The sequence below is a fragment of the Paenibacillus campinasensis genome, from assembly GCF_002272015.1.
Lineage (GTDB): Bacteria > Bacillota > Bacilli > Paenibacillales > Paenibacillaceae > Paenibacillus_AQ > Paenibacillus_AQ campinasensis.
Genome location: NZ_NPBY01000064.1, coordinates 1 through 51,340, shown reverse-complemented (window position 1 = coordinate 51,340; position 51,340 = coordinate 1). Strand labels below are relative to the sequence as shown.

Sequence of the window (51,340 nt, the reverse complement as noted above, 5' to 3'; positions counted from 1 at the left end):
ATATAATAGTCTAATATAAAGGAGCTCCCATTAATGAGAGCTCCTCTTTTTTATCATTTTCTATTACTGCCAATAATTATACCAACGCTTTCAGCGCAATATCCGACCGGCAGTGCTTCCCTTCAAATTGGATCTGCTCCGCACGCTGATAGGCAATCGCACGCGCAGCCTCAATGTCCGGACCGAGGCCGACGACACCCAATACCCGTCCGCCGTTCGTTCTCCACGTGCCATCCTCATCCCGGGAGGTGCCGGCATGGAAGACCAGGGTATGCTCCGTCTCCTGCTCTAGGTCGGTAATCGGCAGCCCCTTAGGATACGAAGCCGGATAACCGCCGGATGCGAGAATGACACAGACGGCCGCTTCATCGCTCCATTCCAGCTCCAGCTCATCCAGTCTGCCTTCCACTGCTGCAAGGAATACCTCCAGCAGATCGGTCTTGAGACGCGGGAGCACGACCTGCGTCTCCGGATCGCCGAATCGGGCATTGAACTCAATCGTCTTCGGCTTGCCGTCCGGCGTAATCATCAGTCCGGCGAACAGGACGCCGCGGAACGGACGACCTTCCGCAACCATCGCCTTCGCGGTCGGCTTAATAATCGTCTCAACCGCTTCCTCAATGATGCTTGGATCGATATGAGGCAGCGGGGAGTAGGTTCCCATACCGCCCGTGTTCGGCCCCTTATCCCCGTCATATACCGGCTTATGATCCTGGGCCGCAGACATCGGCTTCACTGTCTCTCCGTCAACGAAGGCCAGAATCGACATCTCCTGCCCTTCCAGGAATTCCTCGATGACAACCCGGCTGCCGGCCTCACCGAACACTTTCGACTGCATCATATTATGGAGCGCCTCCTCGGCCTCCTCCATCGTACGAGCAACGGTAACCCCTTTGCCAGCCGCCAGACCGTCGGCCTTAATGACAATAGGCGCTTTCTGCTGCCTTAGATAAGCCAGCGCATCGTCATAGTTGTCAAACTTCTGATAAGCCGCCGTCGGAATGCTGTATTTCTGCAGCAGATCCTTCATGAAGGTTTTGCTGCCTTCAATCTCAGCGGCATTTTTCCGGGGGCCGAAGACAGGAATGCCTGTTGCGTCAAACGCATCAACGATGCCGTCAGCAAGCGGATCATCCGGTCCGACTACGACCAGTCCCACCTGCTTCTCCGCTGCAAAAGCCGTAAGCTTGTCAAACTCCGAGACGGCAATCGGCACGCACTGTGCCAACTGGGCAATCCCCGCATTGCCTGGTGCGCAATAGATCGTTCCCGCTTTCGGGCTTTTGGACAGCGCCCATACGATGGCATGCTCGCGTCCTCCGCCTCCGATAACCAAAATGTCCATGCTCTACCTCCGGTTCATATTAAAATCTTCGGATCGGATCGATCCATCAGCCGCATCGCATCATTCACGGGCTGAATGATTCATGTATTAAAAGGAACTCCCACGGTTCATATGGGCGATGTGTGCTCATTAGTGTTTGAAATGACGCACGCCCGTGAACACCATAGCAATGCCATGCTCATTGGCGGCCTTGATAGATTCCTCGTCCTTGATGGAACCGCCAGGCTGAATGATGGCCGTAATGCCGGCTTTCGCCGCAAGCTCAACCGTATCTCCCATCGGGAAGAACGCATCGGATGCCAGCACAGCTCCCTTGGATTTCTCACCGGCTTGCTCGATAGCGATACGGGCAGCGCCGACGCGGTTCATCTGTCCTGCGCCCACGCCAATCGTCATATTATCGGCCGCAAGCACAATGGCGTTCGATTTCACGTGTTTTACAACCTTCCAGCCGAACAGCAGCTGTTTCAGCTCCGCCTCCGTAGGCTCGCGATCGGTAACCACCTTCAGATCCGCCGGATCGAGGGAATGCACATCGCTCTCCTGCACAATCATGCCGCCTTCGATGGTTGTAACCGCCAGCGTGCTTTTCCGTTCTTTAGCCGAGGCGAATTCACCCATCTTGAGCAGACGGATATTCTTCTTCTTGGTCAGAATTTCAAGCGCTTCCGGGGTGAAATCCGGCGCAAGAATAATCTCAAGGAAAATCTCCTTCAGCAGCTCGGCCGTCGGTGCATCAATCGTACGGTTGGCAGCCACAATCCCGCCAAAGATCGATACCGGATCAGCGTCATAAGCTTTCTGGTATGCCTCCAGCACATTGTTTCCGATACCGACTCCGCATGGATTCATATGCTTCACGGCAACGACAGCGGGCTCGTCAAATTCTTTGACAATTTGCAGCGCGGCATTCGCATCATTGATGTTGTTGTAGGACAGCTCTTTGCCATGAAGCTGCTCAGCGGTTGTCAGCGTGCCGGCCGGAGCAAGCGGCTTCTTGTAAAAGGCTGCCTTTTGATGCGGATTCTCCCCGTAGCGAAGATCCTGGATCTTCTCATAAGTAACGCTGAAACGCTCAGGCAGCGGATCGCCGGTCACATTCGACAAATACTCGGAAATGAGCGTGTCATACGCGCCTGTGTGACGGAACACTTTGGCCGCAAGCCGCTTGCGCGTTTCAAGCGTCGTGTCTCCGGCACTGCGAATTTCCTCAATGACCGTGCCATAATCCGCCGCATCGACAACAACACTGACAAATGCGTGGTTTTTTGCAGCCGAACGCAGCATCGTCGGGCCGCCAATGTCGATATTCTCAATCGCATCCTCGTAGGCCACGTCAGGCTTGGCAATCGTCTCCTGGAACGGGTACAGATTCACCACCACAAGGTCGATATAATCCAGGCCCAGCTCCTGCATTTGCCGCTGATGCTCTTCACTGTCACGGATCGCCAGCAAGCCGCTATGAACGGCAGGATGCAATGTTTTCACCCGGCCATCCAAAATCTCCGGGAACCCAGTTACGTCCGAAATCCCGATTACCGGCACCCCTTCTTTGGCTAAGAGGCTCTTGGTGCCTCCTGTCGAAATAATCTCCACCCCTAGTGCAGACAGTTCACGGCAAAATTCCACGATCCCTGTTTTATCCGAAACACTGACCAATGCTCGTTTGATTCCCACGTCTATACCTCCTATATGGAATGAAAAATCCGTTGTTTTGCAATCTCATGCCGTTCATGCTCACAGATGCTGTCGATAAACCGAACGGTTAAAAATATTTCCCGAGAAATATCGAACATGTCGATTATTCCACAATCGTCACCTTACGCCCATCAAGCGATACCCGGCCTCCGGTAAACCAGGACACGACCTCAGGATATAGCTTCTGCTCCACCGCATGAATTCGCTGGGCCAAAGTTTCAGCATCATCACCAGCCAGCACTTCGACCGCCCGCTGCGCGATCACCGGCCCCGTATCCATACCGCCATCCACAAAGTGAACGGTAACGCCGGTCACTTTCACACCGTATTGCAGCGCTTGTCCGATCGCATCCTTGCCTGGAAATGCCGGAAGCAGCGAGGGGTGAATATTGATGATCTTACCGCTGTAGGCTTCGACAAGCACAGGGCTCAGCAGCCGCATATAACCAGCCAGCACAATCAATTGAACGCCTTTTCGCGCAAGCTCCGCAGCGACCCCGCGTTCATAGTCCTCCTTCGAGGCGTAATCCTTCGGCTGAAACACATAGGTGTCCACCCCCGCAGCCTGCGCCAGTCCGACGACCGGCGCTTGCGGTTTGTCACAGACCAGAACACAGATGTCGCCGCCGAGAACACCAGCTCGCTGCGCGTCCACCAAAGCCTGAAAATTGCTGCCTCTGCCGGAAGCGAACACCGCGATCCGATACGCGCTCATTATACTTCAGCCCCCGTAAAGGTAACCTTCTGCTCTCCGGATGTCACACGCCCGATCACATACGCTTCTTCCCCTGCAGCACGCAGAGATTGAAGCGCAGTCTCGGCATCCTGCTCCTTAACGACAAGCACCATCCCGATCCCCATATTAAATGTCGTAAACATATCGCGGTTCGAGATGCTGCCCTTCTCCTGCATCAGCTGGAAAATCGGCAGAATCGGCCAGGAGCCGTAATCGATGTCGACATTGACGTTCTCTGGCAGCATGCGCGGAATATTCTCAATAAATCCGCCTCCTGTAATATGCGCCATGCCTTTGACCTCGATCTCCTTCATTAAACCGAGCAGCGGTTTCACATAGATTCTCGTTGGCGCCAGCAGCACATCACCCAGCCGACCGCCAAGCTCTGGAAGCTCCTGCTCCAGCGAATAGCCGCATTGCTCCAGCAGCAGCTTGCGCACAAGCGAGAAGCCATTGCTGTGCACGCCGCTGGATGCCAGTCCGATGACCGTGTCGCCTGCCCCAATGCTTGATCCGTTGATCATTTTCTTACGGTCCACAATACCAACGGTAAAGCCGGCGATATCATACTCGCCTTCACTGTACATGCCCGGCATTTCAGCGGTTTCGCCACCGATCAGCGAGCAGCCAGCCTGATTGCATCCGTCCGCAATGCCTTTGACAATCGCTTCGATTTTGGCAGGGATGACTTTGTCACAGGCCAAATAATCGAGAAAAAAGAGCGGCTCTGCCCCCTGCACGACAACGTCGTTGACACACATCGCCACCGCATCGATGCCGATCGTGTCATGCCGGTCCATCGCAAAAGCAAGCTTCAGCTTGGTACCAACCCCGTCCGTGCCGGAAACAAGCACCGGCTCTTCATATAAATCCTTATTCAGCTTGAACAGCGCGCCAAACCCGCCCAGATCGGTCATGACCTCCGGCCTGAACGTCGTTTTGACATGCTTCTTCATCCGCTCTACGGCTTCATTGCCCGCTGCGATATCCACGCCTGCGTTTTTATAAGTATCCGACACGAGCTCAACACTCCTTTAGCTTATTGAGAACATCGGTGATCGAAATCGTCCAACATCCTGATATATTTCATCTGATGAATCAGCAATTTGCTTAACTCTTCGTCTATATAGCGCCCCAGGCGCTTGAGATACTCGATAACTTGCCGCTTAGGGTCACTGTGCTTTGTACACTGTATATTTCACGGGCTTAACCTTTCACCGGGCTCCGTAAGCTCACGGGGTCATGCGCTGCATTCATCCAATCCTTCACCCGCTTAACATCTAAATCAAGCATTGTGCCTGGGTTTGTACGATGATTCGCACAAACCGCGCACAAACCTTTAATCCGCAGGCCACACACGACCCGGGTGCACTACAGGAGGATCAGCAGCTGCAGCTCATCTTCTCGTCGCCGCCGAAATCAACCGGGGTCGGGTAATCATTGTCAAAGCAGGCCAGGCACAGTCCACCTTTGAAACTGGCCTCATCATAGCCTCCGATCGCTGTAATCAGCCCTTCAGGACTCAGGAAGGAGAGCGAATCGGCATTTATTTCCTGGCAAATCTCTTCCACCGTTTTGGAGGAAGCGATCAGCTCCTTGCGATCCGGCGTATCGATACCGTAGAAGCAAGGATTCTTGAACGGAGGCGACGTAATGCGCACATGCACCTCGGTCGCTCCCGCCTCCCTCAGCAGATTGACGATCCGGCGAGAGGTCGTGCCCCGCACGATGGAGTCATCGATCATGACCACGCGTTTGCCTTCAACCACCCGGCGCACGGCGCTCAGCTTCATCTTGACGCCCTGTTCGCGCAGCTCCTGGCTTGGCTGGATGAAGGTCCGGCCGGTATATTTATTTTTGATCAGGCCAAGCTCGTACGGAATGCCCGTCTGCTCAGCATAGCCGATGGCCGCCGAGATGCTGGAATCCGGCACGCCGGTCACCACATCCGCATCGACAAAGGATTCAATCGCCATCCGGCTGCCCATCCGTTTGCGGGCCGAGTGCAGATTGGAGCCGTTCAGATCACTGTCAGGCCGGGAGAAGTAAATGTACTCCATCGCACAGAGCGCCTTGCGCCCCGGAGAGGTGTAACGCTCTTCGCGCAAGCCATCCTTGTCGAGAATCAGCAGTTCCCCTGGGGCAATATCCCGAACGGTCTCCGCCCCAATCACTTCAAACGCACAGGTCTCGGATGCGAATACATATGCATCCCCCAAGCGTCCCATCGTCAGCGGACGAAGTCCGTTCGGATCGGAAGCGACGAGAAGCCTGTCATTCGTCATGAGCAGAAAAGCAAATCCGCCCACCAAACGCTGCAGCGCATCCTTGGCTGCCTCGACAAAATCCTTCGGCGAGCGCGCAATCAAATGCGCAATCACCTCGGTATCGCTCGTCGTCTGAAAGATTGAGCCCTGCTGCTCCAGCTCCCGCCGCAGCTTAGGCTCATTCACGATATTGCCGTTGGTCGCAATCGCCAGATTGCCTTCCCGATATTTGAATACGAGCGGCTGGGCGTTCGCAAGTCGGCTGTCTCCGCTGGTGGAATAACGAACATGCCCAATCGACATGCTCCCCTTCAGCGACTCCAGCTTATCCCGGTCAAACACTTCCTTGACCAGTCCCATGCCGCGATGATAATTGAAATCCTCGCCTTCCCCATCCGATACGCAGATTCCTGCGCTCTCCTCACCGCGGTGCTGAAGCGCGTGAAGGCCGTAATAGGAAAGGGAGGCGGCGTCAGGGTGTCCAAACACCCCGAAAACGCCGCACTCTTCTTTTAACGTATCAAAAATGTCGCTTCGACCTGTTCCCTCATTATAGTAATCCCCTGTCCACAGTGCATCGGGTATCAGTTCATGAGACATGGAATGGCATCCTCCCAGACGGATTTCAAAGCCTCCACGGATTCTTCCAGCGCAGAAGCACCGTTAATCGTAATGCTAAGCTTGTTTCCTCCGACCAGACCTACTGGGGTAAATGGCACACCCGCTTCCTGCACCAGCTGTTCAAACGAATTTTTGTGATCCGGCGAAATGGATAGCACGATGCGGGACTGGCTTTCGCTGAAGAGCATAATATCACTCCGCAGCTCACTTGCCAGCGCAATCGATGCGCCGACATTGCCGCTGATGCAGCTCTCGGCAAGCGCAGCCGCAAGCCCGCCTTCGGACACGTCATGTGCGGATTGCACCAATCCGGACTGAATCGCCTTCAGCACAGCGGAAAGCAGTTTCTTCTCGGTAGCAAGATCAAGCTGAGGCGGTCTGCCTTCGGACACGCCGTGCACAACAGCCTGGAACTCACTGCCGCCAAGCTCTGCATAAGTCTCACCGAGCACATAAACAAGGTCGCCTTCGGCTTTAAAGCCTTGGGTTGTAATATGATCCGTATCGTGGATCAAGCCGACCATACCAACCACCGGTGTCGGGTAGATCGCGCCTTTGGCATTCTCGTTGTACAGGCTGACGTTGCCGCCGATAACCGGCGTCTCCAGCTCGCGGCAGGCTTCCGCCATGCCGTCCACCGCTTGTTCCATCTGCCAGAAAATATCCGGCTTCTCCGGACTGCCGAAGTTCAGGTTGTCCGTAATCGCCAGCGGCTCGGCGCCTGAGCATACAATGTTGCGCGCCGCTTCGCTGACTGCAATTTTGCCGCCCAGCTCCGGATCCAGATATACATAACGCCCGTTGCAATCCGTCGTCATCGCCAGCGCCTTGCGCGTACCTTCAACGGTCACTACCGCTGCGTCCGAACCCGGACGAACGGCCGTGCTGGTGCGAACCATATAGTCATATTGGTTATAGACCCAGGCTTTGCTTGCCAGGCTCGGGGAACCGAGCACCTTCTTGAGGGCGCCGCCCAGATCCTTCACTTCCTCATAACGCAGCGTGTCGACAGAAGCCTGCTCCTTGTAATAGGCAGGAACCTCAGACGGCTTGTTGTAGATCGGGCACTCGTCCACCAGCGCTTTGACCGGCATGTCGCCAACCACTTCGCCGTGATGGAACAGCTTCAGACGTCCATCGTCGGTTACTTTGCCGACTTTGGCGCAGATGACGCCCCAGCGCTCGAAAATTTCGCGCGCCTGCGCCTCATGCCGCGGCTCTACGACAAACAGCATGCGCTCCTGGGACTCGGACAGCATCATTTCATAAGGCGTCATGCCTTCCTCGCGCTGCGGCACCTGATCCAGGTACAGCTCAAGCCCGTTGCCGGCCTTGCTCGCCATCTCGGCGCTGGAGCAGGTTAAGCCTGCGGCGCCCATATCCTGAATGCCGAGCACAATGCCCGAGTTAATCAGTTCCAGGCATGCTTCCATGACCAGCTTCTCCATGAACGGATCGCCAACCTGAACCGCTGTCCGGTTCGCTTCCGATTCCTCGGTCAGCTCGACGGAGGCAAAGGTCGCTCCGTGAATGCCGTCCCGGCCCGTAGGAGGACCTACGTAGAAGACCGGATTGCCGACCCCTTTGGCCACGCCGCGCTGAATTTTGTCATGCTCGATAATGCCGACACACATCGCGTTGACCAGCGGGTTGCCTTCATAACTCTCGTCAAACACCACTTCCCCTCCGACAGTCGGAATGCCGATACAGTTCCCGTAACCGGCGATGCCGGATACGACATGCTCGAACAAATATTTCACCCGGTCGCTCTCCAGCTTGCCGAAGCGAAGCGAGTTGAGGATCGCTACCGGTCTTGCTCCCATCGAGAAGATGTCGCGGATGATGCCGCCGACACCTGTCGCTGCGCCTTGGTATGGCTCGACTGCCGAAGGGTGGTTATGGCTCTCAATTTTAAATACAACGGCCTGATTGTCGCCGATATCTACAATCCCTGCGCCTTCACCAGGTCCCATCAGGACGCGCGGACCGCTTGTCGGAAAGCGGCGGAGCAGCGGCTTGGAATTTTTATAAGCGCAATGCTCGGACCACATGACACTGAACACGCCGATTTCCGTGTAATTCGGCTTGCGTCCCATGAAGGAACAGATCAGCTCATACTCGCTGTCCGAAACTCCCATCTGCTTGTAAATCTGATGTTCTGCGATCTGCTCTGCGGTCGGTTCCTTAGCGGACGTTTGCTGCGCCATGAGTATCCCTCCAAGCTTGTAATATGGATGTGAACATTGCCTTGCCGTCGACCGATCCGAGCAGACTGCTCACGGCCCGCTCCGGATGCGGCATCATGCCGATCACATTGCCGCGCTCGTTGCAGATGCCTGCAATATCCGCCACCGAGCCGTTCGGATTATCCTTGTACGTAAATACGATTTGCCGGTTGTCCCGGAGCTGCTTCAGCGTTGCTTCATCACAGTAATAGTTGCCCTCGCCATGTGCAATCGGGATCACAATCTCCTGTCCCTCTGCATAATCACGTGTAAATGGCGTCGTATTGTTGACTACCTTAAGCACACTGTCATGACAACGGAACTTCATCGATTCATTGCGGCGGAGCGCTCCCGGAAGAAGTCCTGCCTCCGTCAAAATCTGGAATCCGTTGCAGATGCCAAGTACATATTTGCCTTCTTCAGCCGCTTTGGCCACTTCGTTCATCACCGGGGCGAACCGGGAAATCGCACCACACCGCAGGTAATCCCCATAAGAGAACCCGCCAGGTACCAAAATGCAGTCGTAAGGGGAGAGATCCGTCGCCGTATGCCACACATAATCCACCGGCTGGCCGATCGTCTCTTCCACCGCCTTGTAGCAGTCAATGTCACAGTTGGAGCCGGGAAATACCAGCACTGCAAATCTCATTCGTTTAGCCCTCCAATTCGTACCGGTAGTTCTCGACCACCGTATTCGCCAGAAGCTTCTCACACATTTCCTTGACGCGGCGCTCCGCCTCTTCGCGGTTGTCCGTGTTCAGCTCAAGCTCCATATATTTACCGATGCGCAAGCTTTCCACTTCCTTATAGCCTATCGAATGAAGCGCTCCCTGCACCGCTACCCCTTGAGGGTCCAATACGCTCTGCTTAATCGTGACGTAAACCTTTGCTTTCAACATCTTATCCAGTTCCTCCTCGGTATATATGAATGATGGCAAGCTTCAGATTCTTACAGACTGGCCGCCGTAAGACGGCGGTAAATATCGGTGTAGCGGCGCGTCGTTTCCTCCACTACATGCGGCGGGAGCGGGTCGGGCTCGCTGTTCTTATCCCAGCCGGAGGAAGCAAGGTAGGTGCGCACAGGCTCCTTGTCCATGCTGTCAATTTCAATGTCCAGCGCGTAATTCGCCTCGTCCCAGAAGCGGGAAGAGTCCGGCGTGAAGATCTCGTCGATCAGGATGAGCTCTCCGTCCAGCAGACCGAATTCAAACTTGCAATCTGCCAAAATGATGCCGTGCCGGCTGCAGTACTCACGAGCGAACGTGTACAGTTCCAGGCTTTTCGCCTGAAGCTGCTCTGCGAGCTCTTCGCCGACCAGCTCCTTCATGCGTTCAAACGAAATGTCCTCGTCATGGCCGACATCATTTTTGGCTGCCGGTGTGAAGATCGGCTCCGGAAAAGCCGCATTCTTGCGCATGCCCTCCGGCAGCTGAATGCCGTTCACCTCACCGGAGGTCTGGTACTGCCGCCAGCCGCCGCCGGTGATGTAGCCGCGCACCACACATTCAATGTCAATGCGCTCCGCTCTGCGGCACACCATGATGCGCCCGTCCAGCAGCGCCTTGTCCTTGACGATGTCCCCCAGCAGATTCACATCCGTGTGCACGACATGGTTCGGAATCAGATGCCGGGTCTGCTCAAACCAGAAAGCGCTCAGCTTGTTCAGCACCGTGCCCTTCGCAGGCACCGGCGGTTCCAGCACGTAATCAAAAGCAGAGATGCGGTCCGTTACTACAATGAGAACATGTTCACCCAGATCATACAGCTCGCGAACCTTGCCTTTATACAGCAGCGGCGCCTGGATCAGATGGACTGCGGTCGATAAAGCCGGTAATGTCATGTGCTCCTCCCCCTGGGGTGGCTGCGCCTCTAAGCTGGCATCAGCCGCCCGCCAATTCTTCAGTTGAACGATGGCGTATCGGAATTGCTGCGTAAGCCGAAATTGGTCATCTATCTGTTCCATTCAGCTTAATTGCGGTGGTATCTATCGGTTTCCCTTGGTTTTATTCCAGACCCAGCTTGGCAAAAATCGTATCCACATGCTTCAGATGCCAGCTAGGATTAAAGGCATCCTCGATGTCCTCAGGGCTGAGCACCTCGGTAATCTCAGGCGTCGCCTCGACGATCTCGCGGAACTGACGCTGCTCCTCCCAAGCCTGCATCGCGCGCGGCTGCACGGTATCGTAGGCCTGCTCGCGGCTGAAGCCCTTGTCGATCAGCTTGGTCATGATGCGGCCGGAGAATGGCACCCCGAACGTGCGGGTCATGTTGCGCTTCATATTCTCAGGGAAGACGGTCAGATTCTGAACAATATTGCCAAAACGGTTCAGCATATAGTTCAGCAGCATGGTTGCGTCCGGCAGAATGATGCGCTCTACCGACGAGTGGGAAATGTCGCGTTCATGCCAGAGCGGCACATTCTCATAAGCCGATACCATGTGGCCGCGAATGACGCGGGCCAGACCCGAGATGTTCTCGGAGCCGATCGGGTTGCGCTTGTGCGGCATCGCAGACGAGCCCTTCTGCCCTTTGGCGAACGCCTCTTCCACCTCGCGAACCTCGCTCTTCTGGAGCGCGCGGATCTCGGTTGCAAATTTCTCCAGCGATGTCGCGATCAGGGCCAGCGTAGCCATATACTCGGCATGGCGGTCACGCTGCAGCGTTTGGGTCGAGATTGGAGCCGGCTTGGTGCCAAGCTTGCGGCATACAAACTCTTCCACGAACGGATCGATGTTGGCATAGGTTCCGACCGCGCCGGAAATTTTGCCGTACTGAACGCCGTCAGCCGCATGGCGGAAGCGCTCCAGATTGCGGATCATCTCTTCATGCCACAGGGCCATTTTCAATCCGAAGGTTGTCGGCTCCGCATGCACCCCATGCGTTCTTCCCATCATCGGCGTATGTTTGTACGCAATGGCCTTATCCTTCAGAATCCCGATAAAACGCAGAATGTCCTGCTCCAGAATGTCATTCGCCTGCTTCAGCAGGTAGCCGTTCGCGGTGTCCACCACGTCCGTCGAGGTCAGCCCGTAATGCACCCATTTCCGTTCCTCGCCCAGCGTTTCGGATACCGCACGCGTGAAGGCAATGACATCATGGCGCGTCTCCTGCTCGATCTCATATATGCGATCTATGTTGAAGCTTGCGTTCTGGCGGAGCTTGACCGTATCCTCCTTCGGGATCACACCGAGTTCTGCCCACGCTTCACATGCGCACAGCTCCACTTCAAGCCATGCCCGAAACTTGTTCTCTTCCGTCCATATCGCTCGCATTTCCGTTCTGCTGTATCGTTCAATCATCGTTTAATCCTGCCTCCAAATCTTTGTTTTCTCTACCCAATCCAGCCCGCTCTGCACATCAGCGCACAGCAGGTTGATATGTCCCATCTTGCGGTTTACCTTCGCTTCGCTCTTCCCGTACAGATGCAGCTTCGGCACGATGCCCAGATCTTCGGCAAGCTCATCGGGCTGGCCGAAGCGGCCGATGACTTCCTCCAGATGCTGGCCAAGCACATTGACCATGACGACAGGCGTGAGTAGTGTTGTCTCCCCGAGCGGCAGGTCGCAGATCGCTCTGACATGCTGCTCGAACTGGGATGTCGTGCAGGCCTCCATCGTGTAATGACCCGAGTTATGCGGTCTTGGAGCCAGCTCATTCACATACAGCTCGCCTTCCTCAGTTACAAACATCTCCACAGCCAGCAGCCCCACCGCGTTCAGCCCGGCGGCTACCCGCTCTGCCAGCTCTGTTGCCCGTTTCAGCACCTCGTCCGGCACCCGGGCAGGCACGATCGACAGATGCAATATATTGTTTACATGCACATTTTCTGCCGGCGGGAAGCTTTTGATACGACCGCTTGGCGTCCGGGCTGCAATGACGGAAATCTCACACGCGAACTTCACGAATTTCTCCAGCACCAGCTCGGCGCCGGTCGAAGCCAGCGTGTCATAAGCGGCGGCCAATTCCTCTTCCCTGCGAATGACGGCCTGGCCTTTCCCGTCGTAGCCTCCTGTAGCGGTCTTCAGCACACACGGCAGGCCCAGCTCCGCCGCCGCCGAGGTCAGCTCTTCCAGACTGCGGATCTGGCGATAAGGTGCCACCGGCACACCGGCAGCTTCAATCGCCGCTTTCTCCCGCAGCCGGTGCTGGGTCGTGTACAGCAGCCTGCTGCCCTGCGGCACATAAGACTGCTCCTCCAGCAGAGCGGCTACGTTCGCATCCACATTCTCAAATTCATACGTAATGACATCCGCCTTCTCCGCCAGCTGTCGGGCAGCCTCGACATCGTCATAGGCCGCCGTAATCTGCTCTGCGATCTGGCCAAGTGGAGACTGGGGCGCCGGATCCAGTGTAACGAAGGAGTAGCCCATGCGCACGCCTTCCAGCGCAATCATCCGTCCCAGCTGTCCGCCGCCCAGAACACCGATCGTTGTCCCCGGCAGAAGCGGCTTGGCGGCTGCCGTCTGCTCATTCTGATATGGCTGTCTCATAGGTTATCACTGCCCTCCAGCACTTCGTCGCGAATACGATCCCGCCGCGCCTGTACTCTGGCGCGAACCTGCGGATCCGCGGCGCCCAGAATCTGTGCAGCCAGCAGCCCGGCATTCACGGCCCCGGCTTTGCCGATCGCCACGGTGGCGACCGGAATGCCGCCTGGCATCTGGACAATCGACAGCAGCGAATCGAGGCCATTCAGCGACTTGGACTGTACCGGCACACCGATGACCGGTAGCGGCGTCTTGGCAGCCACCATTCCCGGCAGATGCGCTGCACCGCCCGCACCGGCAATGATAACCCGAAGGCCGCGGCCTTCGGCTTCCTCCGCATATCGGAACATGAGATCCGGGGTCCGATGCGCGGATACCACCTTTTTCTCATATGGAATTTCAAGCTCCTCCAGGATCTGACACGCATGGGACATCGTTTCCCAATCGGATTGGCTTCCCATAATAACGCCTACCTGTACTGTCATGTTCTAATCCTCGCTTTCGACTCAATGATTTGTCCATATACTCAAGAAAAAAGTCCGATCCCACAGGCAGCATCCATCAGCTCAGGTCTCGGACAATCCGGGAATGAAAGCGTCTTTACTTAAACAGCCCGCAGGCAATATAAAAACAGGAAGATCCGTGCATCCGCCGTAACGATGCGGATTGAAGCCAGACCTCGTTCCTGCCTTACCGCTTTCATTCCCTCGTAGTCCGAAAATTTACGGTTTTCGGGTAGAGACTTCCGGGCCGTATTCCCGGCTTTATACGAGTCATATTTAAATGTGATCATTCCGATTTCATTGGTACTTTTCTGTCGCAACATCCTCAGTTTATCAATTTCTGACACCAAGTGTCAACCGAAACACGAACATTTGATTAACTCAAAATAGCAATGTTCGTGTCTGGCGAAAATCCAGATTATCTCTTCTTATATGAAGGAAACGTATAGGACCAGCATATATGGAAAATGTTAACGATAAATAAAACCGTAGGGGCACTGCATGCGCGAGGCGGCGGAAACGAGGCCCTATGGGAGCCCGTACCGGCTACCGCCATCGTAAAATGCCCATAAAAAAGGGCCAACCAGAAATAACTGGTTAACCTGATAATACGAAAAGAGACGCTAAATCGCGCCTCTCGTTATTTAACAACCAATACAGGGATGGTGGCATGCTGGACGACATTGTGACTGACACTGCCCAGGACAAACTCGCGAATGCCGCCAAGCCCCCGGCTGCCGACCACGATCAGGTCCGAGCCGTTCTGCTTCGCATACTCCAGAATAACCTCCGCCGGGCCTCCCTGAATCATCTCGACGTTCGCATGAATCCCGGCATGCTGCACTTGCTTCTTGGCTTCTTCCACCGTCTGCACCGCGATGTCATACACATCCTTGTTCAGCGTCGCGGGAATCGGAGCCAGCGCCTCCCCGATAAAGAATCGAGGATAATCATACGCATGCACGACATCCAGAACAGCATCCGGCGATGCTTGAGCAAGCTCGATCGCGCGTCCCAGCGCTTTACTTGCGGCTTCCGAACCGTCATATGCCAGCAATATCTTCGTAAACAGCATGACAGCCACCTCTTTTTCACTTCGGGGTTATCTAATCCTTAAGGACAACAGCTTTCTTATCATTTAAACTTCGGCCACGCGATTGAAACCCGCTGCGCCTATCCCCAGAAGTATCCGTATAAAACAGCATTCAAAAATAGCAGCAATGGCACACCGATCTTGAAGGACAGGTGCCTTGTCTTGTGGCGCTTGCGATACATCGCAATCCAGGTGCCTAACGCGCCGCCGATGGCCGCAAGCAAAAACAGCGTGCGCTCCGGCATCCGCTCCCTGCCCATTCTGGCCCGCCGCTTGTCCTCGGACATGACCAGATAGGTGACCGTATTAATGAATATAAACCAGACGATTAGCGCCGTCTGCATCAGTCCCCGCCCCCTGTTCCTCCTGCCGCCTGCGACAGGCAGCCGATTCACGATTACTTTCATTATAGAGCCGCAGAACCGGCAAAACAATGGCAGCTCGTTTCGTCGGGGGCCAGGGAGCAAGGAACACCCAGCTAACACCCAGCTAACTCCCTGTTTGTATGACGGCGGTCGGTCATCACCTACTGACATCCACCTTATGATGCCCTAGCGTGCGGTCTTACAGCACAGGTTCAGCTGGGCTATCCGATCTTATCTCATCAGGACTCGTTCTTCGGAATCTCGTTCAGGCTTGGCACATAATCACCGGCCTTTTTCGGTTTCAGTGTTTTGCTTTCTTCCATAATGCTCGATTTGTTCTGTTGATTCTCGGTCTTGCGCGGTTTATGATGCGGCATGCACAATCACCTCCTGTTCGTAGAATGGGCTTTAAGCCCGGAGGTTATGCCGTTCTGGCACAAAAAGATTGCACTTATAAGGAAAGCCCGGCAATGTGCGTCCATTGCCGGGCTCTTCCTCTTATAGCAAACCGCGTGCTGTGCGGTTTACGAAGCCTAGTATTCAATAACGAGCTGGTGTCTATCGCACCTATGGCCGCCTCGAGCGCCGCTATTCCTTCTTCTGCTCGAGCGCTGCCTTCAGCAGCTCGCCCAGGTTAGAGCCGATCGACTCTTGCTTGCTGTATTGCTGCACGAGCTTCCGTTCCTCGCGCTTGTTGACATGCTTGGCATCCTTTTTCAGCGTCTCCGTAATGCCGCAGCCAAGACACTGCACGAACATGCCGGCCTTGCCTTCCTTCAGCTCCATCTTCTTGTGACACTGCGGGCAGCGGCGGTTCGACAGCCGCTTCTCCCCCGAACGCTTGTAGCCGCAATCCTCGCTCGGACAGACCAGCAGCTTGCCGCGCTTCGTCTTCTTCTCGAGGAGCCGCGTGCCGCAATCCGGACAGTGGCTGTGAGACAGATTATGCGGCTTGTATTCGGCATCGCTGCCCTTCACTTCCGTAACCAGCTTGACCGTCATCTCGCGGATGCCCTTCAAGAAGGGCTCCGGTTTGCCTTGCCCTTTCGCGATTTTCTCCAGCTCCGCTTCCCACCGGGCCGTCAGCTGCGGCGTGCGCAGCTCGGGCGCAACGAGCTCGATCAGCTGCTTGCCTTTGCCGGTCGGGTGCAGGGACGATCCCTGGCGCTCAATCGTATCCGAGCTGACCAGCTTCTCGATAATATCGGCGCGTGTCGCCGGTGTGCCGAGTCCGTGCTTCTCCATCTGGGCGAGCAGGGCTGCCTCCGTATAGCGCTTCGGCGGCTGGGTCCGGCCCTGTCTAAGCACACAGCGGGCCACCTTGACCTTCTCGCCCTCGCTCAGCTCAGGCAGCAGCTTGCCGGACGCGCTCGCGTGAGGATCGTCGTTCTCCTCGTCCGACTCATCCTCATAATCCCCGCCGTACACTTCACGCCAGCCGCTGTCCTTGACCGTCGTCCCTTTCGCATAGAAGCGCTCGCCTTCAATCTCAACCGTCACCGCCACGTTGTCATAGCGGGCCGGCGGATAGAACAAGCTGATGAAGCGGCGCACGATCAGGTCATACAGCTTGCGTTCATCGGCGGACAGCTGATTGAGCAGCACCGTCTGCTCGGTGGGAATGATGGCATGGTGATCGGTCACCTTGCTGTCATCGACGACCCGTTTGCCAGGATTCAGATTCTTGCGCAGCAATGGACGCGCAAGCGAAGCGTACGGCCCGACGGCGATGCTCGCGAGCCGTTCTTTCAACGTGCTCGTCATGTCCGAGGTCAGATAACGGCTATCCGTGCGTGGATAGGTGACCAGCTTGTGCTGCTCATACAGGCGCTGCAGCACATTCGACGTCTGCTTAGCCGAGAAGCCAAACCGCCGGTTGGCATCCCGCTGCAGTTCGGTCAAATCGTAAGCGAGCGGATGCGGCTCGGTTTTCTCACTCTTTTTCACACTGATGATCGTCCCAGAGCGTCCGTCCAGCTTCTGCTTCAGCTTGGCTGCCTGCTCCTTGTCGAAGATGCGCGCGTCCCCGCCCGCAGCCCGCCACGAGGCCTCAAAGCTTCCCAGGTCAACCTGCAGCGTCTCGTATTCCTGGGAGCGGAAGCTCGTGATCTCTTTCTCCCGGTCCATGATCATGCCCAGCGTTGGCGTCTGCACCCGCCCGGCCGACAGCTGGGCGTTAAACTTGCACGTAAGCGCACGCGTCACGTTCAGCCCGACCATCCAGTCCGCCTCCGCCCGGCAGCGGGCCGATTCATACAGCCGATCGAACTGATTTCCCGGCTTGAGCGACGCGAAGCCTTCCTTAATCGCCCGGTCGGTCTGGGACGAGATCCACAGCCGCTTGAACGGCTTGTTCCACTTGACCATTTTCAGAATCCAGCGGGCCAGCAGTTCCCCTTCCCGGGCCGCATCCGTCGCGATGATCATCTCCCCGATGTCCTGGCGTTTCATCAGATGCTGCACCGCTTTGAATTGATGGCTCGTTTCGCGCAGCACCTTCAGCCTGGTGTTGTCCGGGAGAATCGGCAGATCCTCCAGCGCCCAGGTCTGATATTTTTTATCATAGTCCTCCGGCTCCGCCAGTCCGACCAGATGGCCCAGCGCCCAGGTTACAACATATTTCGGTCCTTCATAATGGCTCTTATGCTTGTCGCGGCTGCCCATCACTCGCGCAATTTCCTTCGCGACCGAGGGCTTCTCCGCCAGTACCAATACTTTCATGCTTCCTCCCCTTCCTCTGCTGCTTCTATTATAACCTCCCTTCGTTTGTTTCCACAAAACCGTACGTCTGGCAATATCAATTTCATGATGCGGGAATGAGGATATCACAGCATGGGAGGCATGACAGTTGGGGGCAGGGGGAGTTATGGGGGGCATAACAGCGATACTTGAGCAGCCTAACAGCCCCCTTTCCAGCAACCCGGCAGATCCACGCACTCCCCGTCCATGCACGCCAAAGAGGCGGGCACGCGGCCCGCCTCCTCACTCTTCCTTCTGGCTGCTCATTACTCTTCCTTCTGGCTCCGCAGATCCCGGCGCACGTACCGGCCGTGCTCCGGCACCGCCAGCTCGTTGAAATCCCTGGCCAGCCGCTGCAGGGAATCGGTCAGCTCCTGCCCGGCCATCGATACTCCGTGGCCCGTCAGCACGAGCTGCGGGTTCAGATCCGCAAGCCGCCGCACCGAACTGCGGGCTTCATCCCAATCGGGCGTAAAATACATCGGCGGCCCGTGCAGCTCCTTCTCCTGACGGATGACGGCCAGCGCCGATTCCTGCTGCACCGTAATGATCGCATCTCCGGCGATCAGCGCCCGATCCCGCTCGCGGAACAGGGACACATGCCCCGGACTGTGCCCCGGGGTCGGAATCCAGCGCCACTCCGGCAGACCCGGCACACTTCCGTCTGGTGGCAGCGGCAGCACGCGCTCGCCCAGATCGATCGCCTTGTTAGGATAGACCGGAGCGACTCTGGCCATCATGCCGCCCCCGACAGTAGGATCACCGGGAGGGTAATCCTTCAGTCCGGTCACATAGGGCAGCTCGGTCTGATGAATATAAATGTTGACGCCCCAGCGATCCGCCAGCTCCTTCGCATTGCCGACATGATCAAAATGACCGTGTGTCAGCACGATACACACCGGTGGACGGCTGAATCTACGCTCCGCCTCCTCTGCAATCGACCCCTCGAATTTGCCGATCCCGGTATCCACGAGCACCCAATCGCCCGAACCCGGTGTCCCGACCATCACCACATTGACCATCATGGTGCGCAGGGAGAGAAGATCCTGAGCAGGCTCCTCCGTCTCTACGGCACCTGTCTTTAATATGCTGTGTTCATTCATTGCCGTTTAGCGCCTCCATTCCTCCATTAGCATGCTATGGTAATAACATACCCGTTTTGGCGAAATTCAACATGCGATGGAGGAACAAGCCGCCTCCTATTTCATTGAATGATGTGATACATGCGGTTCAGGTAGCGCCAGCGTGTGACCAGGAAGTACACAATCTGCAGCCCGAGGAAAAAGATAAATATGTTCACGGAATGACCTACGATTGAAAAATCGACCAGCTGCTGCAGTCCAACAAAGGCTACCACGGTGTGAATCAAGGCGACCAGCATCGGAAGAAAGAACATCATCACCAGCTGACGGGTAACGATCGTTCGAAGCTCCCGCCGGCTGAGCCCCACCTTGGCGATCATCCTGTACTGCTGCTCGTCTCTTGCCAGGTCGGTATACAGTCTGAAATATACGAAGCTCGCTGCAAACGTAAAGAACACAATCCCGACCAGACCGCTGACGATCAGCAAAATTCCGTTTTGCTGCAGCGCACCTTTCCACTGCAAATATAATGATTTAAGGTAATAGCTGTATTCCCCGCTCTCATTCATCCTGTTCATGATCGTACGGGTAACCTCGCCGGTGTCTTTCCAATCCGGCACAAAAAACGTGTGGTAGGTACTAGAGCTGTATTCCTCCGATGCTGCCACCCAGTCGTACAAACTGTCGGACACCACCAGCATAACGCCATAGGAATCAGGAACGGCGATAAAAGTCTCCGCTTTGATCACATCCACGGCTACCTTCTCATTTCCAGCATCGATTTCCATCTCGCTGAACGTCAACCCATTGATTCTGTAATTGTTTTTTTCCGTCACGGTTCCTGGCGTTAATATCCCCTCATCTTCTCCCAGCGTCTCTGCCGGGTAACCTTGGGACTCGACCAGCATGTTGTATTCGCTGAGCTTGATCACCTTGATTCCATTATCCGAGTAAGCGGGGGTAACGCTCCCTTCGCGATAAGCGAATCCGGCCTTATCCAGCTCCTGTCTGACAATCTCCAGATCCTTCTTTCCTCTGTCCGCTTCCTCTTCATAATAACTGTAGGTATACGCATACGGATTCTCCATGGCCGACAAGCCGGGATCCCCAATCGCCAGCGTCGTTCCGATGCCGGTAAAAGCCGATGCCGAGATGACCGACACCAGGAAGAACATCACCGCATTATCCTTCATCCGGTATATAAGCTCAGATATCGTCAGCAGGTTCGTCCGCCGGAAAAAGAATGGCTTTTTGTTCTGCAGATAGCGCATGAGATACACACTGAACTGCGTGAACAGAAAATAAGTCCCGCCAATAACGAGCACCACACCGCCCAGCAGAAGCAGGAACGAGAAGATTTGCAGCACCGAAAATACCATCACCATCCCATAGCCGGTAACGATCAGCAACAGCGCCAGCAGCGCCAGCCATGGAGACGCCTTCGGCTGCGGCTTCGGTGCATCCTCCGCTTTCACCAGCGCCAGCAGCGTTCCCTTGCGAAGCATAACCGAGGAAAATCCCGCAATAAGCAAAAATAATATGCTGTAAGACACCGCCGTAATCACAAGCGCTTTAAGGGGGAAATAGAACGGCAGCCCGTTATCTACAGCCATCACCTTGGCGCTGATCAGCAGGATCAGTTTGGCAAACAATAGGCCGGTGCCTAATCCAACTACGATGGCGGCCATCCCGATCAGCATGTTCTCTATGAAGAGCATCCGGTTCAGCTGCTTGCGTGACATGCCGAGAATGAGCAGAATGCCGAATTCTTTTTTTCGGATTTTGATAAAAGCGCCAACCGAGTACAGCAGGAAGAAAAACGAAAATATATAGACGATGTATTGAGCGACGTTCATCCCCATCGTGCCAAGCATGCTTAGCGTGCCGCTAGAGGCGCCGATGCCATCTTCAATCTGCGGGTGGAAGGCGAGCAGCCCGTACACAAAGAAAATCATGACGGAGAAGGCGCTGCTCAGAAAATGGGCAATATAGGTCCTTTTACTGCGGAGGACGTTGTTAACGGCGAATTGGCGAAAATTCATGTCCTTCTCCTCCCAGCAGCGATAACACATTGATAATCTTTTGATAGAAAGCCGGCTGGCTATCACCCCGGGTGATTTCGTTGTACAGCTGGCCGTCCTTGATGAAGATGACCCGGTTGCAGTAGCTTGCTGCCACTGCATCATGGGTGACGAGCAGCATTGTCGCCTGGTCTTCCTTGTTTCGCCGATCCATCATTTCCATGACGTCTCTTGCCGATTTCGAATCCAGATTGCCGGTTGGTTCATCGGCCAGAATCAGCTTCGGACCATGAATCATCGCCCTGGCCACGGCGGTTCGCTGAGCCTGCCCCCCGGATATTTCATAGGTCCGCTTATTCAGAATGGAGACGATGTCCAGCTTCTCTGCCAGTGACTGTACCCTGCGCTCCATCTCGTCCAGTGCGATCCCGTCCAGGGCCAAGGGAAGCAGGATATTCTCCTTCACGGTGAGCGTGTTCAGCAGGTTGAACGATTGGAACACAAACCCAAGCTCCCGCCGCCGGAACATCGCCAGTTGCTCCTCCGAGAGACGGAACGGGTCCTGCTCGCCAATCCGGATCTCGCCAGAGGTCGGACGGTCGATGGTGGAGATCATGTTGAGCAGCGTCGTTTTGCCGCTCCCGGAAGGGCCCATAATCCCGACGAAATCCCCCTCTTCTATACTCAAATTAATATTGCTTAGCGCTTCATGGGATACCGCGCCTTTATAGATTTTGCCTAGATTGCGAACAGACAGCACTTCCATAACGCATACCTCACTTCCTTCATCTTCAACTTCATATGGGTTATGGTCAGTGTACAGCAGACCCGATAGAACTCCTATCGATCACTCTTTCGCGAATCTTACATCGATGTAAGATTACAACAAAAACCGCTCGGCTCCCAACCGAAGGCTGCGATCACAAGCGGCAAGTGCTTCTATCATCTTTTAATTTTCCCACAATTCTATATTCCCATGTATATCCTGCAGGATCAGAACAGCAGCCTCACCGTCGTTCCCGCTCCAGGTTCAGACTCCAGCTCGATGCGGTGATTCATCTTGCGAACGACCTCTGCCACGAGATACAGTCCCATCCCGGTGGATTCCTTCAGCTGTCTGCCGTTTTCCCCGGTGTAGAACGGATCGAACACTCTGTTCATATCTGACTTGGGAATCCCGATTCCCTGGTCGGCAACCTCCAGCATCACATGCCGGCCATCCTCGGTCCGGCTTGCGGCGATCCTTACTTTTCCCCCGCTGCCCGCCGAATACTTGATGGCATTGGACAGCAGCTGGAGCATGACAAAATAAAGCCACTTCGCATCACTCTCCACGGTCAATTCAGGATCGATCCGCAGTTCAGGATACACATGACTATGGATAAAATAACGCTTGTTCTCGTTGACCGCATCCACAACAAGCCGATACAGCTCAACCTGCTCCACGCTGAAATCCTGTTCAAATGTCTCCAGCCGGGACATATAGAGCACCATATCCAGCCCGCGCCGAATCCGGTCGGATTCCTCCGAAATGCTCCTGAAGGCCTCGTTGTCGTCCTCCTGGGTGATCATCTCAATCACGGACAGCGGGGTCTTCATCTGGTGCACCCACCGGTTCATGAAAATGAGATGCTCCCTCCTCTGGCGCTCCCACTCCTCCAGCATATTGCGGTACTGCCGATACTGCTCCTCCATCCGTTCACCCAGCGCCTCCGGCAGCGGCGAGGATTCATGACGCTTGATCGACTCCTCCAGCGAATGGATCGGCTGAGACAACCGCTCATAGAACGCCCGGTGACTGTAGAACCTGTAAGCCAAATATCCGCCGAATACCGATAATCCCAGCAGGACAGCGTAAGCAGCCGTAACAGGATCATCATAGCCGTCATACCAGAACACAAGCAGAACGACCAGAAGCTGAACCAGCGTAAATAGAATCAGAGGCACATGCTCTCGCCAGAACAGCTTGTTCATCGCGCTGGCCCCCATCCTTTGTTCAGCCGGTATCCGGAGCCTCGCACCGTCTCCAGCGCACCCTCGATCCCAAGCTCGGCCAGCCTTTTACGCACCCGGTTAATGTTCACGCTCAGCGTGTTGTCATCCACGAACGCATCGTCCCACAGCTTCTCCAGAATCGTCTCCCGGCTTACAATCCGCGGACTGCGGCTAAGCAGCGTCTCCAGTAATATGGTCTCTTTCTTGGTCAGGGCTATGGTACGGTCATCGAGCGAAAGCTCCATCCGCTCCGGGTATAGCACCAGCCCGTCCAGCTCCACCGTCCGCTCCCCGGACGTGGCGGCATAATCGCCGTACACTCTTCGGAGCTGGCTGTGGATTTTGGCAATCACCAGGTCATAATGAAACGGCTTCGTAATATAATCATCAGCCCCGTTCTCCAGTGCCCGAAGCTGATCCGGAGCGCCGCTGCGCGCCGAGATGAAAATGATCGGACAGGTCGATACAAGCCGGATTTGGCGGCACCAGTAATAACCGTCGAAGCTGGGCAGATTGACATCGAGCAGCACGAGATGCGGCATCAGCTCCTGAAACTGCTCCAGCACCTGTTCATAATCCTGAACCACAACGCCTTCATTCCCGTATCGCTCAATATGCGATTTGAGCAATGAGGCCAGCTTGGGGTCATCCTCGACGATCATAATTTTGTACATCCGGCTCCCTCCATTTCTGCTCAGGCATATACATGATCTGTCTTGTCTAGCTCTGGCATCCACCTGCCAAAGCCGCCAGCGTTAATGCGCCGTTACAAATTCATAACGATGGCCGCTTCAAAATAGTTTTCCCCTTCCGGCGAGTTCCCCTTGAAATAGATCGTCCCCGCTTCAACCGCAGAGCGCTCGATGCGCAGCACATCGTTCATCTTGGCCTCGTGATGGTAAGTGATCCTGAAGCCTGTAACGTCTCCCTGCTCAAGCTCGCCGGGCTGCAGGGCGTCAAAGCATAAATCGGCGTAACGGGCGTTATTAAGATGTCCATTGCTGTCGATTCCACTGTAGCGAACCATGTGCGTGTACGCCTCTTCCAGGACGGCCTCGTCAGGCACGATCTTCTTATCCGGCGGAGGGCCAGCCGACTCGGCATGTACGGGAACCTCATATGGAAAAGCGGCCGGACGCAAAATTTTGCGCTTGCGAATATCCACCAAAGCCCACACCGAACGGGCACTCCCGATTTCATCCCCGCGCTCGTTCAGCCATCTGTAATCGCGCTGCCACAGCGCGCCCTTGGCCCCGCGGCTCCAGGTTGCCACCTGCAGCGTCTCTCCATATTGCGGGATGACATCCATCCCGGCATCCATCGTGATCAGCATCCAGCCCATGTCCTGTGCCAGCATCTGCTCACGGCTGACCCCAAGCGCCTCCACATGGGCATCGGCTGCTTGCTGCATCAGACTTAGCAGAGAAGACCACCTGCACTTTGAGCGATAATCCACATCGTCCGAGGTAATATTGAATGTTCCAATCCAGCGTTCGATATTCATCCCTTCATCTCCTTATCAGCAGTAATTCTATCTTATCAAACGCCTTGTCCGTTCCAAAGCGCCGGGCTCTCCGGTCGCTACGACCGGCATTTCCCCTGTACCTGAATACACGCTATAATTAAAATATTACCCGGCCTGAAAGGTGAGGACAATCATGCAGCTTAGCATTATGGACGAGCTTCAGCTTCAATATCGAAACCTTTCCCAGAAGGAAAAGGAAATCGCGGATTATGTCATCCTTCATAAGAACTCTATTCAAAATATTAACATTCGCGAGCTGGCCGAGCTTACCCGTTCCTCGACGGCAACCGTGACCCGTTTCTGCCGGAAGATCAACTGCGAAAGCTTCGTTGATTTTAAAATCCGGCTGGGCCGGGAAATTGAGAAACCGGTCGATGATAGCAGCAGCTTCTCCAAAGTCCGCAACCTGTATAACGATATCGTTAACTCGACCGCGGATCTGATCCAGCAGGAGAGCATTGAGCAGATTGCCGCCCTTATTAAAGGCGCTGATCGCGTTCAGGTATATGGACTCGGCAGCTCCGGCCTGTCAGCGCTGGAATTCAAGTATCGTCTTATGCGCATGAACATCTCGATTGATGCCATCACCGACTCACACCTGATGATTATGAGCGCTTCTCTGCTCAGCGAGAACGATCTGATCATCGGCTTGTCCAATTCCGGACGAACCCAGGAAGTCATTGATGCGATGGCCGTAGGGAAGAAGAACGGCGCCAGGACGGTCAGCATTACGAACTATGACCACACGCCGCTAACGGATATATCCGATGTGTCGCTGTTTACGCCCAGCCGCAACCGCGCTGGCGACGAGCACTTCATCAACAGTCAATTGGCCATCATTTATGTGCTTGATGTCATTACGATGCTGCTGCTGGATGATCCCAAGCTGCTGCATAACCGCGAGAACACCCTCCAGGCGTTGTACCGGAAGGGCAAATATGAGGGCCTGTCCAAAGATACATAGCATAGCTGAAACGTGGCAGCGTCCGTATGACAGGCTCAGCCTCGAAGTCTTGCTTATGTTTAGTGCAGGCGTCATCTGTATAAGAAAGAGGGTGCGCCTCTCCATCACCCTCGTGATTTCGAAGTCACACCCTGCTGGATCAAGTATTCAGATGCTCTACGAACCGTGCCGTAATCTGCTGCGGCCGCGTGATGGCTCCGCCCACAACGACGCTGTAGGCGCCGAGCTCAAGACAGCGCTTGGCCATGTCCGGCGTCAGTATGTTGCCTTCCGCGATGACGGGGAGCTGAACAGCCTGCAGCATATTTTTCATAATTTCAAAATCATGATCGTATACCTTCTGACCCTGGCTTGCAGCCGTATAGCCAACAAGCGTTGTGCCCACCATATCAAAGCCCAGCTTCTCGGCCTCCTCCGCTTCCTCGACTGTAGATACATCAGCCATCAGCAGCTGGTCAGGATACTTGGCCCGGATCTGCTGCATCAGCTCACCCAGCGTCAGCCCGCCAGGCCGCAGACTAGAAGTGGCATCGAGTGCAATAATCTCCGCCTTCGCTTCCACAAGCTCCTCAATTTCCTTCATGGTAGGTGTAATGTACACTTCGGAATCCGGATAATCCCGTTTCACAATGCCGATGACCGGCAGCTGCACCTGCGACTTGATCTCTATAATATCCGCCGCCGTGTTGGCCCGGATGCCGGACGCCCCTCCCTGGAGCGCCGCCAGTGCCATTCTCCCCATAATAAAGGAGCTGTGCAGCGGCTCGTTCTCTAGCGCCTGACATGAGACAATGAGTTTATGCTTAATCCCCAGCTGTTCCAATCTGTCAGTTCTGTCTGTTCTGTCTGTGTTCCCCATGTTTTATGACTCTCCCATATATTCTTCGATTTCATTCTTAATGATGGTAACCTGTGGGCCATATATAATCTGGACGCCGTTGCCTTTGACGATGACCGCTTTGGCACCGGTGCTCTTCAGCTGATCCTCCTGCACGCCGTCCACCTGAAACACCGAGACACGAAGGCGTGTCGCGCAGCAGTCCAGATCCTTGATATTGTCCTTTCCGCCTAGGCCGGCAAGGACCGCCGCTGCTCTCTGCTCCCCTTCGGATGCTTCGCTGGCGCCTGCGCTTCCCGCTCCGGAATTTCCGCCAGCTTCCGTCTCATCCTCACGGCCCGGTGTTTTCAGCTTGAATTTCACAATGATGAAGCGGAAGGTGAAATAGTACAGGCAGAACCATACGGCACCGATAACCGGAACGATCATCCAGTTCGTTTTGTCCTGACCTTGAAGCACCCCGAACAGAATGAAGTCAATGAGACCGCCCGAGAACGTCTGGCCAATCGTAATTTGAAAGATGTGGGCCAGCATAAAGGCCAGGCCGTCGAAGAATGCGTGAATGACATACAGAAACGGCGCGATGAACAGGAACGAGAATTCAAGCGGCTCGGTGATCCCTGTAAGGAAGGAAGTCAGTGCCGCTGACAGCATCAGACCGAACACCTTCTTCTTGTTCTCCGGCTTGGCTGTATGATAGATCGCAAGCGCTGCCCCGATCAGCCCGAACATCATCGTAATGAAGCGGCCGGACATGAAGCGCGAGGTTCCGCTAAAGAACTGCTGCGTGCTCGGATCTGCGAGCTGGGCGAAAAAGATCTTCTGCGTTCCCTCCACCAGCTGACCGGATACTTCCATCGATCCGCCAAGTCCTGTCGTCCAGAATGGCATGTAGAAAATATGATGCAGCCCCAGCGGGCCGAGCAGGCGCAGAATAAAGCCGTATAGCAATGTTCCGATATACCCGGTAGCTTCAACCAGCCCGCCTGCCTGGAAAATGACCGATTGAATCGGCGGCCAGATGAAGTACATCGCCACGCCGACGAAGATCGCTGCAAATGACGTCACAATCGGAATGAAGCGTGACCCGCCAAAAAATCCGAGGAACTGCGGCAGTTGTATTTTGTTATAGCGATTATGAAATATCGAAGTGACCAAACCGATGACCACACCGCCGAATACACCGGTTTCAAGCGTTTGTATGCCGAGAATCATCCCCTGGCCGACAGATGACAGATCATCCGCAGCGAGATTGCCTGTGATGACCAGCATCGCATTGACTGTGGCATTCATGACCAGATAGGCAAGACCTGCAGCCAGACCGGCAGTCCCCTTGTCGGCTCTCGCCAGGCCAACGGCTACCCCGATGGCAAACAGCAGGGCCAGGTTGGCAAACACGATATTGCCGGCGCTGCTCATAATGGTGAATACGTTTTGGAGCCAAGGCACATCCAAGAACGGATACGTGCTTACCGTATTGGGATTCGACAGCGCTCCGCCAATCCCAAGCAGCAATCCGGCTGCCGGAAGAACAGCAATCGGGAGCATAAATGACTTGCCGAATCGCTGCGCTTTTTCAAAGAAGTTATTCATGATTTTGCGCCCCTTTCTCCTTAAAGAAAACTATTTTCATACAAATATATATTATGAAATCTATTTTCGTCAATGCTTATGTTATGTATTATTTTTACTATCTTTTGGACCTTGATATGTTCAAGATTCCATATTGATCCTTACGAAATCAACACTTTAGGTAACTGTTCTGTTTAAAAGTTGGTGCTTTGGTTAATAGTAAGGCACAAACAACTATAACTTATACGAGGTGATAAACATGGGTTTTCTTTGGTCATTAATTGTCGGCGGGATTATCGGTTGGCTTGCGGGATTGATTATGGGAAGAGACATCCCGGGAGGAATTATCGGCAACATTATTGCAGGATTTATCGGGGCATGGCTGGGTAGCCTGCTGCTTGGCACATGGGGGCCGGTCATCGGAGATTTCTACATTATTCCGGCGTTGATCGGTGCGGTCGTTCTGGTCTTTATCGTCAGTCTGGTGATGGGCTCGATGAGACGCGGCCGCTCCTAAAGCGGATCACATGACAGCTGGACAGCAAGAAGCTTAGCGTCGTTTGGCCGGACTCCGACGAGGTTCATGTCGTCCGCACCTGGTCCGGGTAGCGCGGATGTCCGGTTGGGCGATGCAGGAAACCGCCGTGGGACCGGCGTCTCATACCGCAAGGCTCAGCCGAGTCCGGTGTGGACACGCTTGCCAACACATGCGGTCAGATGAAGCATACAGGGTGTCAGAAGCCAGATCTTGGCTTCTGACACCCTGTTTTGCTAGCCTTTCTTGCACCGCGCGCAGCTCCTGACGCGCAATGTATCGCTGTATGGACGGCGGCGACTGAACCGCATGCCCGAAGGTGTTCGTCCATCCCTCTTCATGCATTGCCAGCATCGCGCTGGTCAGTTTAGAGGCAGTCTTTTCTTCTTGGCATATTGGCCCCAGTGCGGGTGCCGTCCATCGATGTCACGAATGCCGTATTCCACGGACAAGTCCCAGCTTGTCAGCGCTTGCCCGCTCTTCTCGGCTACCTTCGGGTCTGCGGCCAGCGCAGCCACTGCCTGTGCCACAAAATACGGCGTCTCTGACTCTATGAAATGAGCTTCCTTGGCTACCGCATCGCGCCAGTTCTCCTCTTTGACGCCGAAATAATCAAGCATCTGCTCCGATCTCAGGAAGCCCGGCGTTACCGCCACGGCGGTCACGCCATAAGGGCGAAGCTCCGCGGCCATCGCTTCAGCCAAATGAATCGCCGAAATTTTGGCCAAGCTGTAATAAAGATTGCCCCGGTAATTATAGGTGGAGCCGTCCGTCATTTCGATGACCAAACCGCTTCCCCGCTCTACCATGAGCGGAACCCCGTAATAACTTGTAATCATATGCGCGTGCACGGCTCTCTTCTGCATAAGCAGGCCATCGGATAGAAACTGCTCCCAGAACGGAATATTCCAATGGGTCAGATGCTCGCCGCCCCATATGTCATTCACAAGGATATCCAGCTGCCCGTTCTGCTCGGCCTTGACACGCTCAAACAGTGCCTGAACCTGCTCCTCGTCCGTATGATCACATTGAACCGGAATGCCAATGCCTCCGCGCTCGGACACCTGTTCGGCTGTCTCCTCAATCGTCTCCGGACGCTTCAGGTCCGATTGCTGTCCGCGTATGCTGCGGCCAGTGCAATACACCGTTGCGCCCGCAGCGCCAAGCATGACGGCAATCGCCCTTCCCGCCCCCCGTGTCGAGCCGGCTACGACAGCGACTTTGCCGGCCAGCGGTTGCGCTGATGCAGCGCTGCCGCCAGATCTCTCGTGATTCGGTTGGTCTTTATTCATAATTTCGTCCTCCATGTGCTCAAAATTTTATATGATCGAACTCCATCTTATCCGGTATATATGACATCTGCTGTCTTATATAAATGCTACAATAACTAGTATTCAGTTAATTTGAGCTAGTATCCACTAGTATTCGGAATTCGAGGTGACCTTATGAGAGCAGACCGGCTGTTATCGATCCTGTTCATGCTGCAAAACGGCGGAAAGAAAACAACAAAATATCTGGCCGAGCAGCTGGAAGTATCTGAACGAACGATCATTCGGGATATGGAAAGTTTAAGCATGGCGGGTATCCCCGTATATGCCGAAAGAGGCGCGGCCGGAGGCTGGCTCCTTGAGGAAAGCTACCGCACCAATCTGACCGGCATGACCCCAGAGGAATTGTTGACCTTGCTTCTGTCCGGGCAAAGCCAGCTTATGGAGGAGCTCGGGATTGGCAAGCAGCTGGATGCCGCATACCAGAAGCTGCTGGCTGCATCGCCCCGTTCCGTTCGTCAGGATGCAGAAATGATCCGGCAGAAGGTTCATATTGACGGAGCGGGCTGGCACAGCTTCCATGAGCCACTGCCCTGTCTCCCTGTCGTTCAGGAGGCGGTGTGGGCAGACCGGCAGCTGTCCTTTCGGTATCATAAAGGAGAAGAGCTGGTAGAGCGGCATGTGTCGCCTCTGGGGCTGGTCGCCAAGCGCAGCACGTGGTATTTGGTGGCCGAATCGGCAGGAGAGCTCCGAACGTACCGGATATCCAGAATGGTCGATGCGTCGATCTCGGACGAGCTGTGTACACGGCCTCCCGGTTTCGATCTTGCCGCGTATTGGGAGCACTCCGTGCAGCAGTTCAAGCAGCAGCTCCCCCGTTATCCGGCCATGGTCAGGTTGACCACTGGACAGCTGAGCCGCCTGCAGCGGGAACGTTATATCCATACCATCCGCCATGACAGCTCTGGCGAGATGCCAGGCTGGACTGTCGCTCATATGGAATTCAACACGCTGGAATCGGCGGTGTTCATTGTGCTCGGCTGCGGTCCAGAAGCCGAGGTGCTCCAGCCGCCGGAGCTGCGGGAACAGGTCAGCGCAACCGCCAAAGCCATATGGCAGGTATATGCCCCATCGCCATCGCATCACAATGCAGAAGAAATCTGAGCATCGAGCGGAGTTGCCGAACAGACAAACGGCCTCGAAGTCTGCTTGACTGCAGACTTCGAGGCCGGTGCTTCGCTGAGAGCATCCCGATTATGAAATGACATATTCCTCCGCGCGGACCGGAGTTACAATGAGGTATCCAGCGGTCTCAGCTGCGCTTCAATCTCTTCCCGCTTCGGTTCCAGGAAAGGCGGAAGTGCCAGCGACTCGCCCAGGTGCTCCAGCGGCTCGTCCGTGTCGAAGCCGGGCCCGTCTGTCGCCAGTTCGAACAAAATCCCGTTGGGCTCCCGGAAATAGAGGGAACGGAAGTAGAAGCGGTCCACATAGCCTGAATGGGCAAAGCCCGCCGCTGTAATCTGCTGAATCCACTGGCGCAGCTCCTCTTCATCCTCGGTGCGAAACGCAACATGATGCACACCGCCCCGGCCGAGACGTTCCTGTGGCAGGTCGGTCCACTCCTCGATATGAACCTCGGCGCCGGTCCCGCCTTCTCCGGTCTCATACACGACGATATCCGGCTGGCCCTCAACCTGTGAAGGATACTGGCCTGCATGCCGGAAGCCCATCAGCTCGGTCAGCACACGCACGGTCTGCTTCGCATTCGGTACCGTCAGCTGGACAGGTCCCAGCCCGATGATGCTGTATTCGGCAGGAACCGGACTCTTATCCCACGGCACACCGCCGGCGACGCCGCTATTGTGCTCATCCGATACGAGTATGATCCGCTGTCCCTCGAAATCCCGGAATGCCAGCGTCCACCGCCCTGCACGCTCCAAGATCTCTTCACGCTCCACACCGTATTCGTCCAGCCGTTCCTTCCAATATTCCAGAGCACGGTCGCTTGGCACGCGAAGCGAGGTCGCCGAGATGCTATTGTTCCCTTCCCGCGTGCGTCCGGCCATCGGAAGCTCGAAGAAGGTGAACTCGGTCCCCGGACTGCCCAGCTCATCGCCGTAGAACAAATGATACACAGAAGGATCATCCTGATTAACCGTCTTCTTGACCAGACGAAGTCCTAATATTCGGGTATAAAAATCAACGTTGCGGCGAGCATCTGCCGTAATCGCGGATACGTGGTGAATGCCTTTAAATTGCATGATGTTATTCCTCCACCTTCTATAGACTGGCGGCGATTTCAGGCTGCCACTGTTTCCTGCCTGGATCGCCAATTTGCCGAATTTGCCGTACGGATGACCATGATCAGCCATACATCATCAGCTTGCCCTTCTTGAGCGTTCTTGATGGGTGCAGCGTGGCTGGAAATGCGATGAATCTGTCGTATGACGGTAAAGCCGCAGCTTCACACCATGATCGTCTATCTAGTCCGACGCTTCGTTCATGTTTCACCCTCAGTTTAAACTCGTTTCGTTCGAGCGTCAAGTCTTAATATTAAGATTCTTAATATATAAAAAAGATTTCCCCGTCCATCGGACAAAGAACTCCGTATCCTCGTGACCCTCTCTATATCCACCAGCGGCCCACCGGCCCCGCCTTGCTGTACTATACCGCTTCCTCTCGAAATTCCGAAGGTGTCTTGCCGGTTATTTTCTTGAATACTTGTGTAAAATATTTCGGGTCCTGATAGCCTACCATCGGGGCCACCTGGTACACTTTGACATCCGAATGAAGCAGAATCGTCTTCGCTTTCTCAATTCGGCATTCCGTTAAATACTCCAGAAACGTATACCCTGTCGTCTGCTTGAACAGCGTGCAGAAATGGCTGATGCTCAGGTCGGCGAGCTCGGCGACCTCTTCCATGCTGAGATCCTTGTAATAATGCTCTTCCATGTATGCTTTGGCCTTGTCGATGACAAATTGGACTTTGTCTTTCGGCTGGCCTGCTCGGCTGGCTGACATCCAGCTCCCGAATTTATCCTTGATGACCTCGATGGATGCCGCTAAAGTTCCCGAAGCATGCAGATCCTGCAAAAGTCCCTCCAGCGACCACTCAAATGGGACCTGCATGAACTCGAACTGGCGATACAGCACCACACTCATCTCAACCAGAAGCCGCTCCGCGCTTTCCTTGCTGTATGCAGACTGCTCGATGTAAGCCCTGGTCTCATCAAAAAGCGCCAGCAGACGTTCCTTCTGCAATGTCCGGACGCTCTCCACCATCTGCTCCTCCAGATGCTTCGGATACCGGGCTTCCCCGCCCAGCTGCGCATCGGGTTCGGCCAGTACCGTGAACACGCCGCCCTCCCCTGAATAAAAGCGGCGATAAAGCGCGCGTACCGCTTGCTCATACGCGGTGCCGAGGCGATCAATGCCCTTCATAGCCGGGCTGAAGCCGACGGAGCACGACAGCTTCGTATGCTGCCGGATCACCTGCACAAGCTGCTGCCCTACCTCCTCCTGACGTTCAGCCGGAATGTCCGGGAACAGCAGCACCCATTCCCCGCTGCGAAACGGAAACACCGTCAGCACATCATGAACAAGCGACCATTCCTCCACAATGTTGCGGACGGCAAACAGCCACAGCCGCTTCTCATCCATCGTCCACTGCTCGTTCAGCTTCAAATAGTGATCCAGCTGCACCACCGCCATCGTATAAGCATTGGCCAGCTCGCTGCTCTCCAGCCACTGCATATGCTGCAGCGGACTGCCGCTGCCTTCGATGAACTCGGTAAACATCCGCTCGCGAGCCAGCAGCGACAGCACCTTGATGGAATGATGCATCTTGTCGTCTTGTGCCTGCTGATCCAGCGTTTTCACCGCCTTCATGATCGTCTCGGTCAGCTCGTCATGATCAATCGGTTTGAGCAGATAATCAAACGCGCCTTCCCGAAGCGCTTCCCTTGCATATTCAAATTCGCCGTAACCGCTGATGAAAATAATGAGCCGCCGCCGGTCATCCGCCATCAATTCCTTCATGAGCGTGATGCCGTCCTTTCCCGGCATGCGGATATCGCTGATGATGATATGCGGCGACATCGCCCGCGCCACCTGCAGCGCCTCGTCGCCGTTCCGGGCTTCCCCCGCGACCTCCAGGTCAAGCTCCTCCCAAGGAATGGCCGCCCGTAAACTGCGCAGAATGATCGGCTCGTCATCCACCAGCATCACCCTGTATTTTCCGTTCGGTTCTCCCATGCCATAGCCCTCCCTATTCCTCCGCTGCCGAGCTGCGTCTCAGCTCCCAGTACTGCAGCGATGTCTGCTGAATCTGCTCCAGCGCCGATCCGGCCGTAAGCCGCCCGCCTAGCAGGTCCTCCACCACTTTCAAGAACGTTTTCTTCACTTCCGGCGACAAAATGTTATCGTACGGAACAAAGCTGTCCGGCGTGCTCTCCATCAGCTCAATCACCTGTGCAAACACCGGTCCCGTCCGATCCGGGTCGAACTCAACCTTCATCGAAGGGATGCGCATCGCTTCATAGACGAGCCGGCTTTGCACCTCCGTTGTATAGACCATCTTCAGCAGCTCATAGGCCGCCTCCCGCTTAGCCTCGTCGAGGTCGGAAGATAAGCCGATGCCAATCGTATAGCCGCCAGCGACCGAGGCGGGACGGTTCGCGCTCATGGCCGGAAACGGAATGACCACAACCTCATTCTGAAATTCAGGATAACGTTCACTGCGGAATAAACCGATGTCCCAGTTTCCGTTCACATACATCGCCGCTTGCCCTGAAGTGAACAATTGAATGGCCTCCTCCGTGGACAGATCGTTCGAATTCGGACTGAAGGCCTCTTCCTCGATCCATCTCTCCAGATGACGGAAGGCCTGCTCGTAAGACCTGTTCTGAAAGCTAACGTCCGCTCGGCCCTGAATTAATGCCTCGATCATCTCCGGTCCCGCATAGCGATCCATCAAATAATGGGCAAAAATCCCGCCAGGCCACCGGTCCTCGTTCCCAAGCGCAAACGGAATGTAGCCCCGATCCTTAAGGATGCGGACAGTCTGGTTCAGCTCCTCCAGCGTTCCGGGAGGCGTCAGGCCAAGCCGGCGAAAAATCGTTCTATTATAATAGATCGGCTCGGCGTTCCCTTCAAAAGGCAGCCCATAGACCCGATTATCAAACGTCCACAGATGCAAATCCCTGAACTGCTCCCCCATCCCGCTTGCCGCAAGAAACGACGTTAAATCCATCAGCCGGTTCGATCGAACATAAGGCTCGATCTCCGCGCCCCCGAACAATACAAACATATCCGGAGGCGTGCCGGTCACCATCTCGCTCTTAAGCTTCTGTTCCCGGTGAATCGTCTGGTCCATTCCTTCAAAGCTGATTTTGACATTCGGATGCGCAGCCTGATAGTCCTCTACGATATCTTCAAAAATGTCCAGCACCTGCTTATCATGTTCCTTGTTCCAGAAGTGCCGGAAGGTCAGCGTAATTTTCTCCTCCTGCACCGCTTCGAGCGGCTCCTGGTTCTGTATCGTGACCCACAGGACGGAGAGCGCGAGCAGAGCGGCATAACCTAATACCCATCCCCAATTCCAGAACCCTCTCATGTTCACGCCCCCCTTCTAGGTCAGCAATTTCGGCAAGCGAAGCCGGATCGTCGAGCCGCATCCGCTTGCCGAGCAGATCATAATGCCATAACGGCTGCCAAAGCGGATTTTCAGCCGTTCGTGCACATTTTTAAGACCGACGCCGTTCTCGCGATATTTCTTCATCTGCGACGGTTCCTTGTCCCATAGCATAAGCAGCGTTTCCTGACTGAAGCCCGGGCCGTTGTCGGTAATGTCAACAACGATATCCGTCTCCTCCTCCATCACCTTGATGGAGATAAAGCCGGTACGGTCCATCGGCTCAATACCGTGATATAAAGCGTTTTCAACGACGGGCTGGACAATCAGCTTCTGCGTGACATAATGCCTGAGATGCTCCGGCAGTTCAATCGCATAGTCGAATTTGTCCTCGAACCGGAACTTCTGGATGCGCATATAGTGACGCACATGCTCCAGCTCCATGCTGAGCGGAATCAGCTCATGATTCTCACTGATGCTGATCCGCAGCAGCTTGCCGAGGGAAACGACCATTCTGCTAATATCCTTGTTTCCCTGAAGTACGGCCATGGAGTTGATCGATTCGAGTGAATTGTATATAAAATGCGGATTGATCTGCGCCACCAGCGCCTGCAGCTCCGCCTCCTTCTTCCGGGCCTGCTCGGTCTGCACCTGTCCGATCAGCTCCTGAATCTGCGAGCTCATCCGGTTGAAGCCATCGATCAGCAGATCCGTCTCATCGTCTGCCGGACGGTGGGAGGAAATCGGGGAGAAGATGCCCTGCTTCACCCGCTTCATCCCATTCACCGCGCTGATGATGCTGCGCACCATCCGGCGCACGAAGAAGCGGTCGAACAGAAAGGCCGACCCGAGCGAAACCGCACCGAGCAGAAGCGCAATGTTGCGAATCGGCGCCGATTCCGAGGAAATGAGCCGGCTCGGCGTAATCGCCACCAGGAACCAATCCTTATGATGGGAGGGCAGATAGGTGATCAGCGATTTTTCGTTCAAATAATTGTCGACGTAATATCCCTTTCCATTGTCCTGCTCCTGGGTCAGAAAAGGAAACGCCGCCCGATTCCCGATATGCTCCCCCGACTTGTTGAATACAACCTTCCCCTGCTTATTCACCAGCAGGATGTCCCCCTGCTTCAAGGTCTGGGCCTCCCAGAACACCTGATCCAGCAGATCGGGCTTCACATAGATGACCACGGTCCCGATATCCTCCAGCGAGTCATAATCTTTAATGAGCCGCGCCTGAATCAGTGCCATCGTCCCCGTCTCGGCCGAGCCGTTCTCCCCCGGGCCGACCCATACCGGTCTGCCTTCGGCCTCCCGCACCTTCCCATACCAGTCCTGCTCCCGCAGCTCCTGCATGCCAAGCGCATCATCGGTGTGGTATACAAGCCGTTCGTTCGAATAAAAGGCAAATGAAGCAATCATCGGATGATTGATCAGATTGTTGATCTCCTGCCTGCGATCATAGGTGATCGCATATTCCGGCTGCTTCAGCATCTGCTGCACCGATTGCTGCGTAATCGCCGAATTGGAGATCGTCGTAATTTCGCTTAGCGCAAACTTCAGCTTCCGGTCCGTCTCAAGCAGCGAAACCCAGTAGAAATGGCTCGATTTTTTCTCTATCGTATCCGAGAAGCTGTAGTAGGACACGCCCCCCATGACAATGACCGGAATGAAGACGAGAAGAATAATAGCAAGCAAAATTTTTCGACGGAGTTTCATCGAGGTTCCCCCTTCGCTTCCTATAACTATTATTCTTCGCGTTTCCTCTATTCTCCTAGCATCTGGCCGCAGATGCCGCTAACTTTTTATCGCTCCCGAGGTCAGGCCGGCAATGACCCAGCGGCTGAACAGCAGAAACACAATCAGCAGCGGCAGCGTCGCGGTGAAGGTGGCTGACATGATCATCCCGTAATCGAGCCCATCCTTGTTCGTGAACAGCTGCTGCAGCGCGATCTGGATCGTGTAGTTCTCCCGGTTCTTCAGCACCACGAGCGGCCAGAAGAAGTCGTTCCATACATTCATGAAATTGAGGATGCCCAGCGTAGCCATCGCCGGCGTCACGACCGGAATCGCGATATTCCAGAAAATCCGAAAATGCCCGCCGCCGTCAATGCGCCCCGCTTCAATCAGCTCGGAATGCACCGCGGAGGCGATGTACTGCCTCATCCAGAAGATGCCGAAGGCGTTCACCATCGCCGGAACGATCAGCGCCTTGTAGCTGTCGATCCACTGCAGCTTGGCCATAATGACATACTGCGGCAGCACCCCCAGCTGAACAGGGACGAGCATCGTAGCAATAACAAACACAAACAGCGTCTTCTTCAAAGGGAATTCATACTTCGCAAACGCATAGCCCGCGAGCGTGCACAGGAATACAACCGACAGCGTCACCGAGGTGGACACCACCACCGAGTTCAGCAGCGCCCGGAAGAAGTCGGTCCGCTCCAGCACCCGTGCAAAGTTGTTGAAGAACTCCAGCCCCGGGGTCAGCAGCGGCGGAATTTGAAACGCGGCATCCTTGCCATTGGTCGCCACCACGAACATCCAATAGAACGGAAAGATCGAAATCAGGGCTCCGAGGACCAGGAAAAAATAAAACAGAATTCTGGAAATGATGCCCGGTTCATCCGGTTTTTTTCGACGTAATGCTAGTGAGCTCATGCTTTACCCCTTCCTGTCTCTCCGCCCATCCGGCTGGACAGCATCATGTTCAGGACGGAGAAGATGATCGTCGCGATAAACAGCAGCACTGCCGTGGCGGCTGCGGTGCCGAAGAAACCGTTCTTGAACGCTTCGTTATACAGATAGGTCACCATCGTAACCCCTTCCTGCCGCGTGGAGCCTGTGCCCGACTGGCCGAGGAAGACGTACGGCTCGGTGAACAATTGAAGCGCCCCGATCGTGGACACCAGCGTCACGAACAGAATGAACGGCCGCAGGAGCGGCAGCGTGATGTAGATCAGCTGCTGACGGCGGCTGGCCCCGTCGATTTTGGCCGCTTCATAGATATCGGTCGGGATGCTCTGCAGCCCGGACAGAAAAATAATCGCGTTATATCCCATCCATCTCCACATGACCATGGTGGAAATGGCGATTTTGACACCCCACCAGCCGGAATTGAACGGGACACTTTCCATGCCGAAGCTGTTCAGCATCCAGTTCACCATGCCGTTGTTGCCGAACATCGTGCTGAACACCAGGGTGACCGCTACAATCGAGGTGATATTCGGCATGAAATAAAGGATGCGGAACGTATTCTTGAATTTGTTCAGCGCCGAGTGAAGCATCACGGCAACAAACAGCGCCACGATGAGCTGCGGCACGGTTCCCATGAGCGCCATGAGCAGCGTGTTGCCAAAGGCAATCCAGAAGGTCGGATCACCAGTCACAAGCTCATAGTTTCGGAAGCCGACGTACTGCATCGGCCCGAGCGCGTCCCATTTGAAGAAGGACAGATAGATCGTGAACACGATCGGGTATAACCCGAATATGGCAAACAAAAGAAAAAACGGGGAAATAAACGTATACGCCGTAAGGCGGCTTCGCCTTGTCTCGGTCATGAAGCGGCGTTTCCCCGGCGCGGGCTCGGACCGCTTGGCTGTAGCTGTCTCAGCCATGGATGCACCTCCAGGTTCAAGAGTAAATCCGAACCCGGACCGAGAGCGCCAACACCTGGCACCCCCTGTCCCGGATTCGGACCATATGGCAAACGTAATTTAATGGATAGATCAAGCAATGGGAACGCGATCTCCCGGCCGGACCTGAACCTGCGGTTCTGACCGGATTCGAGGCTCACGATGGATCACCGAAGCCGGGTCAGCGCGATTCATGGACAGAGCGCGAAGTTCTTATCCTGTCCAGGGCCAGGTACCGCTCCGCTGAGTAGCACATGCGCTATGGGTGTTCTTGGGCTGTGGCCCAGTTCCCCTCAGGCAATCAGCCTAGCTGCGTTCTACCAGCGTCTTGATCTGCTGAATGGCGCTCTCCCATTCTTTTTGCGGATCGGCTTTTTTCTCAAGCACGTTTTTGAGCGCATTCTTGATGATTGTATCCGTCTGGTCATGCAGCGGCCCATAGTAGACCGGTTTGACCCGCTCGGCGGATTTCGCATAAGCTTCGGAGATGACCTGCCCGCCGAAGAACTCATCCTGATCCTCCTTGAAGGACGGCTCGCTGTACACCGCTGGAATCGACGGGAACAGACCGCTTTCTTTAAAGGATTTCAGCTGATTCTCCTGACTGACCAGCCAGGCGATAAAGTCGTACGCCTCTTGCGGATGTTTGCCTTCCTTCGGCAATGTCAGGAAGGAGCCGCCCCAGTTGCCTGCACCTTCCGGAAGCTGGGCGATCTTCCACTTGCCTGCGCTGTCCTCGGCATTTCGGATCGTGCCTGCAATCCAGGCCGGGCCGAGCATGACGCCGAACTCACCGTCATTGATCGCTTTCTGCCATTCCGGAGACCACAGCGTCCAGTTGCCAATCCAGCCTTCCTGGATGCCTTTGACCGTAAAGTCGTAGGCCTTTCTGACCTGCGGGTTCGTGTCCCCCACAAAGCTGCCGTCTTCCTTGCTGAAATAAATCTGGTCTGCCGACTGGTCCCGCACACCGTTGTACACCAGGTCTGTCAGATCAGCAAACGGCTTGCCTGTCTTGCCCTTGAAATCGTTCGCTACCGCGGCGAATTTATCCCAAGTGTCAATCGCGGCGCTGAATGCGTCAGGATCGGTTGGCAATCCCGCCTGCTCCGCCAGGTCGGTGCGGTAATACACGACGGTCGGACCGATGTCTGTCGGCAAACCGAGCTGGAACGCACCATCCACCGAGGTCGCCTGCTGCCATTTCCAGTCGAGGTAGTTGCCCTCGATGTCCTTGGCGCCAAGATCGTACAGGTTATGGAATTTGTCCTGGTTGTTGATAAAGCGCTCCATGAATGCGATTTCAAGCATAAAGATATCCGGTGCACCCGAGCCGGCGGACAACGCTGTGGTCAGATTGTTGTGGTGTGCCGTCTGGTCGGATGTATTCTGGAACTTAATCGTGATGTTGGGATGCTCTTTCGTATATTCCTTCGCCAGCTCCTCATAGTTGGTCGTACCGAGTGACCAGAAGGAGAGCTCTATCTTTTTCCCGGCATCGGCTCCGCCGTTGCTGTTCGAATCGGTACCCGGTGAATCCCCTTCTCCCGTACTTGTTCCCCCTCCGCCGCTGCAGGCAGCCAGCGAGGCGATCATCAGGATGCTGATCAGCATGATGCTCCACGCTTTGAATCTGTTCATGCTTATACCCCTTTCGAAATTGTCATTTTTCACCTTTAAGTCTAAAGAAAGTGACATCCGATGTTGAGGAGGCAATCTTCCGATTTATGGTTGAATTTATTATGATTACCGATTGGTTCTGTCTGTTCTCGCCTGGCAGATTTGATGGAATGCCATAGTCTCACAGGCTCATGCTTGGCTGAATCTCTAACGGAGCCCGCTCCGTTTTGAAGAGGCTCGGTCTTTTCATTTTTTAACAAAAAAGTTCGGAATTGGGCGTCAGAAACGGAATACATCCATCGTTGTATATAGTTGAAGCGCTGAAGAGCTACATCGACACCGGAATTTCAGGGGCGCCGGAAGTAGAACTCTCCATGGAAAATGCACGAAAAATCCAAAGCGAAAGGAGGCAGGAAACGCACACAAGGGACAAATGGTAAAACCAAGGGATTGATGGGACCGGTACATTTTTTTCATACGGACAAGCAGGAGCGTGAAACATTTGCCATTCATAACCGTCTGTAAGAATGAAGGTTATGCAATAATTTCCAGAAGCACCATACGACATCCGCTCCAAACGATACTGTCCAAAGGATTAAACGTTTGCTCCATAATACGGATCTAGTGGGAGGGAAATGTTGTGACAGGATGGAAAACGAAGGTTAGCCCGTATCAAAAAATAATCACTTCTGTTCTCTTGACCATCATGGTAGTGGCCATGATCATGCCAGCCAGCAGTGCGCATGCGGCAAGCAAATACTTAAGCGTTACGGCCACGGACCAGGAAAAAAGTCAGTGGTGCTGGGTAACAGCCCCACAGATCATCATTAAGTTCCACTTGGGATCTGCGCCGTCCCAATGCACATTAGTCAAGCGCGGCAAGAACATTAAGGATTGCCCGAACAAGCCCGGCACGTTGAGTGAATCCAAAAGAGCGATGACCCAATCCGGAATATCCAGTGGTGGTACGACTTCAGGAACGGTGAACTTCAGCACCATCAAAAGCGACATCAACAATAATAGGCCTATGATTTTGAGAAAAGAATGGAAGGATGGAAAAGGCAAAAAGACAGGGGTCGGTCACCTCAGCGTGATTTATGGATTCAATGATAATTCCGGCAACTACGTAAGCCTGGTGAAGATCAGAAATTCCAACTCCTTCAAATCATCAACTTCCTATTCGAAACTGACGAACAACTCGGACTTTGCCTGGACGCATACCGTGCACAATATTAAAAAGTAGGGGGGATTTAAATGTCTTTCATCCAGCGATGTACAGCGATGTTGGCGCTGCTGTCTCTATTAATCGGAGTCTCTCTGATCGGAGGGGCAGCTGCTGATGCTAGCGTTAGTCAACCGCCGGAAGGCGCGGTGGAATTTGCCAAGCACCATTTCCAGCAAATTGTCGAGGACGTTGTTTTCTCGGATGTTCCAGCTGACTGGGGCTTCAAAGAGGAGCCGGGAAACATCACATTTAGCGATCTGTATCCCATCTATAGCTTGAACGCAGACTTTGCCCTCGGACAATCGGACAGCCTCATCACGGAAAATCGGCAGCCGAAATGGGTTGCGGTCATTTTCCAAGACGGGCAGCCGGTCAATGCCATCGGGACAGAACTAACGGCAGACGGACATTGGGAATTGGCCGAGATTGGGTATCCTCGCGAGCTTCCAGGAGGACTGCTGAATCTCAAGGAGAACGAATTGCTCGTACATGACTTCCCGGCCGAGGAGTACTACGTGTATTCGGAGCCAACCAATTCCGTCATGAAACTGGAGCCGACGGAAGGGAAATACAGCCTCAGCAGCTCGCAGAGCAAGGAACAATTTCAAAGCCTGTTAATGGAACGTTACCATGATATAGACGCTTGGGCAGAGGATGCCTCCGGCGGATTCATGGATGCGGAGCCGAGTCAATCCGGGTTCCGTTCATCGAATGCACTGTACGCGGGGATCTCCATTCTGGCTGTGGGTGGCACCTGGCTGTATTTAACAAAACGCAACCATTCAGGAGAATAAAATAGACGGCTAACAACACCATGCCTTGCCTTCAGACCAGCGCACGGTCAACGATCAAGCAAACAGCATAGGGCTGCCCCCTGCGGGACAGCCCCTTAATGCTTTCTATATGGAGTTCACCTATCACCAGGCCAAAGACTGCTGAAAGCGTTGGGAAACTCAAGCCTGGCCGTTAAATGGTCCAGCGAAGCAGGGAACCGGCATAGGTCATGCCGCCGCCAAAACCGTACAGCAGCACCACATCGCCTGCCTTCAACCGGCCATCATCCACTGCCAGCTGAAGTGCCAGTGGAATCGAAGCAGCGGACGTGTTGCCGCGATACTCCACACTGGTCAGCGTCCGCTCCAGCGGGACCAGCCCCCGTTCGCAAATCGCTTCGATCATCCGCAGATTGGCGCTGTGCGGCACGAACCAGTCCACCTGCTCAGCTGAAAGCTCCGCTTTGTCCAGCAGCTGCCGCACGCCTTCCGGAATGTTGCGAACCGCCCATTTGTACACTTCCCTGCCGTTCTGCACAAGGCTGCCGGGTTTCAGCTCGACACCTTCCATCTGCTCGGACAGCGATGTTTTGTATAGATGAATGCCGCCCTCGCCATACGTGCCCGAGATGGACGCCATGAACTCCCCGGCGCTGTCATCCCGCTCCACCAATACGGCTCCTGCCCCGTCCCCGAACAGCACACATGTCGTTCGGTCGGTGTAATCTGTCACTTTGGACAAAGTCTCGGCTCCAATCACGACAATCTTGTTATACATTCCGCCGGTGACTAAACCGTCAGCCATCTGAAGCGCATAGACAAAGCCCGCGCAGGCCGCATTGACATCAAGTGCGCCCGTGCTTGCAATGCCGAGCTTCGCCTGAACCCTGGAGGCCGTGCTGGGAAAAGCATAATCCGGTGTGCTGGTCGCAACCAGAATCATGTCCGCATCCTGGACATTGACACCGTAACGGTCGACCATATCCCGGACCGCCTTGATGGCCAGATCCGATACATACTCATCCGGTGCCGCAATCCGCCGCTCGCGCATGCCTGTGCGCTGAACAATCCATTCGTCGCTCGTATCGACCATTCTTTCCAAATCCGCATTGCTCAGCACGCGCTCCGGAACGCAGGTGCCGATCGCTGTAATCTTCGATTTTGACTGGCCCAATCTACTAGCCTCCTGTCGCTGGAATCCATATTTTAGAGAAACTGTACTTTAGAATTTGTATTTTCAAATTTGAAGTTATAACTATTATAACACCTGGTATTAGTACTTGCTACTAATTTATAGTTGGAACAACATGAGGAAGCTTAATGTGGCCCCACACGGGCGCCACGATATTAAGCCAGATACTTCATCATATTATGTAAAATAACCGCATAGCCGCTGGGGAACATGTGAATACCATCAATCGCATATTCCTTCTTCAAATTCCCTTCCTCATCGGTCAGCCCCTCATTCACATCGATATAGGCATACCCATGACGAGCCGCCAACTGCTCCAGCGCCTGGTTCGCCTCCCGGATCGCCTCATTCGTCCTTCTCTGAAAGATTTCCTCCATCTGAGCCTTGGACACAAAGGGAAAGTCATCCTTCGCATTCACGGGATAATACGCCATCACATACACCCGGCAATCCGGCAGTCTTGATGCAATTCGGGTCAATATTTCATCATAGCCTGCAATCAGCTTCTCCAGCGTGTAATCCGGCGCACTGATATCATTGGTACCGATGTTAATAAAGATGGTCGAGGGCTCCAGTTCATAAATGCATGTCTCCATCGACGCGAGCAGCTCCTCCGTCACGTACCCCGCGATCCCGCGATTATAAATGCAATACCGCTGTCCTAGCGACTGCTGCAGCTCATGAATCGGAAAAAACTCCATCAGCGACGAGCCGACCAGCACCGTCTGCCCTTTCTTGGCCAAACGATTGAGCAACTTATAATGGTACAGCTTTAGCTTTTTCTCATCGTATCCTTCCGGTGCCATGTCCGGCTCGGTCCACGGTTCACCTTCTCCTGCCGCTCCCGTGCCTTTAGGGTTGTCCGATGAAACCATTTGCATCCCTCCTGCTTCAAGATTCTTCCTAATTCTACATCAAAGATTCCAATCCATGTGAGAATTCTGCACGATTCGCAACAAAAAAATCGGACCAGGAAGGCTTCTGCCATCCCCGGTCCGATCGATTAAAACCATAATTCTTCACTGGCCGACATCGAATGAATCTGCACTTGATCATGCGCGGCCTCCACCTCTTCCAGCAGCCGGCTGCGAAGCCGGTCTGTTTCTTCCTTGACGGCATGTACCAGCACGTTATGCCTTGCCGGCATGGCTGACATCATGCGCCGCACATCCTCGCAGCCTTGATGCACCTTGTATTTGAGCTTCTTCACCGCACAGACGCCGTATGCGCTCGGCTGCCGCAGCAGCCGCTCGGCAAAGGTGCCCTTGGAAGCGTGGCCCGTCAGCAATACAAGATGCCTTGGGTCCTCGCGCAGCTGTTCATAATACCACCGGGCCAGCTCGGACTGCATCATGCCGTCGGTAATAAACCATATCGAGGCTCCCAGCGTGTCGAGCAGCCGGATTCGGTCATCCTCATGCCCCGGTACAAGCAGATCTTCGCGTCTGAGAAACCGCTCGACCTGAGCTTTCATGTCCCGGCCTGTATAGCCATCACGCTCACGCAGCCATTCCGGACTGCTGAGCAGCCGCTCCATGCCGTTTAGCAATCCGCGCTCGATCACAATCGGCGTGTCCCGGTAGGTCCGGTAAGCCCACAGCAGCATCTCCTGGCCCCGGCCTGTTGCCGGTACGGGAAGCAGGACTTTCCCCCCCTGATCCAGCGTACTCCGGATCGTCTTCTCCAGCAGTTCCAGCTTGTCGTTCTGTGACTCGGCATCCGTACCGTAGGCTGCGTCAATGATCGCCAGGTCCGCATAGATCGCTTCCTTCCGGACACCCCGCGGGCTGTCATCCTCCAGCAGCATGGACTCGGCCGTATAGTCTCCGGAATAGAAGATTTCCTTGCCCTCGGCCCGGATCAGCAGCCATACCGAGCCAGCCATATGCCCGCTGCGCCCCCACATCGCCTCAACGCCCGGAACCACTTCGAACCAGGTCAGCCTCGCGGCAGCCTCGTCAAGGAAACGATATCGGATCGCTTTATAGTCCGCCTCCTCGTAGGGCAGCGGCCCCCCGGAGCGCTCCGTAAACGCTCGCCAGCTCTCGAAATAAGATTCCACTTGAGCCGCTGTCTCCCGGGTCGTCCACACTTCACCCTGATAGCCCAGCCGATACAGCATCGGAATCGCCACGGAATGATCCTCATGGGCATGGGAGAGAAACACGGCGTTCAGCTTGAGCACCAGTTCCGGCTCAATCAGGGGATACTCCCCGGCGCCTTCTCTTTTGACGCCGCAGTCCAGCAGCAGATGAATATCGCTGCCGCTCAGTACATAAGCGGAGCGGCCGTGTTCGCCAGCGCCGCCCCAAACTTTGAGCTTCATCATGATGCATTCCACTTTCTGTTAGATTTAAGCGCCTCAACCACGAGCAGCAGCGCCACGGTCATCCCGACAGATACGACAGCCATGGCCATGCCGAGCGATACTTGCCCCTGTTCAAACTGGGCGAAGATATACGTGGCTGACGTCTGCATCGAAGGAGGCAGAATCAGCAAGGAACCGACCAGCTCCCGCACCGAGATGGTGAACGTCATGATCCACCCTGCCAGCATTCCCGGCACAATCAGCGGAAGCAGAATCCGCCGCATAATCAGCAGCGGGCCGCCTCCGAATACTTGCCCGGCCTGGAATAGGCTCCCGTCAATTTGCGTGAAATTGGCTTTGACATACTGCACCGTGTACGGCAGGAAGAGCACCACATAGGTGAGCACCACCATGCCGTAGGTGTTATACAGCGTCGCTGGCAGCCATGGCGAGTTCCAGAACAGAATCAATCCGACAACCATGACGATGCCGGGCACGGTGTTGGGCAGCAGGCTGAACAGGTCAATGACCCGCTGTGTCCGCTTCTGCGATTTCCCGACGGCCAGGGCGAATCCGGTACCAAGCACCACCGCAATCGTGGAAGCAGCGAGCGACAAGCCCAGACTGTTCCCCAGCGCCTTCATGCTGACAGAGCCCCAGGTCAGCAGATCCCTGTAATGGTCCAACGTCAGGTTATCCCATGCCAGACCGGCTCCACGCAGCTTCATCAAGGAAGCGACGATGACCGAGAAGTAAGGAATGCCTATCGAGAAGATCAGCAGCAACGCCAGATACACCACGCTGGCTGCACCCGTCAGGCCGCGCAGCGCGTATCGCTTCGAGCGCTGTCCCTTGCCGCCGACGAGCCGGTAAGTGAACCTCCGGCTAATGGTGGACTGCATATACCACATCACAAGACAGACCGACAGCAGAATCGAGGCCAGCGATGTTGCCTTGCCGAAATCGATCGGCCAGCTGGAAATGTACTTGTGAATTTCCGAGGTCATGACATAATAGCCGATACGGCGCCCGAACGTGGCCGGGGTGCCGAATTCCGCAATCGTTTTGACAAAGACCAGCATCGCCCCCATGCCGTACGAAGACAATAGCAGCGGCAGCATAATTCTTCGGAAGCGATATCCGCTGCTGGCCCCGTGCACCGCTCCGGCCTCCTCCAGATTGCCGCCGATGCGAATGATCGCGTCGCGCAGCAGCAAATAGAGGAAAGGGAACAAGTGCAGACACATGATCAGCACCATCCCCCCGAAGCTGAAGAAGGAGTCGCTTAGTGCGGCGCTGCCCGGCAGCCATTGCTGCAGGTAGCCTCCTTTTTGCATGAACAAAATCCAACCCATGGAGCCGATATAAGGAGGTGTCATGAACGGAATCATGAGCACCACATCAATCCATCGATGCTGTCCGAGCCTCGTCTTTGACATGATCCAGGCCAGGGGCAGCGCGAGCAGCGTGGTTCCCGCCACTACACATACCCCGAGCCATATCGTCTGAAAGAGTACGCTGGACAGATCATGTCCGGCAATCGTTCGTATCGGTGCCAGCAGATCCAAACCCTGCCCTGTCGATACACTCTGCCAGAAAATCAGCAGCAGTGGTATGACGATACCTATTACGAGTAGAAATAAAGCAAGTATAATTCCGATATTCCGAAAGAAGCTAGGGCTGTCCTTGAAAACAGGTTTCACTGCTGCTCACCTCACATACATTGCCTTCCTATGCTTCTTAATGCTTACTTGAACACCTCGGAGAAACGGGCTGCCGTCTCATCCCCATGATCGTTCATCCATGCCCAGTCTACAGGCAGAAGCGGGATATCCTTCAGGTTCGTGCGTCCTTCCGCTTCCACGTCCTCGCGACCTGGAATCAGGTATGCTTCAGCCACAAGCTTCTGTGCTTCATCAGACAGCAGGTAGTCAATAAATGCCTTCGCGTTGTCGACGTTCTGGCTGGAGTTCAGAATGGCTGCCGGTCTAGGGCTCACGACCGTTCCTTCTGCCGGGTATACGATGTCTACCGGCTCGCCTTTGACTTTGGCAGAGTAAGTCATGTAATCCACACCTGCGGCAACGATGCTTTTCGCACCGGTAATGACGGGATCAAGCGCCTCCTGGTTTGCGCCGGCCATAGCTACACCATTCGCTTTGTAGTTCTCGAACAGCGACCATCCTCCTTCACCCTTTACGCTCAGATAGCCTGTAATAAAGTCAAGGGCAGAACCGGACAGCGTTGGGTCAGGGATGTTCACGGAATCCTTCCACTCCGGAAGCTCCAGATCGCTCCAGCTTTGAGGCGGATTCGATACCAGGTTCGTGTTGTAGACAATGCCGAGCGCCGATGCGCTAGTGCTGAAATAGTGACCGTCCGCATCCGACCATTCTGTGTTCAGCTTGTCGCTGTTCACGGCATCCGGATAGGCCATTGTAAGTCCTTCCGCTTTCAGCGATTGGGCCGAAGGAAGGGAAGCCAGGATGACAACGTCCGCTACCGGATTTCCTTTCTCTGCTTCCAGGCGAGCCAGGATTTTGCCTGTGGTCCCTTGGAACATTTCAACTTTCACGCCCGTTTGAGCTTCAAAACCGCTGATCAGGTTGTCCGCCAGCTTCTGTGGACCGGCACTGTACAGCACCAGTTTGCCGCCCAACGCATTTCCGGTTTCCTGAGGTGCTTCTTGAGTTGCCGTTTCCTCCGGCGCCGCTTGTCCGGTGTTCGCCGGCTCGATCGTTTGGCTGTTGCTTGTTGCGTTGCCGCAGCCGAACAGGCTGATGCTCATGACGGATGCCAGCAGCAATAACGTTCCTTTTTTACGAAAAGCCATCTTTTTCATTTAGACCATCTCCCTTTATTAGTTAACCTAAAGCTAAAGGCTCCAGGTTTGGTTGTTGTTGCACTGCTGAAGAAATATCTGCTCCCTGCATCCAGCATATGGATTCCGGGGAAACATACAGCTCCACACGCTCCTGAACGGTTGCTCGCTTCGACGAGTAAACCGTCCATTCATCCAGCCCGTCCACCTGAAGCCGGATCTCATACCGCTCACCAACATAACTGACATGACGTACGGTTGCCGCATAACTTCTGTCATCATCTGAGGTTCGGCTCCACTTCACCTGCTCCGGACGAACCATCGCCCGCTCCGGCTCCAGCCAGTTCGACTTGCCGATGAACGAAGCGACAAAAGGATGACTCGGCGCTTTATATATCGATTCCGGAGTCCCTCGCTGCAGCACTTCCCCCTTGCGCATCACGACGATTTCATCGGACATGGACATCGCCTCGATCTGATCATGGGTAACATACAGCGCCGTTAAGCCCATGTCCTTCACCAGCGACATCATCTCCACCCGCATTTCCTCCCGCAGCACCGCATCAAGCGCGCTGAGCGGTTCATCAAACAGCACCAGCGCCGGGCGAATTGCGACCGCTCTGGCAAATGCGACCCGCTGCTGCTGTCCGCCGGACAGCTGATGGGGATAGCGGTCTTCCATTCCCTGCAGCCGGACCATGGCCAGCGCTTCGGTCACTTTCTCCTTGAGGCCGCTGTGCTGCTTTGCGGCTTTCAGGCCGAAGGCGACATTCTCGAAGACGGTCATATGCGGCCACAGTGCAAAATCCTGGAACACCATCCCGAATTGCCGCTTATGTGCAGGCACATCCGTTCGCTTGCTCGCGGAGTAAATGCACTTGCCGGCGGAATAAATCTCTCCGCCATCGGGCTGCTCCAGCCCTGCAATCATGCGCAGGAGGGTGGTCTTGCCGCAGCCGGAAGGCCCCAGCAAGGTTGTGAATTCGCCCTGCCGCAGTTTCAGATCTGTCGGCAGCAGCGCAGGCGTGCCTGCAAACGATTTATGGATCCCTTTGATTTCGATCTCCATTTTGATCCCCTGCCTGTTCTTTTTAAGCTGATTTCAGTGTAACGGTTCCGTTCAAGTATTGTATTAGACTTATGTAAACGCGGAATTAACTTTTTGTTTGAATTCTGTTGATATTCATAGAGTAAATCTATAGTGAGACATCTATTTAAGTTGAACAAAATGAATACCTGGTACTCCTGTCCAATTCGGCTTGCTCAACTACATATCTAGAACATGGGGAGAGTGGAAAGATGAATCTGATGAAACTGAAGATTGTGGAGCTGATCGACCGCCATCATAATATGACCAGTGTTGCGGACATTCTAGGGATTAAGCAGCCGACGGTGACATTTCATATGAAATCGCTCGAGGAGGAAATGCAGGTGAAGCTGTTCGAATCCCGTAATGGCAAAACCTTTCTGACCGAGGCGGGACAAGCTTTGCTGCATTATGCTGTCAAAATGAACGCCCTTGCCAAAGAATCCAAGCGTGTCGTCCGGGAATATGACAGCCTGTACCGCGGCACGCTGAACATCGGGGCCAGCTATGTGCCGGCGACCTACTTGCTTCCGCGTATCCTGAACGCTTTTTCCCAGGAGTTCCCCGGCATTCGCATCTCCTTGTCCGTCAAGCCCTCGCCCGTAATCCGCGATATGCTGATCCGCCATCAGATTGATCTGGGCATTATCTCGTCGGAACCCTTTACGGGTCAGAGCCTGCTGGCCGAATCGCTATGTTCCGATGATCTGGTGCTCGTCTGTGCGGCCGATCATCCATTAGCCAAAGCGGAAGCGCTGGAACCTGATCAGATTGCCCGCACCCCGTTCGCACTTCATGGAACGGAATCAAGCACCCGGCAGCTGACAGATCAATGGGTGGAGCGCCACGGCGTTCGGCTGCGCAGCACGGTTGAGCTCGATTCCCTGGAGGCCATTAAGCAGCTGGTGCTGTTAGGCCACCATATTTCCTTCATGTCAAGGATGGCCGTGCGGCGGGAAGAAGAACAAGGCTGGATGCATATCCTGCCGATCCCGGGGCATCAGGCGTTCCGGCATATCTACAGCGTGTATAATGCGGATCGGCTGCCTTCCGTACAGATGAGCCGTTTCCGCGAGGTGTTGAGAGAGGCAGGAGCGCAGGCAGAGCAGGGAATGCTGTAGCGAGAGGGGACAAGTCTACGGGGAGATGCCCATACGCTCTGAGCGGG

At 54.8% G+C, this 51,340-nt stretch carries 45 protein-coding genes and 1 riboswitch; of the genes, 6 read left to right on the top strand and 39 right to left on the bottom strand.

What is annotated here, in order from left to right:
• Window positions 1-76: 76 nt before the first annotated feature.
• The 22 genes from purD to CHH67_RS20050 all read right to left on the bottom strand — a co-directional run bounded on the left by purD (window position 77) and on the right by CHH67_RS20050 (window position 24,681).
• Window positions 77-1,345, bottom strand: a complete 1,269-nt coding sequence (gene purD, locus CHH67_RS20150) for a phosphoribosylamine--glycine ligase (protein WP_095267173.1) — start codon at window positions 1,343-1,345, stop codon at window positions 77-79.
• A 129-nt stretch (window positions 1,346-1,474) separates the two neighbouring features.
• A complete protein-coding gene (purH, locus tag CHH67_RS20145) occupies window positions 1,475-3,022 on the bottom strand; it encodes a bifunctional phosphoribosylaminoimidazolecarboxamide formyltransferase/IMP cyclohydrolase (RefSeq protein WP_095267172.1) in 1,548 nt (515 codons plus the stop codon).
• 124 nt (window positions 3,023-3,146) lie between these two features.
• Window positions 3,147-3,758: a phosphoribosylglycinamide formyltransferase gene (purN, locus tag CHH67_RS20140; protein ID WP_095267171.1), complete on the bottom strand. Its 612-nt coding sequence runs from the start codon at window positions 3,756-3,758 to the stop codon at window positions 3,147-3,149.
• Complete coding sequence (purM, locus tag CHH67_RS20135) at window positions 3,758-4,798, bottom strand: phosphoribosylformylglycinamidine cyclo-ligase (protein WP_095267170.1); 1,041 nt, start codon at window positions 4,796-4,798, stop codon at window positions 3,758-3,760. The genes purN and purM overlap by 1 nt, the downstream gene beginning before the upstream one ends.
• Window positions 4,799-5,161: 363 nt before the next feature.
• Window positions 5,162-6,646 (bottom strand): amidophosphoribosyltransferase, encoded by a 1,485-nt coding sequence (gene purF, locus CHH67_RS20130; protein ID WP_095267169.1) that lies wholly within the window; start codon window positions 6,644-6,646, stop codon window positions 5,162-5,164.
• Entirely contained in the window at window positions 6,631-8,874 is a 2,244-nt protein-coding gene (gene purL, locus CHH67_RS20125) for a phosphoribosylformylglycinamidine synthase subunit PurL (RefSeq protein ID WP_095267168.1), read from the bottom strand. The genes purF and purL overlap by 16 nt, the downstream gene beginning before the upstream one ends.
• A complete protein-coding gene (gene purQ / locus CHH67_RS20120) occupies window positions 8,852-9,541 on the bottom strand; it encodes a phosphoribosylformylglycinamidine synthase subunit PurQ (RefSeq protein WP_095267167.1) in 690 nt (229 codons plus the stop codon). Before purQ ends, purL begins: the two co-directional genes overlap by 23 nt.
• 4 nt (window positions 9,542-9,545) lie before the next feature.
• Complete coding sequence (gene purS, locus CHH67_RS20115) at window positions 9,546-9,791, bottom strand: phosphoribosylformylglycinamidine synthase subunit PurS (RefSeq protein ID WP_095267166.1); 246 nt, start codon at window positions 9,789-9,791, stop codon at window positions 9,546-9,548.
• Window positions 9,792-9,841: 50 nt separating this feature from the next.
• Window positions 9,842-10,732: a phosphoribosylaminoimidazolesuccinocarboxamide synthase gene (locus CHH67_RS20110; protein WP_095267165.1), complete on the bottom strand. Its 891-nt coding sequence runs from the start codon at window positions 10,730-10,732 to the stop codon at window positions 9,842-9,844.
• A 163-nt stretch (window positions 10,733-10,895) separates the two neighbouring features.
• Window positions 10,896-12,191 carry an adenylosuccinate lyase gene (gene purB / locus CHH67_RS20105; protein ID WP_095267164.1) on the bottom strand — a complete coding sequence of 432 codons (1,296 nt, stop codon included), beginning with the start codon at window positions 12,189-12,191 and terminating at the stop codon, window positions 10,896-10,898.
• A gap of 3 nt (window positions 12,192-12,194) precedes the next feature.
• The gene (purK, locus tag CHH67_RS20100; protein WP_095267163.1) at window positions 12,195-13,382 is read right to left on the bottom strand and encodes a 5-(carboxyamino)imidazole ribonucleotide synthase; all 1,188 of its coding nucleotides are present in this window, start codon (window positions 13,380-13,382) and stop codon (window positions 12,195-12,197) included.
• Window positions 13,379-13,864 (bottom strand): 5-(carboxyamino)imidazole ribonucleotide mutase, encoded by a 486-nt coding sequence (gene purE / locus CHH67_RS20095; RefSeq protein WP_095267162.1) that lies wholly within the window; start codon window positions 13,862-13,864, stop codon window positions 13,379-13,381. Before purE ends, purK begins: the two co-directional genes overlap by 4 nt.
• 205 nt (window positions 13,865-14,069) lie before the next feature.
• A riboswitch (purine riboswitch) is annotated at window positions 14,070-14,171 on the bottom strand.
• Window positions 14,172-14,522: 351 nt separating this feature from the next.
• Window positions 14,523-14,957 carry a universal stress protein gene (locus CHH67_RS20090; RefSeq protein WP_095267161.1) on the bottom strand — a complete coding sequence of 145 codons (435 nt, stop codon included), beginning with the start codon at window positions 14,955-14,957 and terminating at the stop codon, window positions 14,523-14,525.
• Between the two features lie 98 nt (window positions 14,958-15,055).
• The gene (locus tag CHH67_RS20085) at window positions 15,056-15,319 is read right to left on the bottom strand and encodes a DUF1294 domain-containing protein (RefSeq protein WP_095267160.1); all 264 of its coding nucleotides are present in this window, start codon (window positions 15,317-15,319) and stop codon (window positions 15,056-15,058) included.
• A 260-nt stretch (window positions 15,320-15,579) separates the two neighbouring features.
• Window positions 15,580-15,717: a hypothetical protein gene (locus tag CHH67_RS26295; protein WP_176475592.1), complete on the bottom strand. Its 138-nt coding sequence runs from the start codon at window positions 15,715-15,717 to the stop codon at window positions 15,580-15,582.
• A gap of 211 nt (window positions 15,718-15,928) precedes the next feature.
• Window positions 15,929-18,061 (bottom strand): DNA topoisomerase III, encoded by a 2,133-nt coding sequence (locus CHH67_RS20080; RefSeq protein WP_095267159.1) that lies wholly within the window; start codon window positions 18,059-18,061, stop codon window positions 15,929-15,931.
• A 284-nt stretch (window positions 18,062-18,345) separates the two neighbouring features.
• Window positions 18,346-19,182, bottom strand: a complete 837-nt coding sequence (locus tag CHH67_RS20075; protein ID WP_095267158.1) for an MBL fold metallo-hydrolase — start codon at window positions 19,180-19,182, stop codon at window positions 18,346-18,348.
• Window positions 19,183-19,283: 101 nt separating this feature from the next.
• On the bottom strand, window positions 19,284-21,203 hold the full coding sequence (locus CHH67_RS20070; RefSeq protein ID WP_095267157.1) for an ABC transporter permease: 1,920 nt from the start codon (window positions 21,201-21,203) through the stop codon (window positions 19,284-19,286).
• Window positions 21,178-21,948: an ABC transporter ATP-binding protein gene (locus CHH67_RS20065; protein WP_095267156.1), complete on the bottom strand. Its 771-nt coding sequence runs from the start codon at window positions 21,946-21,948 to the stop codon at window positions 21,178-21,180. The genes CHH67_RS20070 and CHH67_RS20065 overlap by 26 nt, the downstream gene beginning before the upstream one ends.
• Window positions 21,949-22,175: 227 nt before the next feature.
• Window positions 22,176-23,156 (bottom strand): sensor histidine kinase, encoded by a 981-nt coding sequence (locus tag CHH67_RS20060; RefSeq protein WP_095267155.1) that lies wholly within the window; start codon window positions 23,154-23,156, stop codon window positions 22,176-22,178.
• Window positions 23,153-23,851 (bottom strand): response regulator transcription factor, encoded by a 699-nt coding sequence (locus tag CHH67_RS20055; RefSeq protein ID WP_095267154.1) that lies wholly within the window; start codon window positions 23,849-23,851, stop codon window positions 23,153-23,155. The genes CHH67_RS20060 and CHH67_RS20055 overlap by 4 nt, the downstream gene beginning before the upstream one ends.
• 92 nt (window positions 23,852-23,943) lie before the next feature.
• Entirely contained in the window at window positions 23,944-24,681 is a 738-nt protein-coding gene (locus tag CHH67_RS20050; protein ID WP_095267153.1) for an acyl-[acyl-carrier-protein] thioesterase, read from the bottom strand.
• Window positions 24,682-24,835: 154 nt separating this feature from the next.
• Here CHH67_RS20050 and CHH67_RS20045 point away from each other — a divergent pair, with 154 nt between their 5' ends.
• Window positions 24,836-25,666: a MurR/RpiR family transcriptional regulator gene (locus CHH67_RS20045; protein ID WP_095267152.1), complete on the top strand. Its 831-nt coding sequence runs from the start codon at window positions 24,836-24,838 to the stop codon at window positions 25,664-25,666.
• Between the two features lie 139 nt (window positions 25,667-25,805).
• Here CHH67_RS20045 and CHH67_RS20040 read toward each other — a convergent pair whose 3' ends face one another.
• The gene (locus CHH67_RS20040) at window positions 25,806-26,525 is read right to left on the bottom strand and encodes an N-acetylmannosamine-6-phosphate 2-epimerase (RefSeq protein ID WP_095267151.1); all 720 of its coding nucleotides are present in this window, start codon (window positions 26,523-26,525) and stop codon (window positions 25,806-25,808) included.
• Window positions 26,526-26,528: 3 nt separating this feature from the next.
• Window positions 26,529-28,097 (bottom strand): glucose-specific PTS transporter subunit IIBC, encoded by a 1,569-nt coding sequence (gene ptsG, locus CHH67_RS20035; RefSeq protein ID WP_095267150.1) that lies wholly within the window; start codon window positions 28,095-28,097, stop codon window positions 26,529-26,531.
• 238 nt (window positions 28,098-28,335) lie between these two features.
• On the opposite strand from ptsG, the gene CHH67_RS20030 reads away from it, so the two are divergent.
• Complete coding sequence (locus tag CHH67_RS20030) at window positions 28,336-28,593, top strand: GlsB/YeaQ/YmgE family stress response membrane protein (protein ID WP_095267149.1); 258 nt, start codon at window positions 28,336-28,338, stop codon at window positions 28,591-28,593.
• Window positions 28,594-28,734: 141 nt separating this feature from the next.
• On the opposite strand, the gene CHH67_RS26555 is transcribed toward CHH67_RS20030, so the two are convergent.
• Both CHH67_RS26555 and CHH67_RS20025 read right to left on the bottom strand, forming a co-directional pair.
• The gene (locus CHH67_RS26555) at window positions 28,735-28,965 is read right to left on the bottom strand and encodes a hypothetical protein (protein WP_218832047.1); all 231 of its coding nucleotides are present in this window, start codon (window positions 28,963-28,965) and stop codon (window positions 28,735-28,737) included.
• Between the two features lie 8 nt (window positions 28,966-28,973).
• Window positions 28,974-29,903: an SDR family oxidoreductase gene (locus CHH67_RS20025; RefSeq protein WP_095267148.1), complete on the bottom strand. Its 930-nt coding sequence runs from the start codon at window positions 29,901-29,903 to the stop codon at window positions 28,974-28,976.
• 153 nt (window positions 29,904-30,056) lie between these two features.
• On the opposite strand from CHH67_RS20025, the gene CHH67_RS20020 reads away from it, so the two are divergent.
• Entirely contained in the window at window positions 30,057-31,043 is a 987-nt protein-coding gene (locus CHH67_RS20020; RefSeq protein ID WP_095267147.1) for a helix-turn-helix transcriptional regulator, read from the top strand.
• Between the two features lie 125 nt (window positions 31,044-31,168).
• On the opposite strand, the gene CHH67_RS20015 is transcribed toward CHH67_RS20020, so the two are convergent.
• From CHH67_RS20015 to CHH67_RS19985, 7 genes are all read right to left on the bottom strand, one after another.
• A complete protein-coding gene (locus CHH67_RS20015) occupies window positions 31,169-32,140 on the bottom strand; it encodes a ring-cleaving dioxygenase (RefSeq protein ID WP_095267175.1) in 972 nt (323 codons plus the stop codon).
• A gap of 403 nt (window positions 32,141-32,543) precedes the next feature.
• Complete coding sequence (locus tag CHH67_RS20010) at window positions 32,544-34,133, bottom strand: response regulator (RefSeq protein WP_095267146.1); 1,590 nt, start codon at window positions 34,131-34,133, stop codon at window positions 32,544-32,546.
• Between the two features lie 13 nt (window positions 34,134-34,146).
• Entirely contained in the window at window positions 34,147-35,493 is a 1,347-nt protein-coding gene (locus CHH67_RS20005) for an ABC transporter substrate-binding protein (RefSeq protein WP_095267145.1), read from the bottom strand.
• 15 nt (window positions 35,494-35,508) lie between these two features.
• Entirely contained in the window at window positions 35,509-37,230 is a 1,722-nt protein-coding gene (locus CHH67_RS20000) for a sensor histidine kinase (protein ID WP_095267144.1), read from the bottom strand.
• Between the two features lie 78 nt (window positions 37,231-37,308).
• Complete coding sequence (locus tag CHH67_RS19995; protein WP_095267143.1) at window positions 37,309-38,172, bottom strand: carbohydrate ABC transporter permease; 864 nt, start codon at window positions 38,170-38,172, stop codon at window positions 37,309-37,311.
• Window positions 38,169-39,128 carry a carbohydrate ABC transporter permease gene (locus CHH67_RS19990; protein ID WP_095267142.1) on the bottom strand — a complete coding sequence of 320 codons (960 nt, stop codon included), beginning with the start codon at window positions 39,126-39,128 and terminating at the stop codon, window positions 38,169-38,171. Before CHH67_RS19990 ends, CHH67_RS19995 begins: the two co-directional genes overlap by 4 nt.
• Before the next feature lie 324 nt (window positions 39,129-39,452).
• Window positions 39,453-40,787, bottom strand: a complete 1,335-nt coding sequence (locus CHH67_RS19985) for an ABC transporter substrate-binding protein (RefSeq protein WP_095267141.1) — start codon at window positions 40,785-40,787, stop codon at window positions 39,453-39,455.
• 619 nt (window positions 40,788-41,406) lie between these two features.
• On the opposite strand from CHH67_RS19985, the gene CHH67_RS19980 reads away from it, so the two are divergent.
• Both CHH67_RS19980 and CHH67_RS19975 read left to right on the top strand, forming a co-directional pair.
• Window positions 41,407-42,009, top strand: coding sequence for a C39 family peptidase (locus CHH67_RS19980; RefSeq protein ID WP_095267140.1), 603 nt, complete (start codon window positions 41,407-41,409; stop codon window positions 42,007-42,009).
• A gap of 11 nt (window positions 42,010-42,020) precedes the next feature.
• Entirely contained in the window at window positions 42,021-42,785 is a 765-nt protein-coding gene (locus tag CHH67_RS19975; RefSeq protein ID WP_095267139.1) for a hypothetical protein, read from the top strand.
• 172 nt (window positions 42,786-42,957) lie between these two features.
• Here the strand turns inward: CHH67_RS19975 and CHH67_RS19970 are convergent, their stop codons facing one another.
• The 6 genes from CHH67_RS19970 to CHH67_RS19945 form a co-directional block, all read right to left on the bottom strand.
• Window positions 42,958-43,938: a ketoacyl-ACP synthase III gene (locus CHH67_RS19970; protein WP_095267138.1), complete on the bottom strand. Its 981-nt coding sequence runs from the start codon at window positions 43,936-43,938 to the stop codon at window positions 42,958-42,960.
• A gap of 173 nt (window positions 43,939-44,111) precedes the next feature.
• Window positions 44,112-44,831: a GDSL-type esterase/lipase family protein gene (locus CHH67_RS19965; protein ID WP_176475591.1), complete on the bottom strand. Its 720-nt coding sequence runs from the start codon at window positions 44,829-44,831 to the stop codon at window positions 44,112-44,114.
• 128 nt (window positions 44,832-44,959) lie between these two features.
• The gene (locus CHH67_RS19960; protein WP_095267136.1) at window positions 44,960-46,285 is read right to left on the bottom strand and encodes an MBL fold metallo-hydrolase; all 1,326 of its coding nucleotides are present in this window, start codon (window positions 46,283-46,285) and stop codon (window positions 44,960-44,962) included.
• Window positions 46,282-47,967 carry an ABC transporter permease gene (locus CHH67_RS19955; protein ID WP_095267135.1) on the bottom strand — a complete coding sequence of 562 codons (1,686 nt, stop codon included), beginning with the start codon at window positions 47,965-47,967 and terminating at the stop codon, window positions 46,282-46,284. The genes CHH67_RS19960 and CHH67_RS19955 overlap by 4 nt, the downstream gene beginning before the upstream one ends.
• 44 nt (window positions 47,968-48,011) lie before the next feature.
• A complete protein-coding gene (locus CHH67_RS19950; protein WP_244908268.1) occupies window positions 48,012-49,106 on the bottom strand; it encodes an ABC transporter substrate-binding protein in 1,095 nt (364 codons plus the stop codon).
• A gap of 22 nt (window positions 49,107-49,128) precedes the next feature.
• A complete protein-coding gene (locus CHH67_RS19945) occupies window positions 49,129-50,154 on the bottom strand; it encodes an ABC transporter ATP-binding protein (RefSeq protein WP_095267133.1) in 1,026 nt (341 codons plus the stop codon).
• 230 nt (window positions 50,155-50,384) lie between these two features.
• Here CHH67_RS19945 and CHH67_RS19940 point away from each other — a divergent pair, with 230 nt between their 5' ends.
• Window positions 50,385-51,293 carry a LysR family transcriptional regulator gene (locus CHH67_RS19940; protein WP_095267131.1) on the top strand — a complete coding sequence of 303 codons (909 nt, stop codon included), beginning with the start codon at window positions 50,385-50,387 and terminating at the stop codon, window positions 51,291-51,293.
• Window positions 51,294-51,340 lie beyond the last annotated feature (47 nt).

Excerpts from the sequence above, each read along its gene's own strand:
- CHH67_RS19990 (WP_095267142.1), bottom strand. The coding sequence starts at position 39,128 with ATGGCTGAGACAGCTACAGCCAAGCGGTCCGAGCCCGCGCCGGGGAAA.
- purL (WP_095267168.1), bottom strand. The coding sequence starts at position 8,874 with ATGGCGCAGCAAACGTCCGCTAAGGAACCGACCGCAGAGCAGATCGCA.
- CHH67_RS20065 (WP_095267156.1), bottom strand. The coding sequence starts at position 21,948 with ATGGAAGTGCTGTCTGTTCGCAATCTAGGCAAAATCTATAAAGGCGCG.
- CHH67_RS20050 (WP_095267153.1), bottom strand. The coding sequence starts at position 24,681 with ATGAATATCGAACGCTGGATTGGAACATTCAATATTACCTCGGACGAT.
- CHH67_RS20015 (WP_095267175.1), bottom strand. The coding sequence starts at position 32,140 with ATGCAATTTAAAGGCATTCACCACGTATCCGCGATTACGGCAGATGCT.
- CHH67_RS20025 (WP_095267148.1), bottom strand. The coding sequence starts at position 29,903 with ATGAATAAAGACCAACCGAATCACGAGAGATCTGGCGGCAGCGCTGCA.
- CHH67_RS26295 (WP_176475592.1), bottom strand. The coding sequence starts at position 15,717 with ATGCCGCATCATAAACCGCGCAAGACCGAGAATCAACAGAACAAATCG.
- CHH67_RS19995 (WP_095267143.1), bottom strand. The coding sequence starts at position 38,172 with ATGAGCTCACTAGCATTACGTCGAAAAAAACCGGATGAACCGGGCATC.
- CHH67_RS20055 (WP_095267154.1), bottom strand. The coding sequence starts at position 23,851 with ATGTACAAAATTATGATCGTCGAGGATGACCCCAAGCTGGCCTCATTG.
- CHH67_RS20075 (WP_095267158.1), bottom strand. The coding sequence starts at position 19,182 with ATGAATGAACACAGCATATTAAAGACAGGTGCCGTAGAGACGGAGGAG.
- CHH67_RS19950 (WP_244908268.1), bottom strand. The coding sequence starts at position 49,106 with ATGAAAAAGATGGCTTTTCGTAAAAAAGGAACGTTATTGCTGCTGGCA.
- CHH67_RS20060 (WP_095267155.1), bottom strand. The coding sequence starts at position 23,156 with ATGAACAAGCTGTTCTGGCGAGAGCATGTGCCTCTGATTCTATTTACG.
- CHH67_RS19960 (WP_095267136.1), bottom strand. The coding sequence starts at position 46,285 with ATGATGAAGCTCAAAGTTTGGGGCGGCGCTGGCGAACACGGCCGCTCC.
- CHH67_RS20010 (WP_095267146.1), bottom strand. The coding sequence starts at position 34,133 with ATGGGAGAACCGAACGGAAAATACAGGGTGATGCTGGTGGATGACGAG.
- CHH67_RS20040 (WP_095267151.1), bottom strand. The coding sequence starts at position 26,525 with ATGGGGAACACAGACAGAACAGACAGAACTGACAGATTGGAACAGCTG.
- CHH67_RS20000 (WP_095267144.1), bottom strand. The coding sequence starts at position 37,230 with ATGAAACTCCGTCGAAAAATTTTGCTTGCTATTATTCTTCTCGTCTTC.
- CHH67_RS26555 (WP_218832047.1), bottom strand. The coding sequence starts at position 28,965 with ATGCTGGCAATGCATGAAGAGGGATGGACGAACACCTTCGGGCATGCG.
- CHH67_RS20030 (WP_095267149.1), top strand. The coding sequence starts at position 28,336 with ATGGGTTTTCTTTGGTCATTAATTGTCGGCGGGATTATCGGTTGGCTT.
- ptsG (WP_095267150.1), bottom strand. The coding sequence starts at position 28,097 with ATGAATAACTTCTTTGAAAAAGCGCAGCGATTCGGCAAGTCATTTATG.
- purB (WP_095267164.1), bottom strand. The coding sequence starts at position 12,191 with ATGATTGAACGATACAGCAGAACGGAAATGCGAGCGATATGGACGGAA.
- CHH67_RS20045 (WP_095267152.1), top strand. The coding sequence starts at position 24,836 with ATGCAGCTTAGCATTATGGACGAGCTTCAGCTTCAATATCGAAACCTT.
- CHH67_RS19965 (WP_176475591.1), bottom strand. The coding sequence starts at position 44,831 with ATGGTTTCATCGGACAACCCTAAAGGCACGGGAGCGGCAGGAGAAGGT.
- CHH67_RS20020 (WP_095267147.1), top strand. The coding sequence starts at position 30,057 with ATGAGAGCAGACCGGCTGTTATCGATCCTGTTCATGCTGCAAAACGGC.
- CHH67_RS19975 (WP_095267139.1), top strand. The coding sequence starts at position 42,021 with ATGTCTTTCATCCAGCGATGTACAGCGATGTTGGCGCTGCTGTCTCTA.
- purF (WP_095267169.1), bottom strand. The coding sequence starts at position 6,646 with ATGTCTCATGAACTGATACCCGATGCACTGTGGACAGGGGATTACTAT.
- CHH67_RS19985 (WP_095267141.1), bottom strand. The coding sequence starts at position 40,787 with ATGAACAGATTCAAAGCGTGGAGCATCATGCTGATCAGCATCCTGATG.
- purQ (WP_095267167.1), bottom strand. The coding sequence starts at position 9,541 with ATGAGATTTGCAGTGCTGGTATTTCCCGGCTCCAACTGTGACATTGAC.
- CHH67_RS20080 (WP_095267159.1), bottom strand. The coding sequence starts at position 18,061 with ATGAAAGTATTGGTACTGGCGGAGAAGCCCTCGGTCGCGAAGGAAATT.
- purN (WP_095267171.1), bottom strand. The coding sequence starts at position 3,758 with ATGAGCGCGTATCGGATCGCGGTGTTCGCTTCCGGCAGAGGCAGCAAT.
- purS (WP_095267166.1), bottom strand. The coding sequence starts at position 9,791 with ATGTTGAAAGCAAAGGTTTACGTCACGATTAAGCAGAGCGTATTGGAC.
- purE (WP_095267162.1), bottom strand. The coding sequence starts at position 13,864 with ATGACAGTACAGGTAGGCGTTATTATGGGAAGCCAATCCGATTGGGAA.
- CHH67_RS19940 (WP_095267131.1), top strand. The coding sequence starts at position 50,385 with ATGAATCTGATGAAACTGAAGATTGTGGAGCTGATCGACCGCCATCAT.
- CHH67_RS20090 (WP_095267161.1), bottom strand. The coding sequence starts at position 14,957 with ATGCTGTTTACGAAGATATTGCTGGCATATGACGGTTCGGAAGCCGCA.
- CHH67_RS20005 (WP_095267145.1), bottom strand. The coding sequence starts at position 35,493 with ATGAGAGGGTTCTGGAATTGGGGATGGGTATTAGGTTATGCCGCTCTG.
- purD (WP_095267173.1), bottom strand. The coding sequence starts at position 1,345 with ATGGACATTTTGGTTATCGGAGGCGGAGGACGCGAGCATGCCATCGTA.
- CHH67_RS20110 (WP_095267165.1), bottom strand. The coding sequence starts at position 10,732 with ATGACATTACCGGCTTTATCGACCGCAGTCCATCTGATCCAGGCGCCG.
- CHH67_RS20085 (WP_095267160.1), bottom strand. The coding sequence starts at position 15,319 with ATGCAGACGGCGCTAATCGTCTGGTTTATATTCATTAATACGGTCACC.
- CHH67_RS19945 (WP_095267133.1), bottom strand. The coding sequence starts at position 50,154 with ATGGAGATCGAAATCAAAGGGATCCATAAATCGTTTGCAGGCACGCCT.
- CHH67_RS20070 (WP_095267157.1), bottom strand. The coding sequence starts at position 21,203 with ATGAATTTTCGCCAATTCGCCGTTAACAACGTCCTCCGCAGTAAAAGG.
- purK (WP_095267163.1), bottom strand. The coding sequence starts at position 13,382 with ATGAGACAGCCATATCAGAATGAGCAGACGGCAGCCGCCAAGCCGCTT.